The sequence below is a fragment of the Candidatus Pyrohabitans sp. genome, from assembly GCF_054014795.1.
In genome coordinates this window covers 1-50,364 of sequence record NZ_JBPMGE010000064.1, presented here as the reverse complement: position 1 = coordinate 50,364, position 50,364 = coordinate 1, and the positions used below count along the sequence as shown (strand labels likewise).

The 50,364-nt window shown below is 53.8% G+C and carries 51 protein-coding genes and 1 pseudogene; 24 read left to right on the top strand and 28 right to left on the bottom strand.

Features of this window, described 5'->3' with window-relative positions:
• Positions 1-343, bottom strand: a pseudogene (locus ACXJJW_RS07035) (menaquinone biosynthesis decarboxylase); the annotation flags it as partial.
• Between the two features lie 162 nt (positions 344-505).
• Between ACXJJW_RS07035 and ubiE the strand changes: the two are divergent.
• The 5 genes from ubiE (at position 506) to ACXJJW_RS07010 (ending at position 4,508) form a co-directional block, all read left to right on the top strand.
• Entirely contained in the window at positions 506-1,213 is a 708-nt protein-coding gene (ubiE, locus tag ACXJJW_RS07030; RefSeq protein WP_456475027.1) for a bifunctional demethylmenaquinone methyltransferase/2-methoxy-6-polyprenyl-1,4-benzoquinol methylase UbiE, read from the top strand.
• Positions 1,210-2,283 carry a 60S ribosomal export protein NMD3 gene (locus tag ACXJJW_RS07025; protein ID WP_456475026.1) on the top strand — a complete coding sequence of 358 codons (1,074 nt, stop codon included), beginning with the start codon at positions 1,210-1,212 and terminating at the stop codon, positions 2,281-2,283. The genes ubiE and ACXJJW_RS07025 overlap by 4 nt, the downstream gene beginning before the upstream one ends.
• 1 nt (position 2,284) lies before the next feature.
• Positions 2,285-3,406, top strand: coding sequence for a tyrosine--tRNA ligase (locus ACXJJW_RS07020; RefSeq protein WP_456475025.1), 1,122 nt, complete (start codon positions 2,285-2,287; stop codon positions 3,404-3,406).
• 90 nt (positions 3,407-3,496) lie between these two features.
• Positions 3,497-4,234: an oxygen-binding di-iron domain-containing protein gene (locus tag ACXJJW_RS07015; RefSeq protein WP_456475024.1), complete on the top strand. Its 738-nt coding sequence runs from the start codon at positions 3,497-3,499 to the stop codon at positions 4,232-4,234.
• 1 nt (position 4,235) lies between these two features.
• A complete protein-coding gene (locus ACXJJW_RS07010) occupies positions 4,236-4,508 on the top strand; it encodes a hypothetical protein (protein WP_456475023.1) in 273 nt (90 codons plus the stop codon).
• A 95-nt stretch (positions 4,509-4,603) separates the two neighbouring features.
• On the opposite strand, the gene ACXJJW_RS07005 is transcribed toward ACXJJW_RS07010, so the two are convergent.
• From ACXJJW_RS07005 to ACXJJW_RS06990, 4 genes are read right to left on the bottom strand one after another with little or no spacing between them, the layout of a single operon-like run.
• Positions 4,604-5,263 carry an endonuclease III domain-containing protein gene (locus ACXJJW_RS07005; RefSeq protein WP_456475022.1) on the bottom strand — a complete coding sequence of 220 codons (660 nt, stop codon included), beginning with the start codon at positions 5,261-5,263 and terminating at the stop codon, positions 4,604-4,606.
• Positions 5,260-6,150, bottom strand: a complete 891-nt coding sequence (locus tag ACXJJW_RS07000; protein ID WP_456475021.1) for a nucleoside recognition domain-containing protein — start codon at positions 6,148-6,150, stop codon at positions 5,260-5,262. The genes ACXJJW_RS07005 and ACXJJW_RS07000 overlap by 4 nt, the downstream gene beginning before the upstream one ends.
• A gap of 9 nt (positions 6,151-6,159) precedes the next feature.
• Positions 6,160-7,158: a polyprenyl synthetase family protein gene (locus ACXJJW_RS06995; protein ID WP_456475020.1), complete on the bottom strand. Its 999-nt coding sequence runs from the start codon at positions 7,156-7,158 to the stop codon at positions 6,160-6,162.
• 55 nt (positions 7,159-7,213) lie between these two features.
• On the bottom strand, positions 7,214-7,393 hold the full coding sequence (locus ACXJJW_RS06990; protein ID WP_456475019.1) for a hypothetical protein: 180 nt from the start codon (positions 7,391-7,393) through the stop codon (positions 7,214-7,216).
• 127 nt (positions 7,394-7,520) lie between these two features.
• Here ACXJJW_RS06990 and ACXJJW_RS06985 point away from each other — a divergent pair, with 127 nt between their 5' ends.
• Positions 7,521-8,390 carry a malate dehydrogenase gene (locus ACXJJW_RS06985; protein WP_456475018.1) on the top strand — a complete coding sequence of 290 codons (870 nt, stop codon included), beginning with the start codon at positions 7,521-7,523 and terminating at the stop codon, positions 8,388-8,390.
• Here the strand turns inward: ACXJJW_RS06985 and ACXJJW_RS06980 are convergent.
• The 7 genes from ACXJJW_RS06980 to ACXJJW_RS06950 all read right to left on the bottom strand — a co-directional run bounded on the left by ACXJJW_RS06980 (position 8,387) and on the right by ACXJJW_RS06950 (position 16,814).
• Positions 8,387-8,896, bottom strand: coding sequence for a hypothetical protein (locus ACXJJW_RS06980; RefSeq protein ID WP_456475017.1), 510 nt, complete (start codon positions 8,894-8,896; stop codon positions 8,387-8,389). The genes ACXJJW_RS06985 and ACXJJW_RS06980 overlap by 4 nt on opposite strands.
• Positions 8,893-11,310 carry a cytochrome c biogenesis protein CcsA gene (gene ccsA / locus ACXJJW_RS06975; protein ID WP_456475016.1) on the bottom strand — a complete coding sequence of 806 codons (2,418 nt, stop codon included), beginning with the start codon at positions 11,308-11,310 and terminating at the stop codon, positions 8,893-8,895. The genes ACXJJW_RS06980 and ccsA overlap by 4 nt, the downstream gene beginning before the upstream one ends.
• Positions 11,310-11,780, bottom strand: coding sequence for a thioredoxin family protein (locus tag ACXJJW_RS06970; protein WP_456475015.1), 471 nt, complete (start codon positions 11,778-11,780; stop codon positions 11,310-11,312). Before ACXJJW_RS06970 ends, ccsA begins: the two co-directional genes overlap by 1 nt.
• 146 nt (positions 11,781-11,926) lie before the next feature.
• Positions 11,927-13,468: a hypothetical protein gene (locus ACXJJW_RS06965; protein ID WP_456475014.1), complete on the bottom strand. Its 1,542-nt coding sequence runs from the start codon at positions 13,466-13,468 to the stop codon at positions 11,927-11,929.
• A 330-nt stretch (positions 13,469-13,798) separates the two neighbouring features.
• Positions 13,799-14,470: a metal-dependent hydrolase gene (locus ACXJJW_RS06960; protein ID WP_456475013.1), complete on the bottom strand. Its 672-nt coding sequence runs from the start codon at positions 14,468-14,470 to the stop codon at positions 13,799-13,801.
• Positions 14,471-14,533: 63 nt separating this feature from the next.
• Positions 14,534-15,862: an ABC transporter substrate-binding protein gene (locus ACXJJW_RS06955; protein ID WP_456475012.1), complete on the bottom strand. Its 1,329-nt coding sequence runs from the start codon at positions 15,860-15,862 to the stop codon at positions 14,534-14,536.
• A 46-nt stretch (positions 15,863-15,908) separates the two neighbouring features.
• The gene (locus ACXJJW_RS06950; protein WP_456475011.1) at positions 15,909-16,814 is read right to left on the bottom strand and encodes an ABC transporter ATP-binding protein; all 906 of its coding nucleotides are present in this window, start codon (positions 16,812-16,814) and stop codon (positions 15,909-15,911) included.
• A 91-nt stretch (positions 16,815-16,905) separates the two neighbouring features.
• Between ACXJJW_RS06950 and ACXJJW_RS06945 the strand changes: the two genes are divergently transcribed.
• The 4 genes from ACXJJW_RS06945 (at position 16,906) to ACXJJW_RS06930 (ending at position 21,224) form a co-directional block, all read left to right on the top strand.
• Positions 16,906-18,717 (top strand): ABC transporter permease, encoded by a 1,812-nt coding sequence (locus ACXJJW_RS06945; RefSeq protein ID WP_456475010.1) that lies wholly within the window; start codon positions 16,906-16,908, stop codon positions 18,715-18,717.
• A complete protein-coding gene (locus tag ACXJJW_RS06940; protein ID WP_456475009.1) occupies positions 18,714-19,787 on the top strand; it encodes an ABC transporter permease in 1,074 nt (357 codons plus the stop codon). Before ACXJJW_RS06945 ends, ACXJJW_RS06940 begins: the two co-directional genes overlap by 4 nt.
• Before the next feature lie 69 nt (positions 19,788-19,856).
• A complete protein-coding gene (locus tag ACXJJW_RS06935) occupies positions 19,857-20,963 on the top strand; it encodes an NAD(P)/FAD-dependent oxidoreductase (protein ID WP_456475008.1) in 1,107 nt (368 codons plus the stop codon).
• A 15-nt stretch (positions 20,964-20,978) separates the two neighbouring features.
• The gene (locus tag ACXJJW_RS06930) at positions 20,979-21,224 is read left to right on the top strand and encodes a hypothetical protein (RefSeq protein WP_456475007.1); all 246 of its coding nucleotides are present in this window, start codon (positions 20,979-20,981) and stop codon (positions 21,222-21,224) included.
• 17 nt (positions 21,225-21,241) lie between these two features.
• Here the strand turns inward: ACXJJW_RS06930 and ACXJJW_RS06925 are convergent, their stop codons facing one another.
• The 5 genes from ACXJJW_RS06925 to hisD all read right to left on the bottom strand — a co-directional run bounded on the left by ACXJJW_RS06925 (position 21,242) and on the right by hisD (position 28,872).
• Positions 21,242-22,501, bottom strand: coding sequence for a COG1361 S-layer family protein (locus tag ACXJJW_RS06925; protein ID WP_456475006.1), 1,260 nt, complete (start codon positions 22,499-22,501; stop codon positions 21,242-21,244).
• Positions 22,502-22,505: 4 nt separating this feature from the next.
• Positions 22,506-24,731, bottom strand: coding sequence for an efflux RND transporter permease subunit (locus tag ACXJJW_RS06920; protein WP_456475005.1), 2,226 nt, complete (start codon positions 24,729-24,731; stop codon positions 22,506-22,508).
• 320 nt (positions 24,732-25,051) lie between these two features.
• Positions 25,052-26,224 carry an aminotransferase class V-fold PLP-dependent enzyme gene (locus tag ACXJJW_RS06915; RefSeq protein ID WP_456475004.1) on the bottom strand — a complete coding sequence of 391 codons (1,173 nt, stop codon included), beginning with the start codon at positions 26,222-26,224 and terminating at the stop codon, positions 25,052-25,054.
• Positions 26,225-26,279: 55 nt separating this feature from the next.
• The gene (gene aspS, locus ACXJJW_RS06910; protein WP_456475003.1) at positions 26,280-27,596 is read right to left on the bottom strand and encodes an aspartate--tRNA(Asn) ligase; all 1,317 of its coding nucleotides are present in this window, start codon (positions 27,594-27,596) and stop codon (positions 26,280-26,282) included.
• On the bottom strand, positions 27,589-28,872 hold the full coding sequence (gene hisD / locus ACXJJW_RS06905; RefSeq protein ID WP_456475002.1) for a histidinol dehydrogenase: 1,284 nt from the start codon (positions 28,870-28,872) through the stop codon (positions 27,589-27,591). Before hisD ends, aspS begins: the two co-directional genes overlap by 8 nt.
• Positions 28,873-29,152: 280 nt before the next feature.
• Here hisD and ACXJJW_RS06900 point away from each other — a divergent pair, with 280 nt between their 5' ends.
• Both ACXJJW_RS06900 and ACXJJW_RS06895 read left to right on the top strand, forming a co-directional pair.
• Positions 29,153-29,638: a hypothetical protein gene (locus tag ACXJJW_RS06900; RefSeq protein WP_456475001.1), complete on the top strand. Its 486-nt coding sequence runs from the start codon at positions 29,153-29,155 to the stop codon at positions 29,636-29,638.
• On the top strand, positions 29,638-30,231 hold the full coding sequence (locus ACXJJW_RS06895) for a hypothetical protein (protein ID WP_456475000.1): 594 nt from the start codon (positions 29,638-29,640) through the stop codon (positions 30,229-30,231). The genes ACXJJW_RS06900 and ACXJJW_RS06895 overlap by 1 nt, the downstream gene beginning before the upstream one ends.
• Here ACXJJW_RS06895 and ACXJJW_RS06890 read toward each other — a convergent pair.
• The 4 genes from ACXJJW_RS06890 to ACXJJW_RS06875 all read right to left on the bottom strand — a co-directional run bounded on the left by ACXJJW_RS06890 (position 30,228) and on the right by ACXJJW_RS06875 (position 32,583).
• Positions 30,228-31,088, bottom strand: a complete 861-nt coding sequence (locus tag ACXJJW_RS06890) for a DUF63 family protein (protein WP_456474999.1) — start codon at positions 31,086-31,088, stop codon at positions 30,228-30,230. The genes ACXJJW_RS06895 and ACXJJW_RS06890 overlap by 4 nt on opposite strands.
• Before the next feature lie 67 nt (positions 31,089-31,155).
• The gene (locus ACXJJW_RS06885; protein WP_456474998.1) at positions 31,156-31,515 is read right to left on the bottom strand and encodes an SHOCT domain-containing protein; all 360 of its coding nucleotides are present in this window, start codon (positions 31,513-31,515) and stop codon (positions 31,156-31,158) included.
• Position 31,516: 1 nt separating this feature from the next.
• Complete coding sequence (locus ACXJJW_RS06880) at positions 31,517-31,792, bottom strand: SHOCT domain-containing protein (RefSeq protein WP_456474997.1); 276 nt, start codon at positions 31,790-31,792, stop codon at positions 31,517-31,519.
• 14 nt (positions 31,793-31,806) lie between these two features.
• Positions 31,807-32,583, bottom strand: a complete 777-nt coding sequence (locus tag ACXJJW_RS06875; RefSeq protein WP_456474996.1) for a hypothetical protein — start codon at positions 32,581-32,583, stop codon at positions 31,807-31,809.
• Between the two features lie 430 nt (positions 32,584-33,013).
• Between ACXJJW_RS06875 and ACXJJW_RS06870 the strand changes: the two genes are divergently transcribed.
• A complete protein-coding gene (locus ACXJJW_RS06870; protein WP_456474995.1) occupies positions 33,014-35,575 on the top strand; it encodes a GAF domain-containing protein in 2,562 nt (853 codons plus the stop codon).
• A 5-nt stretch (positions 35,576-35,580) separates the two neighbouring features.
• Here ACXJJW_RS06870 and ACXJJW_RS06865 read toward each other — a convergent pair whose 3' ends face one another.
• The 4 genes from ACXJJW_RS06865 to cysS form a co-directional block, all read right to left on the bottom strand.
• On the bottom strand, positions 35,581-36,582 hold the full coding sequence (locus ACXJJW_RS06865) for an AbrB/MazE/SpoVT family DNA-binding domain-containing protein (RefSeq protein WP_456474994.1): 1,002 nt from the start codon (positions 36,580-36,582) through the stop codon (positions 35,581-35,583).
• A 47-nt stretch (positions 36,583-36,629) separates the two neighbouring features.
• On the bottom strand, positions 36,630-37,127 hold the full coding sequence (locus tag ACXJJW_RS06860; protein WP_456474993.1) for a class I SAM-dependent methyltransferase: 498 nt from the start codon (positions 37,125-37,127) through the stop codon (positions 36,630-36,632).
• Between the two features lie 163 nt (positions 37,128-37,290).
• On the bottom strand, positions 37,291-37,569 hold the full coding sequence (locus ACXJJW_RS06855; protein ID WP_456474992.1) for a metal-sulfur cluster assembly factor: 279 nt from the start codon (positions 37,567-37,569) through the stop codon (positions 37,291-37,293).
• A gap of 38 nt (positions 37,570-37,607) precedes the next feature.
• Positions 37,608-39,008 (bottom strand): cysteine--tRNA ligase, encoded by a 1,401-nt coding sequence (gene cysS, locus ACXJJW_RS06850; protein ID WP_456474991.1) that lies wholly within the window; start codon positions 39,006-39,008, stop codon positions 37,608-37,610.
• A gap of 89 nt (positions 39,009-39,097) precedes the next feature.
• Between cysS and ACXJJW_RS06845 the strand changes: the two genes are divergently transcribed.
• Together ACXJJW_RS06845 and ACXJJW_RS06840 are read left to right on the top strand one after the other, a co-directional pair.
• The gene (locus ACXJJW_RS06845; RefSeq protein ID WP_456474990.1) at positions 39,098-39,631 is read left to right on the top strand and encodes an acylphosphatase; all 534 of its coding nucleotides are present in this window, start codon (positions 39,098-39,100) and stop codon (positions 39,629-39,631) included.
• A gap of 89 nt (positions 39,632-39,720) precedes the next feature.
• The gene (locus ACXJJW_RS06840; protein ID WP_456474989.1) at positions 39,721-39,849 is read left to right on the top strand and encodes a hypothetical protein; all 129 of its coding nucleotides are present in this window, start codon (positions 39,721-39,723) and stop codon (positions 39,847-39,849) included.
• Between the two features lie 33 nt (positions 39,850-39,882).
• Here the strand turns inward: ACXJJW_RS06840 and ACXJJW_RS06835 are convergent, their stop codons facing one another.
• The 3 genes from ACXJJW_RS06835 to ACXJJW_RS06825 all read right to left on the bottom strand — a co-directional run bounded on the left by ACXJJW_RS06835 (position 39,883) and on the right by ACXJJW_RS06825 (position 43,243).
• Positions 39,883-41,079 carry a bifunctional 5,6,7,8-tetrahydromethanopterin hydro-lyase/3-hexulose-6-phosphate synthase gene (locus ACXJJW_RS06835; RefSeq protein ID WP_456474988.1) on the bottom strand — a complete coding sequence of 399 codons (1,197 nt, stop codon included), beginning with the start codon at positions 41,077-41,079 and terminating at the stop codon, positions 39,883-39,885.
• Complete coding sequence (locus ACXJJW_RS06830) at positions 41,072-41,374, bottom strand: hypothetical protein (protein WP_456474987.1); 303 nt, start codon at positions 41,372-41,374, stop codon at positions 41,072-41,074. Before ACXJJW_RS06830 ends, ACXJJW_RS06835 begins: the two co-directional genes overlap by 8 nt.
• Before the next feature lie 111 nt (positions 41,375-41,485).
• Positions 41,486-43,243 (bottom strand): ribosome biogenesis/translation initiation ATPase RLI, encoded by a 1,758-nt coding sequence (locus ACXJJW_RS06825; protein WP_456474986.1) that lies wholly within the window; start codon positions 43,241-43,243, stop codon positions 41,486-41,488.
• 296 nt (positions 43,244-43,539) lie between these two features.
• Between ACXJJW_RS06825 and ACXJJW_RS06820 the strand changes: the two genes are divergently transcribed.
• From ACXJJW_RS06820 to ACXJJW_RS06780, 9 genes are all read left to right on the top strand, one after another.
• On the top strand, positions 43,540-43,911 hold the full coding sequence (locus tag ACXJJW_RS06820) for an NADH-quinone oxidoreductase subunit A (RefSeq protein ID WP_456475029.1): 372 nt from the start codon (positions 43,540-43,542) through the stop codon (positions 43,909-43,911).
• Entirely contained in the window at positions 43,902-44,372 is a 471-nt protein-coding gene (locus ACXJJW_RS06815; protein WP_456475028.1) for an NADH-quinone oxidoreductase subunit B, read from the top strand. The genes ACXJJW_RS06820 and ACXJJW_RS06815 overlap by 10 nt, the downstream gene beginning before the upstream one ends.
• A 4-nt stretch (positions 44,373-44,376) precedes the next feature.
• Positions 44,377-46,029 carry an NADH-quinone oxidoreductase subunit D gene (locus ACXJJW_RS06810; protein WP_456474985.1) on the top strand — a complete coding sequence of 551 codons (1,653 nt, stop codon included), beginning with the start codon at positions 44,377-44,379 and terminating at the stop codon, positions 46,027-46,029.
• A gap of 4 nt (positions 46,030-46,033) precedes the next feature.
• Positions 46,034-47,065, top strand: coding sequence for an NADH-quinone oxidoreductase subunit NuoH (nuoH, locus tag ACXJJW_RS06805; RefSeq protein WP_456474984.1), 1,032 nt, complete (start codon positions 46,034-46,036; stop codon positions 47,063-47,065).
• A gap of 10 nt (positions 47,066-47,075) precedes the next feature.
• Positions 47,076-47,534: a NuoI/complex I 23 kDa subunit family protein gene (locus ACXJJW_RS06800; RefSeq protein WP_456474983.1), complete on the top strand. Its 459-nt coding sequence runs from the start codon at positions 47,076-47,078 to the stop codon at positions 47,532-47,534.
• A complete protein-coding gene (locus ACXJJW_RS06795; protein ID WP_456474982.1) occupies positions 47,531-48,031 on the top strand; it encodes an NADH-quinone oxidoreductase subunit J in 501 nt (166 codons plus the stop codon). The genes ACXJJW_RS06800 and ACXJJW_RS06795 overlap by 4 nt, the downstream gene beginning before the upstream one ends.
• Positions 48,028-48,333: an NADH-quinone oxidoreductase subunit NuoK gene (gene nuoK / locus ACXJJW_RS06790; RefSeq protein WP_456474981.1), complete on the top strand. Its 306-nt coding sequence runs from the start codon at positions 48,028-48,030 to the stop codon at positions 48,331-48,333. The genes ACXJJW_RS06795 and nuoK overlap by 4 nt, the downstream gene beginning before the upstream one ends.
• A gap of 1 nt (position 48,334) precedes the next feature.
• The gene (gene nuoL / locus ACXJJW_RS06785) at positions 48,335-50,179 is read left to right on the top strand and encodes an NADH-quinone oxidoreductase subunit L (RefSeq protein WP_456474980.1); all 1,845 of its coding nucleotides are present in this window, start codon (positions 48,335-48,337) and stop codon (positions 50,177-50,179) included.
• Positions 50,179-50,364, top strand: a 186-nt coding sequence (locus ACXJJW_RS06780) for a hypothetical protein (RefSeq protein WP_456474979.1), incomplete at its 3' end; no start/stop codon positions are given. The genes nuoL and ACXJJW_RS06780, both read left to right, overlap by 1 nt.

Sequence of the window (50,364 nt, the reverse complement as noted above, 5' to 3'; positions counted from 1 at the left end):
GGAAGGAGAGGGCCTCTTTAATCTTTGCCAGGCTGGAGAGTTTCTCTTTTATGCTGGAGGGAATCTCTGGCATGAGCAGCTCGGCGAGGGACTCGCCTATGCTCTCAAAGCGCTCCACTTCCAGCGCGAGCTTCATCCTCTCATAGCTGCCGAAGAGATTTGCGGCAACCGGAAACTCGCTTCCCCTTACCTTCTCGAAGAGCAGCCCGGGACCGCGGCGCTTGCTTACGCGGTCGACTATCTCCGAAATCTCAAGCACCGGGTCGACCTCTACCTTTATTCGCTTTAGCATGCTGCGCTCTTCGAGGGCGGCGATAAAATCATGGAGGTCTCGGTATACCATGGTAAGGAGTTGAGTGCATGGTAATAAAATCTTTTGCCTGATAGGAACCCTCCAGCGGGGTTCCTATCACCTCCCAGCAACCGGTAGATTCCAGTTTATAGGAACCCTCCAGCGGGGTTCCCAGAGGTTAAGTTTACATAGCTCGCCTGCATAATCGCTTCCATGCAGCTGGGCGAAGGAAAGGCCAGGCAGGTTCGCAGTATGTTCTCCTCCATAGCGGGGCGCTACGACCTGGCAAATTCCCTGCTCAGCCTGAGACGGGATGCCTACTGGCGCAGGTTCGCAGCGGATGCGGCAGGGCTGGGCAATGGAGACATAGCCCTGGATGTCGCCACTGGTACGGGCGAGCTGGCATTTGAGCTTGCAAAGCGCGTGGACGGAGGCAGCGTCATCGGCGTCGATTTCAGCGCAGAAATGCTCTCTGCAGCGAAACAGAAGGCTGAGCAGAGGGGAATGGAAAATGTGCACTTCACCCTCGGCGACGCCCTCACACTGTGCTTTCGCGACGGGAGCTTTGATGCCGTTCTGGTCGCCTTTGGGTTGAGAAACTTTGCGGAGATTGAGCATGCACTTCGCGAGCTTGTGCGTGTGACAAAGCGGGGCGGAAGGGTGGTTGTGCTGGAGTTCACCCTCCCGCCCAACAGGTTTCTGAGATGGCTGTACTCGCTTTACTTCTTCCATGTTCTGCCCTTCCTTGGCGGCCTCATCACAGGCAGAAGGGAGGCCTACGCCTATCTCCCTGCCTCAGTGGCTGAGTTTCCCTCGCCAGGGGAGATTTGTATGCTCATGGAAAAGGCGGGGCTTGAGAATGTTAGATATCACCTTCTAACCCTGGGCACTGTAGCAGTTTACGTAGGGCAGAGAAAATGAGTGGGAAATTCTGCGTCAGGTGCGGAAGGCAGAGTGAGAGGCTTATAGATTCCCTGTGCATGAAATGTCACCTTGAGCGCAGGGTAGCTGTGGCACTGCCCTCCAGGATTAAATCAAGGGTTTGCAGAGAGTGCAACGCTGTGCTGAAGCGCGGGAAGTGGGAGCGCCGTGCGAAGAACCTTGAGGAGGCTGTGGAGGAGGCTGGCTTCTCGGCGATAGAGGAAAATGTGCGAGTGGAGGGTATTTCCAACGCCAGAGTGGGCATTGCCTTTCTCGGGCTGTCGAGGAGTTCGCCGAAGGACTACCTGGCAAGGTATCGCCTGGAGGTTAAAGGCAGAGTGGGTGAAGAGGATGTGGAGTTTTTCAGGGAGGTGGGTGTGGGCGTAAGGCTAACCCTCTGCGATACCTGTCAGCGCAGGGCTTCGCGCTACTATGAGGCGGTGCTTCAAATCAGAGGTCATGCCCCCCTTACCCCAGAGGAAAGGAAGGAGCTTTCAGAGTTTGTTCGCCGTGAGGTTGAGGCGAGACGGGGCGAGGCCAAGGCGTTTATCTCAGACTACACTGAGCTGAAGGAGGGTCTGGATTTCTACCTGGGCTCTGCAAAGCTTGCAAAGAGGATAGCAAACCTCCTGCTCGCAGAGTATGGCGGCACCATAACAACCTCCACAAAGCTTGTGGGTGTGGATGAGAGCGGGAAGGGCATGCTACGCCACACCATTGCCTACCGCCTTCCGAGGCTCAGGCGGGGTGATGTGGTCAGTGTGCAGGGAAAGGTCTGCGAGGTGCTGGGGTTGAGCCACAGCAGGGTTCGCCTTCTCGACCTGGATACTAGAAAAACCCTCTCGCTGACAGAGAAGCGCCTCGAGGGCGTGAAGATTCTGGGCAGGGCCGAGGATGCGGTGAAGGGGATGGTGACTGAGGTGGTTAAGGACAGGGTGCAGGTGCTGGAGTTTAAAGATTACAAAACTTTTTATTTCGATACACCGCTTCCCTTAAAGGTGGGCCAGGAAGTGCGAATTTTCGAGACTGAAGGTAGGGTTTATCTTCTCGCAACACCCCTGGAGGAATAGAATGGATATTGAGGAGAGATTCAGGCTTATTAAAGGTGTGGCCGAAGAGGTTGTCACAGAGGAAGAGCTCCGCCAGCTTCTGGAGACGAAGGCTGAGCCGGTGGCATATGACGGCTTTGAACCCAGCGGGTTGGCGCATCTACCAGTGGGAATCTACCGCCCCCTCCTGCTCAGAGACCTGCTCAAGGCCAGGGTGAGGTTCAAGCTGCTGCTGGCGGACTCCTTCGCATGGATAAACAACAAGCTGGGCGGCGATATAGAGAAGATACGCGACGCCGGCAGGTACTTTATCGAGGTATGGCGCGCCGCGGGCGTAGACATGCGCCGCGTTGAGGTGGTGTGGCACAAGGACTTCTTTTCCGACGAGGAGTACTGGAGGAAGGTGATTTTAATAGCAAAGAACCACACGCTTAAGCGAACCCTGCGCAGCCTCGCCATAGCAGGCAGAGAGGAGGACGTCTCAAACCCGGCGGCCTTCGTCTTCTACCCCAGCATGCAGTGCGCCGACATCTTCCATCTTCGCGCGGATATCTGCCAGCTGGGAATGGACCAGCGCAAGGTGAATATGCTCGCTCGCGAAATAGCCGACAAGAGGGGTATGGTCAAGCTTCTGGGCTATGAGGGCAGAGGCGTTAACGGCAAACCAGTGGTGGTGAGTCACCACATGCTTCTCGGCCTGCAGGGCTTCGCATCGAAGGCTGAGCAGAGCAGGCAGAAGGTTGGCTATGCCCTGGAGGCGAAGATGTCCAAGTCCATGCCCGAGAGCGCCATCTTTGTGCACGACTCGAAGCAGGACATAAAGCGCAAGATTTCAAAGGCCTTCTGTCCAATAAAGGTGGTGGAGGGCAACCCGATTCTCGACTACGCCAGGGAGATAATCTTCCGCGCCTTCGACGAGTTCACAATCACAAGGCCCGCGAAGTACGGCGGCGATGTGACCTACTACTCCTACACAGAGCTCGAGAGGGACTACCGCGAGGAGAAGCTCCACCCCCAGGATTTGAAGAACGCCATTGCCGAGTACCTGGATAAGCTCATCGCCCCGGTGCGGGAGCACTTTGAGCGCAACCGCGAGGCGAGGGAGCTCTACGAGAGGGTGAGGAGCTACAACGTCACGCGGTGATTTGAATTTTATTTTTATTTCAGTTCTGTTTTGCACATCGAAAGAAAAAGGTTAAATATTCAGAAGCAGCAACCACGTGCAGGTGGTATCATGGGAGGGGATTTCGACTACAGCAGGGCTGTGGAGATATCCGATGGGATATACTGGCTGGGTTGGACCGAAGAAAACTCTGCCTTCAGGTCGAACCCGTATCTAATAGATGACGGCGAGGACGTGGTGCTCATAGAGCCCGGCTCTGTGCCCCACTTCGGAATCTTTTATAAAAAGCTGGAGTCGGTGGTTGAGCCGGAAAGGGTGAACTACATCTTCGTGTCGCACCAGGACCCTGACCTGTGCACCGGCATACCCCTGCTGGAGGAGAAGCTGAAGAAGAGGTTCACAGTGCTCACCCACACCAGAACAACCTTCCTCCTGCCCTTCTACGGTATAAAGAGCGACTACCATGCGGTGGACATGCACAACTGGAGGCTAAAGCTAAAAAGCGGCAGGGAGCTCAGGTTCATATTCATGCCTTACTGCCACTTCCCGGGAATGACGGTGATGTACGACACCAAGAGCAGGATACTCTTTTCGGGTGACCTCTTCGGCGGGCTCTCCTACAACTGGGGTCTCTACGCTGACGAGTGGTACATCGAGGCCATGAAGGCCTTTCACGAGCACTACATGCCCAGCAGGGAGATACTGAGGCACAACATGTCAAAGCTGGAAAAGCTGGACATTAAGATGATTGCACCGCAGCACGGCTCCATAATACGCGAGGATGTGCAGCGCTATATCGATGCGCTCAAGAACCTGGATTGCGGGGAGTACATGCTCATTGGTGATTGAGATGGCAACCTACAGGGATGCGCTGGAGCTTGTGATAAGGCGGGAGTTTGGTGTCTACGGCCCTGAGAAGATAATAGACTTCGCGGCAAGGCAGGGGATAACCGTCGGGAGAAATGGCAACATAATCAGCACACCTCCCGGCAAGAGCGACAGGGAGCTGTTGGTGGAATTTATGAACCGCCTGCGCGAGGAGTTCGGCGAGGTTTCGGTAATCTCCTGCAGGGTGGCGCTGAACAACTTTTTCATAAAAAACCGGCTGGAGAATCCGCTGTAATCAGCAGGCTTTCTCTGCTCTCCTTCCTCCTTAAAAAGCACCTTGAGGAGGACGATATTGTAAGATTTGATGATGAGTATGGAAGGATAGGGTAATCACTTGGACTCCACCCCAATCTTGGGGCATACCTCGGCAAGGGGGCAGTCATGGCACAGAGGCCTTACCGGCCTGCACACCACCTGCCCGAAGGCGACAAAGGTGCGGTTGAGCCGGATCTTAAGCTCCTCCGGCACAAGTGCGTGCAGTGCACTCTCGGTTTCCTCGGGTTTGCGCGTGGCCACTATCCCCAGGCGGTTGCTCAGCCTGTGCACATGAGTGTCGACGGCTATGGCATTTTTGCCAAAAGCGTAGGCAAGCACAATATTTGCACTTTTGCGTCCTATACCAGGGAGCTTTGTAAGCTCCTCATAGCTCGCCGGAACCTTTCCCGAGTGGTGTTCAATCAGTGCCCTGGCAAGCTCTCTGAGCTTTCTCGCCTTGACCCTGTAGAAGCCCACGGGGTATATGAGTTTGATCAGCTCCTCCTCGCTCAGCGCAAGGAGCTCCTCAGGTGAATCAGCGCGCTCAAAAAGGCGCTTTGTCACGCTTGCGGTTGTCTCATCGCGGGTGCGAGAGCTGAGGAGTACAGAGACCAGGGTTCTGAAGGGCGTTGTCACCTGCTTCTTGAATTCATATACCGGCGCCTTTCGCCTTCTCGCCTCCCTCTCCATGGTATCCAGAAGCTCTTCCCAGGTAAGGCTGTCGAGTACACTCATAGCAACACCATAAGCATCACCAGCAACGCCATAGCCTCGAAGGTTATCTTGAGAAGGATTATCCGCAAAGCCATGCCCCGCGAAAAAAGCGAGGCCACCACAGGCAGTGTGTGCTGGGCATAGATTCTGGGCAGGGAGAGCACAAGCCCTGCAATGAGGGTGATGAGCGCCTCCCTCTCACCCATTACCCCCTGCTTCAGGAACTCTCCGGCCACGGCAAAGCCTGCGATGACATTCGCAAGCTGCGTGGCGATAACAATGGCCGCCTCGCCGGGGAGGGAGAACAGCGCCATAACCGGCTGAGCAAGAACAGCAAGCTTCTCAAGCATGCCAGAGGCAAGAAGGTACTGCACCGCCAGGTATGCGCCCAGGAACACCGGCACAACCCGAAGGAGGGTTTTGAGGCTCAGGGCGAGGGCACTGCGCAAACTCCCCCTGCTCACCTCCCCTTTAAGAACAACCTCGCGTTCCGGCAGTGCAGTTCTCGCATACACCAGAGCCGCAAAGCTCTGGATAAATCCGCTGCCCAGCTTAATCGCCATGTACTTCATGGCGAGAGGTGCACCCAGCAGCGGCACAACGACAGGGAGGTAGAACTTTGGCACGCGGAGAAGCTCATAGGGGAAGGAGGTAAGAAATGTGGTGAGGAGCACCTCCTTCTCGCTGACCTCGCCGCGGCGGTGGAACTCGGCAAGAGAGGAGTAGCCAGCGCTGGGACTCAGCATCCTTGCGAGGGCGCTGGCTGCAACCTCACCGCTCAGATGAGAGGCGGCGAGAAAGGGCCTTATCACCCCTGTGAGGTAGCCTGTCAAGCCAAACTCAAGCAGCAGGTTTGCGACAACAACACCTGCGCACAGGTAGAGCAGAGTCTCCAGGATGTAGCTCACGTCAACCCCCTAAAACTCTCTTCTTATAGCGTATTCAGCAATCACCTCAAGGGCACGCCTCGCAGGGGTGCTGCGAAGTTGTTTGAGTTCCTCCTTTGCCTTTTCAATAAAGTGCTTGGCTCTTCTGCTGGCATACTCTATTGAGCCAGAAGCCTCGAATATCTCCAGCGCTCTCCTGACGTCCTCCCTGGTTTTGTTGTCCTTTTTGAGAATGTTCTCAAGCTCTTTTCTCTGCCTCTCAGGGGCATTGCGGAGCGCATGGAGAATAACAAAGGTGGGTTTTCCCAGGGAGATGTCCATGCCCACGTGCTTTCCAAGCACATTCTCTCCGGAGACCACATCGAGGAGGTCGTCTGTCATCTGAAATCCTATGCCCAGAAGGTAGCCGAAGCGCGAGAGCGCTCTCACCTCTCTCCCGCTACCCCCGGCAGCAAGCGCCCCGCAGTCAGCGGAAGCTTCGAATAGGCTGGCTGTCTTACGCTCCACGATTTCCAGGTAGACCTCCTCTGTCAGCGAGGCATTGCCGGTGTGAAGCGTCTCAAGAACCTCGCCCTCAGCCAGGTGCATACAGGCATTGCTGACAACCTCACTCACCTCCCTCACGGGATGGGCACCTATGAAACCAAAGGCACGGGAGAATATCAGGTCACCCGCCAGGATGGCTATGTCATCCCCCCACCTGGCATTCACAGTGGCCACGCCCCGCCGCATGGTGGCGAGGTCTATTATGTCGTCGTGGATTATTGTAGCGGTGTGTATCAGCTCAATTCCAACGGCGATGGGCGCAACATATGAGACCTCACCATCGGGATTAACAGCCTTGTAGGAGAGGAGCACCAGAGCAGGGCGGACCCTCTTCCCACCCGTCAGGATGAGGTGTCTTGAGGCGCTGTAGAGCTCTGTGGGTGTAGCCTGGGGGATACTCTCAATAAGCAGCTTCTCAATGGCCTCCATGTCCCTTCCAAATTCTGGATAGGCATCCTCTACCAGCTGCCACAGTGCATCCATTAAAAAACCTCTGGGTAATCCCATGCACTAACGTCTTAAAAAGAGTATTGGAAAACTACACCTTTATGAGGTGATTCTTCCCCCCGTCTGAGACTATCAGGAGCAAATCCCCATTTTTATCCCTTTTGGTCTTCACCTTGTAACCTGTAAATACACCCACGACGTCGCAGAGCCTGGGGGGATATACCTCAAGGTCAGGTTCGCGATATACCTTTGGGTCTCTTGGTCCCTCCATGTGAATCACCTTTTATTATTAAACATTCGCGTATTTATAAATGTTGCTATCGGCGATTGCCGTGATGTGAAAAATATTTTTTAGGTTAGAATGCGGTGATAGACCATCTTTTTACAGGAGGATTTTTATGAAGGTGAGCATAGTTGGTGGAGCTGGCAGGGTTGGCTCAACTGCAGCGTATGCAATAGTGAATCTTGGTCTGGTTGATGAGATTTACCTTCTGGATATTGCAAAGGAGCGTGCTGCTGGCGAAGCTCTCGACATAACCCATGCCCTATCCGGGTTTAACAGGGATATGGTTGTCAGAGGTGGCGACGACTACGCCGGAGTTGAGGGCTCTGATGTGGTTATAATCACTGCGGGTGCCGCAAGAAAGCCCGGGATGAGCCGTCTCGACCTGAGGCACAGAAACGTGGGGATAATTCGGGATGTGGTGCGCAGGGTTATGGCGGAGTGCAGAGATACTATGCTCTTTGTGGTTTCAAATCCTGTGGATGTGCTCACCTACCACGCCTGGCAGGAGTCCGGCTTACCCGAGGAGCGCGTCTTCGGCCTTGGGACACTTCTCGACACCCTGCGCCTTAAGTCGATGCTAAAAATGAGGCTGGGGGTGGACTACCGGGAGGAGGCCTATGTCTTCGGGGAGCACGGCGACAGCATGCTCCCGGTATTCAGGCTTAGCAGCAATCATCCAGAGGAAGAGCTCATGCGCGTATTCGACGAGGTCAGGGAGGGTGCTGCGAAGGTGATTGAGAGCAAGGGAGGGACATGGTTTGCCCCCGCTGTGGCGATTGCAAGGGTGATAGAGGCGATTGAGCAGGGCGGGATTTATCCTGTCTCCACCTATGTCAGGGAACATCAGCTCTACATAGGCTGCCTCGCTGAGATTTCGCGGAATGGTGTGAGAAGTGTGGATTTTGAACTCACGGAAGAAGAAGCGCGGCTTTTCCAGCGCTCTGTGGAGACGGTGAAGGGCGCACTTGAGGTTCAGGCTTAAAAACTCTCCACCAGCGTGCGGAGCTCCTCTTCGCTCAGCGTGCCAGAAATCCAGACCACCCTGTTTTTGTGGGCATAGTAGTAGTGCCTCTCGCCCATGCCACTGGCTGTAAACACCAGGATATCGCCCATATTCAGGCTGCCCTCGGGAGAGAACATCCTGGAGCTCTGCATCCCTGTGTTCATGAGTGCGAGCATCTCCGAAGCCACGCTCTGATTGGGCGCGATGCCCACCCACACCTTAATAAGCCTGCCCTTGGGGCTTATGTACTCGGCAACAAGGGCGTCCTCCAGATTTAAAGCCGCGCTGCCCCGGTGAAGTGCCCTTACCTCCCGCAGCGCCTCCTCCCCGCCCTTCAGGCTCGCCAGGGTGAAGTTCGCAGGATGGAGATTTATCGCCCCCTGTGGCTGGGCCTCTTCGGGTTCCTTTTCGCCCTGGGCAGAGAAGGCGACTACTGCGAGCAGGGCTATGCCAAGCAGCACGAGAATCGCATTTTTTGCTTTCATGGCGATACCTCATCTTTCCGGGATTGGGCAGAAGGCGGGCTGCGGGCCTCGTAGGAGATGCACAGTATTATACCCACGACAAACAGAATTACGCCCAGCCATATCTCATTGAGCAGGGGCTTTATCCTAACGGTTATTGAAAGGTCCCCCTGATAGGTGGGCGAGTCCAGAACAACAAAAACATCTCTCACTAAGCTGCGGTCTATGAGGGGTCTCCTTGCGTCGCCGTTTTTGTACATCTCGAACTTCACATCCCCCTCGCCTATCCTTGCGTCGCCTTTGTAAATAGCAACGCGGGCAAGCTGAACCTTCCTGAAGGCGTTTATCAGGGCGTCGTCTACTTCGCTGGCGATGAGCACCACGTCGGTGGCATCACCGCTATCAGGGGTTCTGACTCCCAGGAGGGGCATGCCCACGACTACTGTCTCCATGCCCGCAGGTATCTTGAGGCTCGGGTCGGCTGCCACCCAAAGTTCACCGCTGCTGTCGGTCAGCTTTATGAATGCGGCATGCTCTGTTCTGAGCACCCTGCCAGCGGTGCCCCTGACCGCATACTCCTCCCGGATATCACCTTTCGCAATGGAAGCACGGAACTCAGCTATGCTCATACCGTAACCTGAGCCAGACCCGGAGGCGCTGCCGTAGTCGATGTATTCGCGGTAGTCGAGGAGCTTTATCCTGTAGTCGCTCATGACCTCGCCCTGATGCACACCCCAGGTGCCAAGCCTGCCGAAGCCCTCATGGAATACCGCCTGAGCTAGAACCTTCTCCTCCCCTATGCGGTTCTTGTTAAGGGTTACAGAGAATTCACTGGTGAAAATGGAGGAGAATACTGCACCTATTGCGATAAGGGCAACCCCAATGTGGATTGCAACAACCCCTGCCTCTCTCAGTTTTCTCTGCATCGGAGAAGAGGTGAAGCGGCGCAGCCTCTCCACGGAGGCATAGAGGATGTAGAAGACAGGTGGAATCACGCTCAGCGATGAGATTTCACCTATGGTTGAGTATAGCAGCGGCTTTGAGGCAGAGATGAAGGAGGTGTAGTCGACGATGTTGTAGTCCTCGCTGGGCTTTATGAACACCGCCACCAGGGTTAGTATGGCGAAGACAAGAAAGCCCTGGAGCACCTCCTTTTTTCTGTCAGCGCGGTAGTGCAGCCCCAGACCTATAAGCAGAAGGAGAATCAGGAAGAAGGGGTAGAGCCAGAGGTTGAAGAACTGCTTTGTTATGGCGTATTTCTGTGTTGTTATCTGCTTCATCAGGGGCGGAAAGGTTATCCCATAAAAGGAGATGAAGCTCATTATGAGAAAGACCAGGATGGCGGCATAGAATATGTTTGTCCTGTTTATAATCTGATCCCCCTCTTCCCTCCTCCCTACGCGGGTGTACTTCCAGAGCCCCAGCAGGAGAGGCGCAACAAAGGAGATACCCACCAGAAGCATTATGTACTTACCCACATCGCCCGCGATGAAGGCGTGGACGCTCTCGAAGATTCCGCTGCGCGTTACGGCGGTGGCATACACCACCAGGGAGAAGGAAAAGGCAACCAGCAGCGGTGCCAGCACGTTGTACTTTGTCTTGTCCCGTCTGTGCTCCAGGGCAACATGCATCGCTGCGGTGAGCATTAGCCAGGGCAGAAGCATCGCAGTTTCCACAGGGTCCCAGGCCCAGAAGCCGCCCCAGCCCAGGGTCTTGTATGCCCATATCCCGCCGAATGCCATTGATATTGTGGAGAACAGCCAGGCGATGCGCAGCCACTGCAGCCCCTTGGTAACCCACAGCCTCTGGGCGGAGCCCTCTACGCCCCGCGCCCTGCCGGTGGTGAACAGGTAAACCAGTGCCCCGGCGAAGGGTATCGTTGTGCCCGCATAGCCCAGGAAGGTGGTAAAGGGATGGGTGGCCATCCAGGGGTCGAGCAGGAGGGGGTTTAGACCATTGCCGTCCTCAGGCATGTAGCCAGGTGTGATGCCCGAAAAGGCCTCATAGATTGTTATAAAGGGCGACTGCAGGAAGGTGAGAAAGGTGAAGTAGAGCCCCAGGACTACGACGATTAGCTGCGTGTGCCTCACGAAAGAGAGCTTTCTCTCCTCTCCACGCTCCAGCCACAGGGCGCTGAGCACTATCAGCATGGCCCAGAAGAGGAGTGTGCCCTCCTGCCCTGCCAGTGTACCTGAAAGCTTGTAGTAGAGGGGATAGCTACTGCTGCTGAACTTCCAGACGTAGGCTAAGCTGAAGTCGCTTACTGCGAAGTAGTAGAGGAGAAGGAAAAAGGCGGCTGTGAGGGAGGTTGCGAAGAGCACCAGGGTTGTCCTCTTCAGCCTCTCCAGCTTCTCTTTATAGGGCAGCACCAGCAGTGCAGCAGTGGCTGAGCCTGTGAGGAGCGCCACGCCAAGAAGCACATCGCCCAGGTTCATTACTGCGCTCCTCCTACGGAGGCCTTAACGTTGAGTAAAACTTTTTTAAACTCGTCCGCGGGCATGTAGCCGGGGACGCGGGTTATTACCTCTCCATCAGAGGTCATGAAAATTACATGCGGCGGTGCCTGCACATTGAATCTTCGCGTATCCTCCTTGTTCACATCCATGTCTATTGCAATTCTCACGAAATCTTCGGAGAGAATCTTCCTTATGTCCTCCCTGGAGAACACATCTTTGTGATACTTCTCGCAGTACACGCACCATATGGTCCAGAAGTATACCATCATGGGCTTCTCTGCCTCCACCGCTGCCTTAGCTCCCACGTCGTATGTGTTGTACCACTTCAGCTCAGCGATATAGGTGTAATTCTGGTCGCTTATCACAGGCGTTGCGCTGGTGGCATAGTAGGCAAATAAAACCACAGCCCCAATTGCAGCAATTGTGAGTATCTTCCTGGTTTTTAGCATGAAGTATTCTCCTTTCTTTTAAAAATATTTAATGATATTTAATTATCTTTTTGTTGGCAAAGTGAAAAAGTAGCAGAACAAAGCCTTTTCAAGATGACAAAACCACGACAGAAGATTCTCCTGCCTGGCATTCCCGGGAGTGTAAGTCACTGATCATTCAAAGGCGAGATGGCGCTGAGAGTTACAGGACCACCACCTCCATAGTAAAGCCTGTATTTACCTGAGGGCAGGGCAATAACGCTCGGGTCCACGACCATCTCTGGATCATAGGGACCTCCGGCACGCAGTATCTCACCCTCCACAGTCCAGGACAAGCCATCCTCGGAACGGGCCGTGTAGATACGGTTCGGAGGCACCACCGGCTGACCTTCAGGGGCCGTGGCATAAAACATTCGGTAGCTGCCATCAGGCAATCTAATTACATTGGGGTCTACTGCCCGTTCGAGACGTAACCCATCTTCCAGAGTGAAATTTAGACCATCACGGGAGATTATGCTGGCCACCGCATTTAGCATCTTATCACACACAAAATATATCCTCACCCTTCCATCCGGCAGACGCACGGCATCAGGGACGCTGGTCCAGCCATGACAGGGGGCGCCCATATTTTGAAATCGCAAACCCTCTTTAACCCAGGTCAGCCCATCGGTTGAGACAGCACTATGAATCACATGGGTATCCATATCCAACTCCACTTTGTAGTACATTCTATATCTGCCGTCTTCCAGCTCTACAAGGGTGGGGTCGCACCCTCCCATTATCCGAACCCCTGGCTCCTCGGTAAAGGTTAACCCGTCTTCTGAAACAGCGCTGAAGATTCCTTCAGCCCTGCAGTAATAAAGCCTGTAGCCACCCTCCGGTCTGGCGACGATGTAGGGTACGCCGCCCTCGACGCGAATTCCCTCCTCCTTGGTCCAGCGGGAGACAGGTTGAGAGGAGGGCGGTTTAGTTGCCCCGCCGTAAGTGGCAAAAAATATTCCCTTCTGGTACTGGCCGTAATACATAAACCATTTATCGTTGATTTTAATCAGGGTGGGGTCTGCCGGGGGGTGTTCCCCAGGTGCTCTGGGAAAAACCAATTTTGGTTCTGAGAATATATCGCCTTCAAAAATCGATTCATACACGCCCCTGTGAGACCAGAAAAACAGGTGCAGCCTCCCGTCGTCCCAGAGGACAAGCTCAGGCCCGTCTAAAAGGTCGCAGAAAACGTCATTGCGGGAATCGAGGACTATCCCCTTCTTTTTGAAATTTATACCGTCTTTAGAGACGGCATAAAATAAAAAGAAACTGGAAGGATTTGGTGAATGTTCGCAAAACTTCTGGCGCTTCTCAGTTCTGTAAACCATCAGATAGCTTCCATCCTTAAGTCTTATGGTCGTCGATGCCCCTATTCCATAGTCGTCCAGATTATCGTGTCCTCCCCGACCTATTCTGATTCCCGCTTCCTCCTGCCAGGTAAGGCCGTCCTTAGAAATTGCACTTCTTATAACGCCGCCCTTTTGAAAATACATCCTCCATCTTCCATCGGGAAGCCTCACCACGTCGGGGAAAACGGCTGACCTGATTCTTACTCCAGCCTCCATTTTCCAGTTAATTCCATCAGAGGAGGTTGCCGAAAAAATTTCTGCCTCACCACCTTTCTCAAAACCCCCGCCCCCAAAATACATCCGGTACCTATTTTCCCCCACTTTGACCACCTCGGCGTCAGCATAGCTTCCAGCAATAGCTATACCCCCCGCTGTCCATTTTGGCCGAGCAGGTTTTTCTGGCTCCGGTGGAATTTGTGATTCCGGCGGCGGTGGAGGCGGAGAAGAGGGCAGCTCAGATTGAACCCGTGATTCTGGGGGAATGATTTCTTTTTCGATCTGAGCTGGTTGCTGTGGTTCGGGAGGTTTTTCAATTTCCTGCTGTTGGACACAGCCGCTGATTAAGAGGGCTGATACCAAAATCGCAGATAGCAGATGTTTTTGAATCATATACCTACTTTACCCTATACTGGGATGGTATTAAGAAAGGGGTTATACCTTGTAACTCTCCCCCGGCTCCAGCACCACAACCTCAGTTTTGCCACCCTCCTCCACCAGGCGCCTGAACTCCTGTGCACTGCTCACAAGCACAGGGAATGTGGCGAAGTGCATTGGTATCGCAAGCTTAGGCGAAACCAGCTCCACTGCACGAGCTGCGATGCGCGGTTTCATGGTGTACCTGTCACCGATGGGCACGAGCATTACATCCGGCGAAAAGAGCTCGCCTATCAGGCGCATGTCCCCAAAGATACCAGTATCACCCGCGTGGTACACCTTAATGCCGTCTAGCTCAACCACGTAGCCCCCTGCATCGCCCATGTACCGCCCTGCGTAGCTGCTGGAGTGCAGCGCTGGTACCAGGGTAACCTTAACCCCGTCCAAATCCACAGAGCCGTAGATGTTCATCCCCTCTGCCTCGATTCCCTGCTCCTCAAAGAACACGGCTATCTCGTGGATAACAGCAATCTTGGGCTTTGTCTGCTTGGCAATCTCCACCGCATCGCCCATGTGGTCCTCGTGTCCGTGGGTAATAAGCAACACATCAGGCGAGAGCTCCTCTGGTTTAACCTTTGCAAGGGGGTTGCCTGTAATGAAGGGGTCGATAAGCACACGCCTGCTGCCGGAGAGTTCAAAACATGCATGTCCCTGCCAAGTTATCTTCATCTATCCACCTCCACCCTATTGTCCAAAAGTTATCATCCTAAAAAAGAAAAAAAAGAGGCCGCCCTAGGGCGCCCCCGGTTCATACCACTCTGGAAGTTCGAAGTCCGCCTCCTTCAGGCTGTCGGGCCAGACTATCCTGGGCCTGGGCTCGCCTATTTTCGGGTCAAAGCGCAGCTGCTGCATGTACAGCTGGAACTTGCTCTCACGGTAGTCCTGGCTGAAGGCTATCTTGCCACCCTTCATCGGCTCAACCAGCTCAGGCATCTCAAGCTCGTTGAGGGCAGTCACAATCTTCGCCTTGTCCAGGCTGCCTGCCGTCTCTATCGCCTTTGCTGCGATGTATATACCCTCATAGGTCGAGGCGCCCATCATGCTCGGGTAATCGCCGTACTTGGCGTGGAAGGCCTCCTTGAAGCGCTTTGCCCTCTCGCCTACCGGTGTAGGCGGCGTGGTGTAGGGTGAGAACCTGCTCTCCTGTATGGAGTAGTCGCCCCACTCGCCCACGTCCTTGTAGTAGTCGGGGTCATCTGTGGCTTCCACAGCGAGGTAGATGGTGTTCAGGCCCACATCACGCCTGCCCTGCGTAACCAGAGGTACCTGCTCATTCAGGAAGGTTGCGGGGTAAACCACATCCGGCTTAGCGGCTTTGACCGCCGTCAGTACTGTGCGGAAGTCGCTCTCTCCGCGCTTGAACTTCTCCTCCGAAACGAGGGTTATCTTCAGGTTGTGCTTTTCAATCGCCTTTTTCACACCCTCGAGGACACCCTCGCCGTACTTACCCTCCTGGTATACCATTGCAAGACGAAGCTTGCGGTCCTCGCTGAAGCCGAATTTGGCGTTTATCGCTGGCCTTATAACCTGGTCCACGAAGAGCATCGTTGCCTCTGAGTAGTCGTCGGTGGTCGGGCAGTGGTGGAAGAAGGTTGAGGTGTCGATGTCTGTTCTGCGCGTGATGACAGGTGAGCTTGCTCCTGTAATTATGAAGGGCATCCCGTGCTCTGCTGCAACCACCTGGTCAGCGTAGGTTATGCTGCTCGAGAAGCCGCCCACAAGCACGTGCACCCTGTCCTCGGTTATAAGCTTTGTAACCGCCTTAACGCCGCCCTCTGTCGAGGTTTCTGTGTCGCCCTTGTAGAGCTTTAGCGGGAGCTTTCTGTCGTACTCCTTCACATAAACTCCACCCTGGGCGTTTATCTCCTCCACCGCAAGCTCAGCCGCCTCCAGCATGTCATTGCCTGTGGTGCTCGCCGGGCCGGTTAACGGCGCCACCAGGCCGATTAGTATCGCTTCTGGAGCCTGAGCTTCAGCCTTTGGTGCCCCCTCCTCCGCAGGCTTCTGGGCGCATCCGGCGATGAGCACCAGAAGCAAAAGCGGTATCAATATTCTGCTCACATTATTCAACCTCGGCACCTCCTCTGCCATGTTATTCCATAGCATCCTAAGTAAAAGGAGAATATTTATAATTTTGGGTAATCGCCCTCAGGAAAACCTCTTCGAGGTCTAAGGTTTGATGTTCTATCCTTACAACATCCCCTCCCCTGCGAAACACCTCTTTTGCCAGATAATTGATTTCATCCATATTGGAACTGAAGGCAACCTTAAAACCATTTCTGTTTTCCACCGGCAATCCGATTTCTTCTACATTATCCAGTTTAAACCAGAGTGCATATCTAATACCCCCAAACCTCTGCTTGACGTCTTCCACAGGCCCCATGGCAACCTTCCTGCCATCCTTCAGTATCAGCACCCTGTCGCAGATTTTCTCTGCCTGGTACAGGTTGTGGGTGGTCAGAAGTATGGTTTTCTCGCCCCTCAGGCTCCTGATGTACTCCATTACGTAGTTGGAGGTTATTGGGTCCAGGCCGGAGGTTGGTTCATCGTAAACCAGAACCTCCGGGTTGTTTATCAGGGAGCGGGCAATTGCAACTTTGCGCCTCATACCCTTTGACATTTCGCCCAGCTTCCTGTTTCTGTGCTTGAGGTTCAGGTCATCCAGGATGGAATCAGCTGTTTCCTTTATTTTTTGCTTTTCTATTCCATAAATCTCCCCAAAGAAGCTCAAGTATTCTTCAGCTGTCATGTCCTCATATACAGGAGTCTCCTCCGGCAGATACCCTATTATCCTTTTTGCCTCTTCTGGCTGGTTTCTGATACTGTAGTCAGAAATCCAGATATCACCCTGCGATGGTTCTATCAGGCCCACAATCATTTTAATAACCGATGTTTTTCCGGCACCATTTGGACCCACCACCCCGAAAATCTCGCCTTTATCAATTTTAAATGAGATGTTGTCCACAGCTCTAAAATCTCTATATTTTTTTGATACATTCTCAACTTTTATCATCGTCTCTAATGTCCAGGACAGATTACTTAAGTATTATTTTTCAGCCGCCGAAACAAAAAAGTTAAGAAATCCCGTGATAGAATGATAAAAAATGAATTTTAAAAATATTCTGGTCATATCAAAGTGGGAAATCAAACGCTCGAAACCAAAATTCAATCTTAATGTCACGCTCCTTACCTTATTCCTTTTTGCCTCTTTTACAGCTCTGTTTTTATTCTCTGTGGGCATGCAATCCTCGGGACAGGTGCTGTATTCTGCAGGAATCTCTGGTGAGGACAGGATAATAAACTCTGCCCTTGAGTATGACAGGAGGTTCAGGCTGTTTTATGTGGATGAGGAGGAGGGGCTGGATTTGCTTGGAACAGGAGGTCTGGACCTCCTCGTCGTTGTCTCGGGAGAGGGGACGAGGGTTATCTACACCGACTCTGAAAAATCCCTTGCGGCCCTGGATGCCCTGTCTCAGGCACTGAGGGTGTACAGGAGCATGGCCCTCTGGGTGGTGGATGAGGAGAATGTTAAGTACGCCTTTCCGCTCTGGATTCAGCCCCACTACTTAAAGCGGGCTGAAGAGTTCCAGTACTTTACATCTGCATTTAATGAGGAGCGCGGGGTGGAGGAGGCTCCTGTTAAGAAGGGCCTCCAGGAAGGGGAGGTGAGCCTCAAACCCAGTTCTCTGAGCAACTCTGAAGTTGTGAATCTGGTTGAGAGGTATAGAGGGAGTGCAGCTGACACGAAGGGTATAAGTCAGGAGGAATCCCGTATAACCCTGCCTGCCATCTTCTCGCCTCCACTCCCTTTTAGGTCGGTGCTTTTAACTTTTCTGCTTGCCTTTCCCATATACCTCTTCTCCCAGTTCTATTCCTCCAGTATGCTGGAGGAGAGAACCAACCGTCGTGCTGAGCTACTTCTGACGTCCCCTTTGAGAGGAGAGGAGGTGGTGGCTGGCAAGACCCTTGTGCATTTCCTTCTGGCACTGGGCAGCGCAACGGCAGTTGCCCTGATTTTAATTAAGAGGGTGGAGGCAGAGATAATTCTCGTGTTGATTCCAGTCATCCTTTTCTTCCTGTCTTTGTCCTTTTTAGCCTCCCTTCTGAGCAGGAGTTATAAGGAGAATTCCTTTATTATAATCTTCATTTCTGTAATATTTTTCTCCTTTCTGTTTTTCCCTGCGATGTTTGTGGACATACACACAGTAAGCAACATCTCTCCAGTTTCAATGATAGTAAGTGTGCTGGAGGGAGGAAATGTGGGGGTTTCTCAATATATCTTTACAACCTTTCCTCTGTTTGCGATAAGTGCAGTCCTCTTTTTCATTGGCGCCCTTATGTTCCGAGAAGAGGTGCTGTTTTCTCAGAAGAGCATAACCCATAAGATCTTCTACGGAATTAACATAATGTGGGAGAGATTTGAAGGAAGGCTTGCATGCGGTGTGGTCTTCGGAATCATGGCGGCAATAGTGGCATACATGCTCGAGCTGATATTCATAGTGGCCCTGTTTCAGGTCCCCTTCCCCTATTCCCTCAATCTGATGATAACCCTCTCCGCATTCTCAGAGGAGGCCATTAAGATAGCCTTTGTGGTTGGGGTTGTGAGGTACTCAAAACTCAGCCCCGGCAGGACGGTGCTTCTCGGCGCCCTCTGCGGTTTGGGCTTCTTTATCGGAGAGAAGCTGATTGCCCTGGTAACTCTGTCCCAGATTTACAACTCGCTGTTTGGCTCTGTTATTTTCCTCGGAGGGTATCTGTTCAGAACTCTTATGCTGCATGTGATGCTGACCTCTGCCAGTGCCCTGGGCCTGGTGTGGAGCCGGGGGAGGGTTAACAGGAATTTTCTGCTCGTTCTTTTCCTTGTAAGTGCGGCGCACCTTCTCTACAATTACAGTGTGGTAGGGGGGATACAGTGAAGGAGTTTATCCTTGCGAAGAAGGAGTTCAGGAGTCTGATAAAAGAGAAGACCCTGATTCTGACGGTGTTGATTCAGCTTTTAATAGCCTCCTTCTCTGCCTTTTTGATAGTGGGCGTTATGAGCTATGTTTCCCCCGAAACTCTGAGCACCTATGGTACAGAGAAGGTCAATCTGGCGGTGGTCTCTGCGGACCCGGAGCTGGTAAATCTCCTCAGGCAGGAGGGAAAGTTCAACCTGTTGTTCTTCAAAGACTTTTCCAGGGCGCTGAACTCCTTCTATGAATATGAGGTGGACGGTGTGCTTGTGGTCTCCAGAGGGTCCATTGTCAAGATAGACCTCTATCTCCCGAAGAATGACATCAAGGCCACGCTTATAGCTTCATATCTGAAGGAGCCCCTTGAGAGGTACGAGGAGACCCTCCGCAGCAGGGTGATTGAATACCTGCCCGGAGAACTCAGGGAAGTGCTGGGATATGAGTTCAGGGTGAAGGAGACCAGGGTTAAATCCAGCTATTTTGAATTCATATATGGGATACTCATACCCCTGCTCCTACTCGCCCCTGCCTTCATTGCAGGGGGGCTGATTATAGACCTGCTTACAGAGGAGATGGAGAAAAAAACCATGGAAATTCTCCTGTCTTCACCCTTAAGCTTGCTTCAGGTTGTAAATGCCAAAATTCTCGTATGCCTCTCCATAGTGCCCCTTCAGTCCTTTCTGTGGATTAGGCTGCTTGAGGCAAATGGCATTGCGGTAGAGCGCGAGCCTTTAATCCTTCTCTTCACCCTCAGCGTCGCCCTTGTTTTAATAATATCAGCAAGCCTGCTGGTGCTGAGCTACAGGAAAAGGGCCACAGCCCACTTCCTCTACTCCCTGATACTGATGAACCTCTTTCTGGCAGGGATGCAGTTCAGCACCATCTCACCCCTCAGTGCGGTGACCAGCCTCTCCCTGGGCGGGGCTTTTGAGCCTGTCCCCCTTGCCCTGTTTGTGCTCATGCCCCTGCCCCTCTATCTTGCCCTGAGGAGAAGTGTGAATGGATTTAAGGATAGAGGCATGACGATGTGCTAACTGTCCTCGGCAAAAACTTTCATTTTGGAACACGAAAAGACCATATACGCTCATTATGAAAAGATATGCATGGAAGAATATGATGCCATAATTGTGGGCGGGAGTTTTGCGGGTCTTGCAACGGCATACTTTACTGAGGCTGAAAATCTGCTGATTCTTGAAAGAGAGGAAGAGGTGGGAGCAAGGCAGAGGTCAACCTGCGGGGCTCCTCTGGAGTGGGTTAAGAGACTGGGCGCTGAGAAGAGCATCCTCAGAAGGCTTGACACCATAACCCTCCATTCCCCTGGTGGGAGGGAGATTGCAATCGACCTCCCGATGCCCTACTGCACCATAGACTACAGAACCTTCTGCACCTCGGTCTCGGAGCACCTGCGGAATGCCGAGATAAAAACCGGCTCAGAGGTTACGGGCGTGGAAGCCGGAGACCTGAAAAAAGTGCAGTGCGGTCGTGATGCATACTCTTCAAGGCTCATCGTCGACGCCAGCGGCTGGCGTGCCGCGGTAGCTTCGCGTCTCAGGCAGGGCTATGCCAGCATGACCCATAAAGTCGCCGGCCTTGAAACAGTTGCCGAGTACGATGCAGATTCCATCCACATATACTTTGGAAGCAGATTAATTCCCGGAGGTTATGCATGGGTCTTTCCTCTGGCGGATGGCATGTCGAGGATAGGCGTGGGGAGTCTCAAGAAGGTCAATCTTGTTGACTTGAACAGAAGATTTTTAGACTTCCTTGGTCTCAGGCGATGGCATTCTGGGCACCACGGTGGAATTATTCCATGTCTGGGCATGAGGGACCCTGTGGTGAAGGACATATTTGTTGTTGGGGACGCAGCAGGGCAGGTTCTGCCAGGGACGGCGGAGGGTATAAGAAAGGCCTTCATCTACGCCGAGATGCTCGGGGGTCTTATTTCAAAGGTCCAGAGGGGGGAGCTTGAGCACACCAAGGCTCTGGAAATTTACAGACATGAGGTGCTTAAATCAAAGAAGTTCTATGATACCCTGCTATCTATCCAGAAGATTGCATACAATGCCCCCGACTGGGCCTTCAACAGGGTGATAGAGAAGGTCGACTCTGGCGGAGATATTGCGCAACGCCTCTTAAAGGCATATTTTGAGGAAGATTTAAACTATGCGGGACGTTTATCAGCCCCGCTGGGGTTTATGTTAACACGTTGATGGAGGTGAATAAAAATGGGTGAAAGACTTAATGCACCTGCGCTGGGTTATGCTGCGGCAATTCTTTCCGGGGCGACAATGCTTTTGCTCGGCGTACTCGGAAGGCTGGGGATATACACCACGGGCGTGCAGATGATGCAGCAGTGGCATGTGTTTTTCTCGCTGAGCATCGTAGGGATAATTGCAGGGATATTTGAAGCCGCTGTGGTTGGGTTTGTATACGGATATCTATTCGGGAGGATTTACAACAGATTTGTCTGACCGTGCTGAAGCCTCCTTCAGGAGGTGCTCTGCTTCCGCCGTCTGTACAGAAGTCCCGCTGCAACTGCGATGCCAGCAAGTAAAGCCGCATATCTGAGGCTGTTGCTCGATTTGCCACCCTTTCCTACACTAACCGGGGCCTTTAATTCCTGGGTGTAGATGTTGGTGTCGCCCTTTTCTGTGTCTCCCGTGGCCCTGACAATAAGCCTCAGCAGGTACTCCTTGGGTATCGCATCCTTGTCGATGTCAAACTCGAGTGCTGCTGTTCCGGTTTCCCCAGGTTTCAGGGTGCCTATGAAATCGCTTCTTATGTCAAAGGAAAAGGGCTGTCCAGCCTCTCTAACAACCCGCACGTCCACTGACTCGCCGTTTTCATGGCCAATGTTCTTTATGTCGAGGTAGAGCAGGGCACGCTCTCCGGGCTTCGGTAACTCGGGAACTAGCTTTGTGCCGACCACATCAAAGTAGGGTTTTGGCTCGACTATTATGTTCACCTCTTCCTGAACCTCGAACCTGTTGTTTCGGAGGTCCTCATAGCTTAACAGCAGAGGAAGAACATAATTTCCGGGCCTGGCTGTCTCTTCGACGTCCAGGTAGAACGTGGCGGTCTGCTCAGTGCCGGCATCAAGCCTGCCGAGATAGGCGAGGTTCTTGTTGGAATAAGAGGGTTTGAATGGCCCATCTGTTATAAGCCTCGCCCTTACGTTTTTGGCCACAGCTTCGCCGGAGTTGTGTACCTTCACCACGATTTTGACGTTGTCGTCGCCGCTCCTGATTTTAGCGGGGTCTGTGTCGACGCTGGCCACACCCAGGGATATACCACCCTTCACCAGGATTCCCAGCAGGATGGTCTGCGTCTTTTCTTCCATGAGATTGTTCTGCCATACCAGCTTCAGTGGTGTCTTGTACACACCCTCAGGTGTGTTAAGCTTTACGTGGATCGGATAGGAAAGGGTGACCTCATCGCCTCTAAGAACAACCCCAAAGTATCGGGGGCTCTCCTGGGCGCTCTCCACCCGGTTCAGCCATACTCGCAGGGCACCTATGGCGTCCACCGGTGATGTGTCGTCCGGGTCCAGACTTGCCTTTAAATAGACGGCATAGGTCGGAGCTAAATTTTTCAGGGTAATGTTCAGGATGGCGGTCTCTCCGGGCTCTACCTGTGTCGGTGCTATGCTGACGGCATAGAAGTCAGCCTCAATACCTGCCACGGCAGGAACCGCCAGCATCATGGATAGCAGAAGTAAAATTCTTGGTCCGTAATGCATTCTTTTCATGTGTTTACCTCCCTTTGAGATTTTCTTTTAAAATTAATGCCGGAGGGACTGTTGAGAAGGCCGCAAGCAGGCTGAAGAAGATGCCAAGGGCCAAGGCTTGGCCCATCTGCTGCGTTGATGGTAGAGCAGAGGCTAGGAGCCCCAGAAATCCGGCGACTGTTGTGAACGTCACTATGATTAATCCCAGTCCAACAGTGGACACAGATTCCAGCAGCGCCTCTATGGCACTCTTTCCTTTGCTCATTTCCTCCTCGTACCTGTTGATTATATGAATACCGTAGTCAACGCCCAGACCGAAGAGGATGGGTATTAAGCCGACGGAGATAAAGGAGAAGGGGATGCCCAGGTATCCCATCCAGCCACTCGTCCAGGTTATAGCCAGAACCACAGGCACCAGTACCAGCAGCCCCCTGGTTATCGACCTGAAGTAGAGCATAACAGCGGACAGCACCAGCACAATGCCCGCTAAGCCTATGATGCCCAGGTCATTGCCGAAAACTGCATAGGAATCGACGTCCAGAGCTATCATCCCGCTCAGCCTGGCCTCAAGACCCGCATCCTCGATACTCTCTCTTACCCTCTTGATGAGGTCCATCTCCACGGCGGGTTCATAGGGTATGTTTACCCTCACGTTTATCAGGGCAAATTTATAGTCCCTGCTTACCAGCGCCCTTGCCCTGGGGTCGCTGTCCACTACCTTCTTTATAGCTGCCATGCTGGAGGGCAGGTATCCGTAGCGATCCATCACAACCCCTGCCAAGCTCGATACGTCTGTTACGCCCTCCTCCTTTTTCAGGCGATTTTCGACGACATCCATCGCCCTTATCAGCGAGGGCTCTCTCACATCCTCTGCCTCCAGCAGGATCTGTACCATATCGCTGCCACCATACCTATCCTGCACAGTGTGCATCGTCTGAATGGTCTCAAGGGTGCTGGGTAGCATCTTCTCGTAGTTGAGCACAACATTGATACTAGCAATACCGGGGATGGAGATGATGGTGAACAGGAGGACGCCTGAGAGCACCGCCAGCGGATACGCCGCCTCGAATTCTCCTGCTTTACGCAGTGCATTTCTCGGCCCAGCCCACAATCCTGTCTTTTTTGTGATCTGCTTATGTGACCTTTCATCGAGGAGGTAAAGCAGAGAGGGGAGCATGAACAGCGATGCTATGAGGGCGAACAGAATGCCAAGTACCAGAACCGCACCGAACTGTGTATTCATAGGGATGGTGCCAAAGAGTAAGGCGCCGAATCCTCCTATGGTTGTCACAGACGTGGCGATAATGGGAGGTCCAACGTTCATTACACTGATTTTCAGCGAGTCCTCGTGGGTGTTGCCAGCCTCCTTCTCCTCCCTGTATCTGTCAACGAAGTGAATCGCATCCGCTGTGGCGATGCCAACGAGAAGCGAGCCGAAGGCGCTCGTCACCATGTTCAGAGGGATGCCCAGGTAGCCCATTGCCCCACCCGTCCAGATCATTCCAAATATTAGAGGAGAGATGGCCACCAGACCCCAGCGCACAGACGCGTAGATGGCTATCAGTGCGACAAGTACTATGAACAGCGAGATGGGTGCGGTCCTTTTTGTGTCGTTGCTCAGTATCACAAACCAGTCGCGGACAAATGATGGCATTCCTGTTATGCGTGCCTTTACACCGCCTGGGAAGGACGAGCCTGCTATGTCCTCCTCAACTCGCTTTATCAGCTCCTCAGCGCTCTTTTCATCGTACCCTATATCAGTGGTAAAAATGATGATGGTTGAGGAGAAGTCTCTGGCAAAATACTCTTTCAGCTCAGGGTGTTCGTCGAGCAGCACCTGCATCTGCTCAGGGGTTGAGGGAATTTCGCCGCCGTTGTAGCGCATTATTCCGCTCAGAGCGCTGGAGACCCCATACACATTCCTCTCCTTTACCAGCTGGTTCTCGAGCTGTGCTATAGCACTCCATACCCTCGGGTCCCTTATGTCGTAGACAGCATTTTCAGCGGTATAGTCTCTGTCCAGTCCCACCAGTACCATCTCCATTTCGCCGGTACCGAAGATGGAGCGGATGAGTTTGGTGGTCTCTATAGCTGGCATGTCCTGTGGCATCCACTTCTCCATGTTGGTCTCCACTCTGACTTTCGTGATGCCGTTAAGGGCTATGCCGGTTATCAGCAGAGCCACGAGCAGGACTGTCAGCGGGTGCCTGAGATGGAGCTCAGCAACCACCTTCAGAGCTCTTTTCAGCATTTCATAATTCTCCTGTAGGGCAGTGTTCACCCCAGCACATTTGACAGTTGCATAATCCCCGCCTCTTACATTTTACACTGCGCACAGCTTAATCTACAGATTAATTTAATTAATTCTAACTAATAATTTTTATTATTTACAAAATGTAAAATATGGTATGGGGTACCTCTTCACAGAGAACTCCCATTCATCGCAGCCGGTATTGATAAAAAGGGCATCTCCCAGCGCATAGCACGTGCCTTACCCAGCCCACAGGTCCAGGTCTAAAAGAATGCCTTCACTTTGAATCTTCTGAAGATGTTTAAGGTCTCAACCGCCACCTACAGCTTCTCCCTAAGTGCGGCAATCTCCTCAAAGGCAGCGAGAACCCGCTCGCGCTCCTCCTCGCTCAAGCCGTAGACGCTCAGTTTTATGTGCTTGCTCAGCCCCTTGTGCAGCCCGACTATTCTGCGCTTCAGCATCTCCTCCGCCAGGAAGAAGCCCTTCCGCCTGTGCTTCTTTGAGATCTCCCAGAACAGCGGGGTCTCCAGGTGGAGCAGGTGGTGACGCTTGGGGCGCTCTCCCAGGAGCATTATATCGCCCCCGCCTATATCCTCGAGTTTGTCAACGAAGTCGTTGATATTCCTGAGCTCATCCTCCCAGTGCTTTACCCTCGCTTTAACATAATCGAAGCTCAGCATTGCAGATATCAGTGGTATCCCACCGACGCTGCACCCGAACAGATTTGGCAGCTTCTTCCCAAACACCCTGCCTGTCCACTCCGCCTTTGACCTGGAGGTTGCAAAGGCCTTCTTGCTCCACTCGTAGGTGGTCACCACGAAGCCCAGCGGTGCAAGAGAAGCCATGCTCTTGTGGGCACTCACAGTAAGAAAATCGGCGCGCATCTTCTTCATGTCCACCGGGGCAACGCCCGCGGTATAGGCAGCGTTCACCAGAAAGGGCACATCCAGGTCTTCGCAGAGCTTGCCCAGCTCCTCCACGGGCTCAATGTTGCCGAAGTAGGGGTCGGCATGCGTAGCCACAATCAGCGCAGGTTTGCCCACCTCCTCTATCTTCTCCTGGAACGCTTCAACAGTAACACGGTACTCTGGATAGCCGGTATGAGGCGGCTCAACCACACGCAGGCCAACCATCTCTGCAGCGATGTTTGTGGTGTAGTGCGAGTTCGGGTCAGATATAATCACCGGCTCGAGCTCAGCCTCCTTAACGTGGTCGGCGATGGTCTTCATCACAACATACTGCGCCGCCCTGCAGCCGAAGGTGTGCTCCGCCTCGTCGCCGCCGAAAAAGCGAGCCACCTGCTTTAAAAACTTTTTCACAGGGGGCTTTGTAATCAGGCTGCTTCTCCCCTCGATGCAGTCGTGGCACACGCTGTAGCCAATCTCAAGCCAGCCGTCTCTGCACAGCTCCTCCTGCACATCCTGAGGAAGTATTCCACCCCTCATGAGCGGGTTAATAACCACATAGCCAGCATAGCGGTTTACAAATTTCAATCTTTCACCTTCCTTTTATATCAGGGTTAACCTTGGAAATTTGAGCTATTCAGTATTACGGTTCAAGGCGGTGTCTGTCCCGGGGGAATAGCACAGCTTCGCGGATATTGGGCAGCTCTAAGAGCAGCATGAGGAAGCGCTCTATTCCCATGCCGAAGCCCCCGTGGGGAGGCATCCCGTACCTGAAGGCTTCCAGATAGCTGGAGAAGTTCTCAACGCGGAGTCCCTTTGCCCTTATGCGCTCCTCCAGCAGCTGGTACTCATGGATACGCTGGGAACCGGAGATAATCTCCCTCCCCTTAAACTCCAGGTCGAAGCTGGCGCTCAGCCGGGGGTCGTCGCTGTCAGGCCTGGTGTAGAAGGGCTTCGCCTCGAGGGGGAAGCGGGTGACAAAGTACAGCTCGTGCCCCCGCTGGCGCATTAGCTCGCCCAGCTTCTTCTCAGCCTCGGTGGTCAAATCCTCGCCGAAGGTGAGCTTGAGGTTGGCCTCCTCCTCGAGCAGCGAGAGCACCTCTGCATACTCCAGCCTGGGGAAGCGCTCTGGCGGCTGTTTTAGCTCCACACCAAGCAGCTCAAGCTCCTGAGGACATTCCCGCCGAACTGCGCGTATCATGGCACATATCAACCCTTCAATAACCCTGAGCACATCCTCATAGTCAGAGATAAAGGCGAGCTCACAGTCAACGGCGGTGACCTCGTTTAGATGCCATATGGTGTCGTGCTCCTCCGCACGGAAGTAGGTGGCAATCTCAAACACGCGGTCCAAACCTGAGCCCATGAGCATCTGCTTGTACAGCTGCGGGCTCTGCGCCAGGAATGCCTCCCTCTCAAAGTAGCTTATCGGGAAGAGCTCTGTCCCGCCCTCGCTGGCCGTGGAGATTATCCGGGGTGTGTGCACCTCGAGGAAACCCTGCTTCTGGAGGTGTTCCCTCGCAGCCTTCAGGGCACGGCTGCGTATCTTGAAAATTGCAACCACCTCTGGTCTGCGCAGGTCAAGCACGCGGTGGTCGAGGCGGGTGTCCAGATTAGCCTGAACCTTACCGGTGGGGTCAAGCGGCAGGGGTGAGTCTGCGCTGCTGAGCACCCTTATCTGTGAAGGGATAATCTCAACCCCGCCGGGTGCCTTTTCCATTGCCTGAAGCTTCCCATTAACAACCACGACGCTCTCCCTGCTCAAACCCTTTGCAGTCTCAAAAACGTCTCTGGGAACAAACTTCTTGGGCAGGGTTACCTGCACCACCCCGGAGCGGTCCCTCACGATAAGAAAGAGCAGCCCGCCCAGCTTTCGCTTCTCATGCACCCAGCCCGCGATGTTCACCTCTTCTCCATCCATCTCTGGAGAAAGCTCACCGGAATAAATGCGCTCAATCATGTTCTCGCCTCGTTAACCTTTCTTCTACACTCTTTGCATGCATCTCCAGCCCTTCCGCCCTTGCGAGGGGCACTATGGCCTCTGCAAGCCTCTCAAGTGCCTCCCTGCTCAGCCTCTGGAAGGAGATTACCTTGATAAAATCATAGATGTTGAGTCCTGAATAAGCCCGTGCATAGCCGGAGGTGGGCAGGACGTGGTTTGTGCCGCTGGCATAGTCACCGCACGCAACAGGGGAGTAGCTGCCCAGGAAGACAGAGCCTGCACTGTTTATCCTGCGCAGCACAGATTCGTCGTCACGGATTACTATCTGGAGGTGCTCGGGTGCAAACATATTTGCAAACTCAACCGCTTCGTCGATGTCCCGCGCTACCAGTATTGCCCCATTTGCCTCAATCGCCTGCTTTGCCTCGGCGCGTGCTGGCTTCAACTCTTCCAGCATTTCTTTCACCCGCCCTGCCAGCTCCAGCGAAGTGGTTACGAGCACACTGCTCGCGAGAGGGTCGTGCTCCGCCTGCGCCAGCATGTCCAGCGCTATGAAGTACGCATCAGCGGAGTCGTCGGCTATGATCAGCACCTCACTCGGCCCTGCGGGCATGTCTATCGCAACCTCTGCGCTCACCAGGCGCTTCGCCGCAGTTACATAAACATTCCCCGGGCCGATGATTTTCTCTACGCGTGCGATGCTCTCAGTGCCGTAGGCAAGGGCAGCTATCGCCTGTGCCCCACCCACACGGTACACCTCATCCACGCCCGCGATGGAACACGCTGCCAGGGTGAGGGGATTAACCTCACCGCTCTTCATGGGCGGCGTGGTCACAACCACTCGCCTCACACCGGCGACCTTCGCCGGCAGGGCGCACATCAGCACCGTCGAAGGATAGCTTGCTCGCCCTCCGGGCACATAGCATCCCACGCTGGTTATGGCGCGGAAAATCTGCCCCAGGGTGATGCCATCCCTGGCATACTTCCACTCCTCACGGAGCTGGCGCTGATGAAACTCGGCAATGTTCTGCTTAGCAAGCTCCAGCGCCTCTATTAGCTTTCCCTCTACCCTTCTCCGTGCTTCTTTTATCTCTTCCTCGCTGACCCTGAGCTCCTCCACATCAACGCCATCGAAGCGTCTTGTGAGTTCGCGCAGCGCGGCATCGCCTTGGGAGCGGACCTCGTCGATAATCCTGGCTACCTTCGCCTCCACCTTGCTGAGGTCTGCCCTGCCCCTGCGCAGCAGCCTATCTTTCTGGGCGGGCGTAAGCCTGACAATCTCAGAGAAAAGCATCCAGATGAAGTAGGGCTTAAAGGTATTTAAATTTGTTGTGGGAGTATGTGCATCTCAATACGCTGCTACAGTAAATGGGGTAAAGACATCTTCGTATTGCAGGGTATGGGCGTTGAGGGCACAATCTATGAATCTGAAGTCAGAATTTGCACTTTGTACTGTTCTGGACGGTTTCAGGAGTAGCTGCTGAAATAGGGCACTTTCTGGAATCCCCTTCACATACTGTCTAACGAGCAAATTTCATCCACCCCAGGCTGCCACTATCATAGGAGGTGATGCAATGAGAAAAATCTTTGCGATTCTTATGATTGGTGCAATTGCAATGCTCACGGGCTGTACCTCCGCCAGCAGTGGCGATGCCTCCTCAGTTGACCCCGGGAAAACCCTCAGTGAGGGGGACCTGATAAGGAAGAGCAGCCTCGGAGCGGTGGATGTGGACGTGGCGTACCTCAACCCGCTGATGCCTGAGGAGAGGGAAAAGATAGTATTCAAGGTATATCTCAACACCCACTCAGTTGACCTCTCCGGCTACCGGGTTGAAGAGCTTTCCATCTTTAAGAACAGCCGCGGTGTTGGGGTAAGCGAGGGCTTCTCCTGGGTTTCTGAGAAGGAGTCGGGGCACCACCGCTCTGGCTACCTGACCCTGCCGGCCACTCTGCCTGACGGAAGCCAACTGATTTCGCAGGAGGATGAGTACATTGTGCTCGAAATAAATGGCATTCAGGGCAATAGGACCTTCAGGTGGGACCTGAAGGAGCTGAGGTGATGCAGAGCGGGAACTTCAGCGTGCTGAAGATTCGCGCGACTATCGCCGGCTTTGCGGGTGGCGTTGCCCTTCTCCTCCTCTACTTTGGCATTCTCGCCCTTGCGCAGAGCTTTGAGCACGCCCTGGATTCTTTTGCAGGGCTGTGGTACTGGATTCTCGCCCTGAGCGCAGGTTTTGGCGTGCAGATGGGGCTGTACCACTACATAAGGGCGGTTTCAAAGCTCAGGAAGACTCGCGCGGGCGCAGGCGTGGCAGCGAGCGGAGGCATGAGCGGCGCTGCGATGGTGGCGTGTTGCGCCCACCACGTGAGCGATGTGCTCCCCCTCCTCGGCATCTCTGCAGCGGCGCTCTTCCTGACAGAGTACCAGCTTCTCTTCATGGTGCTTGGCCTGCTCTCAAGTATCGTGGGCACAACCTTTATGCTCAAAATCATCGCCCAAAATGGATTTTACCAGGAGGGGAGCAGTCTCAGGGTGCTCTCAGAGGTGAACATGGAGCTGGTCTTCAGAGCCATTCTCGCGGCGGCAGTGCTGGTGTTTATTCTTGTGGCAATTGCGGGCTACCTGGATGCGGTGGACCTATCGCCCTACTAGACCCCTAAAAGCACCTGAAGCGAGTTGTGCAGGCCCATGGGCAGGCTGAGCACCAGCAGGATAAGCTTTGTGAGCCAGTGGGTTTCCTCCTCCCTGGGCACGTCCCTCTCCACAAAGTAGAGAAGCAGGAGGTAGAGGCCCATCTTGAAGAGGGGGTAGGTTAAGGGATGCATAGAGAGCATGCCCTGAGTAAGGGGCTGCTCTGCACCATAACCAAGGGAGAGGGATGCCAGGCTCACCGAGGCGGCGTCGAAGGAGACGCCCCACACAATCAGGGCATTTAAACGAGAAACCATGTTGAGCCGCCTCAGCGGGAGCATGGCGAGGAGAGCAAGCCCAATGGAGAAGAGGAGGATTCCCACGAATACCCTGACCTGGAGCTTAAGGGTTTCTCCGGAAAACTGAGACACCGCCCTCTCAGAAGCCACGAGAAATACGTCGTACACGAAGAGTACAGAGGCGATAGCACACAGAAACGCACCGGAATAGGAGACCACACGGTGGTATCTCTCCCCCCTCAGCACAAGACCTGCGGCAATGGAGAGCATGGCAAGGAAGACCACCAAAAAGTAAACCCCCGGCGTAAGAAACAGGAAGCTATGCGGCAGCACGCCGGAGCCGCTTACCCTTGCGAACTCTTCCAGAGCCCTTATCAAGCCGCCGAGGAGCACAAAGGGTATAAGAGCCCTGAAGAGGTCCTCATCAAGACGAATGCCCTTCCACCTCAACAATCGCAGGACCACATATGCACCCAGGAGCAGGAGGAGTCCGTAAGCCAGGGTGTTGTAGGGGTTGTAACCTGAGCCTGTTTCAAGAGGCTTTACAAAGTATTCGTAGAAGAAGCTGCTCAGACCCATGGGAAGTGTGAGGACCTTGACACTATTTATACTTTTTATTTGACACAGTGTAAAATTGCAGCAGTATTTACTTCTCTTCCAGCAGTCTCTTCGCCTCTTCGTACTCCTCTCGTGTTATCTCTCCACGGGCAAATCTGGCGTTAAGCTCCTTTATTGCGCTGCTCCTGTTTTTTCCTCCTGCGAGCAGGAGATAGAGGAAAGCTATGACCAGCGCCCAGAAAGCCAGGCCAAAGCCCTGGAAGCCATATCCAAGCGCGTGGTGCATGTGCATCTGCTCCATACTTCCTCCCCCCCAGGGTGCAGAGCCTGTGAGAAAGCTTCCCCATGCGCGGCACACCCCGGAGGTTGAGCCGCTCTCATAGTGCCACGTCAGGAGAAGCAGAAGGGTGAGGAGCCCGAAGGCCGCATATGCGATATACCTGCTCATCTCAACCTCCTATGTCCTCCTTTGTCCTGAGGTACTCCTCACGCGATATCTCGCCTCTCGCGTATCTCTGCCTAAGTACCTCCAGCGCGTCTTTTTCTCTGTGCTCTCTGCCGGCGAGGGCGTAGTAGAGCAGCGCCGCCACCGCTACCCAGAAGAGCACCCCTATACCCATGCCTGCACCCATCATACCGCCCATCCCGGAGCCCGGGAGGAGCAGAAGAAGGAAGAGCACCCCAATGCCAGCGATAACAAGCACATTCCTGTCGCTCATCTGCATCACCTCAAAAAGGGCTATTCCTCGTGCCCATTGCCCTCATAGGTGCCGTGCCAGCTGTGGAACCAAACCGCGCCTGTGAAGCCGTTGACGCTCAGCATGCCCGTTATCCTGCCCTCTGCATTGAGGGTGTGCAGTGTATAGTAGCCATAGAACTCATCCGGGTGCTCCTCCGCCCGCCAGCCGGGAGCAAACGCAGCGATGTAGCGCTGGGCTATATCCACAGCCTCTTCTCCGGTTATCCTATTTTCCGCTGCATATCCAGAGCCGTGATGCCCATACTTGAGGTTCCACATCATATTGGGTCCCGGCTCGGGCGTAACCAATCCACTACGCCTGTCCACAAGCAGCTCAAATGCCCCCTTGCCGGTATCTTTCTCCTCAATTATGGCATAGTAGTTGTACTGGAACTTCATTATCTCCCTTATGCCGAGGTTGTCATCACCTATATAACTGAGGTAGTCCGTCAGCGCCTGCTCTGCCTGCTCCAGGGTTATCTCCTCGCCTGTTGTGGGTGCACTCCAGAAGCCGCCGCAGCCACCGCCCATCATAGCGGTGCCCATCATGCCGCCATAGCCGCCGGCCATTCCATGGCCACCCATCATCCCCATGCCCATGCCGTAGCCACCGAAGCCTCTTCCAGCGAAGCCGCCGAGGAGCCTATCTATGAGCCCCATCTGGTTCTCCTGAGTGTGCTCCTGTGCGTCTGTGCCCATCATACCCATCGCAAAGGCGTAGCTGAGAAGCAGGACATAGCCCGCGAGGATAGCAACTGCCACTTTATTCTTTTCCATTTCAAATCACCTCGCCAATACCTTGGCGGCGGCTGAGCTATAATTTGCCTACAAGACCAAGGTGGCTTGATAAGATGTAAAGGGCCAAACACGTCGGAGAATGTCCACAACAGTCCATAATAGTGTGGGAGAGGGAAAATAGGGGGATTAGGCAGTTTAACTGCGAATGCGTGCCCTAAATAGTTTTTCAGAAATGATGCTGTCTTATCGTGTTTGACTCAGTTTCTGATCAAACCTGCTATTTAACAGGAACTTTAGATGAATGCTTCTGTGAATCCCAAAACTCGCGGCAATAATTGTCGCCTTGAAAATAAGGCCTTTTTCTGGGCATTGCATGTGAGTTAAAAATTTTATAAATTTTATTTTAGAAAATTTTTTATTATACCCCAATAAATAAAAGTTTGCGATTCAAAAGTGGTCACAAGGTTGTGTGGAGGTAAGCAGGAATTTGAAAAAACTGTCCTCAAAAGCGGATAAGAATAAGCTTCTGGAGGATGTGTTCAACGCCATGAGTGAAGGGGTAATCGTCATTGACCTCGACCACACTATTGTTGAGGCAAACCCCGCCGCTCTGCAACTTTTCGGACGTAAGAAGGAGGAGCTTGTAGGCAGTAAATGCTATGAGATTAGCCATGGAAAAAGTGAGCCGTGCAGAGATGTGCCATGTACAATAAAAGAGGTGCTGGAAAAGGGAGAGGTAAGAGGCCTCACCCATGAGCACATAAAAGGTTCGGGAGAGGTATGGATCTCTGAGCTCTCTGCAACTCCGCTGAGGGATGAGAGTGGAGATATTATCGGAGTAGTAGAGATAAATAGAGATATAACTCTGCAGAAACGCACCGAGAAGGAGATAGAGCATTTAAACAATGTGCTGAGGGCTATAAATGAAATAGGCCGTGTCATGGCTCGTGAGGAGAATGCCAGCACCATCTTTAAAAAAGTATGTGAAACTCTTCACAGGGTTAGAGGATACAAGATGGTATGGATAGGCCTGCTCAAGGAGGACAGCAAGGAGGTTGTGCCGGTTGCGAAGGCTGGGGTTGAGGAGGGCTATCTCGAGAAGGTGCGCATAACCTACGACGACTCTGAGACAGGGAGGGGACCAACGGGTATGGCGATAAAGACGAGAAAGCCACAGATTATGAGGGATATCCCCAGGGACCCGCGCTATAAACCCTGGCGGGAGGAGGCTATGAAAAGGGGATACATCTCCTCTGCGGCGGTACCTCTTGTCTACGGTGAGCGCGTGTACGGTGCGCTCAATGTTTACTCTGATAGCAGTGAGGTGTTTACCAGTGAGGAGATTGAACTGCTCATGCGGGTAGGCGAAGAGCTTGCCTTTGCGCTTAAGGCTATTGAGGACAAAGACAGAAAGAAGGAGGCTGAGAGGGCGGCAAAGGTCAGGTCTGCCCAGCATGCAGTTGTGGCGAGGATTGGTGAGCTATTCCTGGGCGGGGCAGATATTAAGGCACTGATGCAGGAGGCTGTGGAGCTTGTTGCAAGGGCACTTGAAGCTGAGTTCTGCAAAATCCTTTGGCTTGAGGGAGACAGACTTCGTCTTGTTGCAGGCGTAGGCTGGCCTGAAGGGCTGGTGGGTAAAGCCACTGTAAGTGCCGGGCGTGAATCCCAGGCAGGTTACACACTGCACATCCGCAAGCCTGTTATAGTTGAGGACCTTGGCAGTGAGAAGCGATTCAAGGCACCTGTGCTGCTCAGGGAGCACGGTATAGTCTCTGGTATGAGCGTGCCCATGATTTACAGGGATAAGATTTATGGGGTAATGGGGGTGCATTCCAGGCGGAGGAGACGATTTACCTCTGTGGATGTTGATTTCTTACAGTCGGTTGCAAACATAATAACCGCCGCTGTTGAGCGTAGGCGCACTGAGATGGCCCTTGAAGAGTCCCGGAAGAAGCTTCAGGGATTCTTCAGGGAAATGAAGAGCATCCTGCAAACAGTGCCCGCGGCGGTGCTCACCACCAGCAGCGATGGTGAGGTAAACTTCTTTAACAGGCGTGCTATGGAGTACCTCGAGAAAAGCGAGAAGGAGATTATGGGGACCAAGATATGGGAGCATTTCAGGGAAGCGCAGGTTGAAGCGAAGGTGGGTGAACTGCTCCGCAGCAAGGCGGGCAGAGAGCCGGTGACGCTGGAAACCACCCTCCCCTCAGGCAGAACAGTGCAGCTCTCCCTCTCAGCGATGCGTGGCAACTCGGGAGAAGTCGAGGGTCTGGTGATATCCTTTGTGGATATAACCCAGCTTAAAGAAGCGCGGGAAAAACTGGAACGCGCCTACGAGGAGTTGAAGGAGATAGACGAACTAAAGAGCAACATCATAGCCAACGTAAGCCATGAGCTCCGCACGCCCATAACCATAGCCAAGGGTTTTATTGAACTTGCGGCGATAGAGGATGATGATGAGGAGCGCAGGAATGAGCTAATGTCGGCGATTGCAGCGCTTCACAGGCTCAATGACATTGTGGAGGACCTCCTGCAGGTGGCGACTATTTCGCGGGGTGACCTGGGGATGCATAAAAAGCGTGTCAGCCTCGTTGAGATAGTGAACAGCGCAGTTAAGGAGAAGGAGGGCGAGGCAAGGAAAAAGAATGTGAGGATGGAGGTTGATTTTGCTTATGATGGCGATATTGTGGCTGATGCGATTAAGCTGAAGCGTGTGATTTTAAATCTACTGGACAATGCAATAAAGTTCAATCGCACCGGAGGTGAGACCAGGGTCAGGGTGTCGAGGGAGGGGGAGTGGGTGAAGATAGCTGTGAGCGATACTGGAATAGGTATTCCGGAGGACAGACTGGATGAAATTTTCAAACCTCTGACCCAGCTCGACCCCAGCCCAACGCGGCGCTATGGCGGCACGGGTACCGGTCTGGCGGTGGCAAAGCGAATAATAGAGACGCACGGAGGGAAGATCTGGGTGGAGTCGGAGGTCGGGAAGGGTACCACCGTTTATTTTATGCTGCCGGTGGGGGGATAGACCCCTCACTCAGGCACCTCGACGCTCACATTGATTGCTATTTCGGCGATGTCGCTGGAGTAACTGGCGATTCGGTTCAGGCTGTCCATTACCCCCTTCAGGAGCATGGCCCTGCCCGCCTTTATGTTGCTCTGGAAAAGGTGGTTGAGTATCTTCTCCTGGAGATCCCTTATCTCCTTGAGGTGTGAGAAAACCTCCTGGGCAAGGTGCATATCGAGGGTAAAGAATGCCTTTGAGGCCTTCCGATACGCCTGTGATGTGAGCTTTGCGAGTGCCACACAGTCTGCAAGCTCACCCTCCTCCGCGAGGAGCCTCAGGTAAAGCTGTGCAATGTTCTCGCAGTGGTCGGCGATGCGCTCAAAGTTTTTCACCACCATGCGGTAGCCCAGTGCATCGCGGGGATTCGCTATGCCCAGCTTCTCGGCAAGCTGATGGTAGCGCACTGCCCCCTTGAGCTGCCTCACCACAAGAAAATAAAGGCGGTCAACCTCCTTTTCGCGTTCGATTATATCCCTTGCGAGGGCTTCGTCCCGATCTTCGGGGACGCGTATGAGCTCGGCAAGCATTGAGCTCACTATCAGGTCTATTCTGCGCATTGCTTTAACTGTGGGCATCTTGCGCTCATTGAGAAGAATCTCCAGGGTGAGCGCCTCATCGGTATCTTCGACGATTTCCACACCCACGAGGAGGTCTGGTATTCTGCGCGCCACCTCGCGGTACTTCAGGTGCTGCGCGTCGTCGAGGAGGATTTTGATGGTGTCGTAGCCTATGAGGTAGTAGGATATAAGCAGCCTCTCGAGAACCTCACCGCTCTCCACCTGTGAGATTTTGACTGTAACCTCCCTGCTCTCTTCCTCCCTTTCGCGGGCCTCTACTGTCAGTGCACCTTCACGCTCTGTCACCACAACACTGTCCCCCTCTCTCAGTCCAACCCGCTGCACCCACTTCTTTGGCAGGGACATGATGTAGGTGCTTCCGCCGCTCATGTATATCTTGCGTGTCTGCATAATATTCCTCCATATAATTTCATGTAATTATATATGCTATATACTGTTTATAAACCCTGCGGTTCCTTCCATCCCCTCACCACCGCGAAGTGCTCGAAGTCGTCCACCTCCACCCTTGCGAAGCGCTCAAATTCTCTCGCTACCTCCTCTATGCTCAGCTCATGCGAGCAGCGAAAGTCGCGAAAGGCGAGCAGCGCCAGCTTCCCCTTCGGCTCCGCGGTGATCACCAGCCTCCTTGCAACGCGGAACATCTCAGCGACGACGCTGCGCCACTCGGCGACGTGGGCGAGCGCAGACCATGTTGCAACGACGTCGAAGCTTTCGTTGAGGAAGGGCATCCTTCTGGCGTCGCCTATCACAACATCGCCAATCCTGGCCACCGCGCGGGCGTCGATGTCAAGGCAGACTACGCTTCCCCGAATCTCCCTTGCCAGGTAGCCGGAGCCTGTGGCAACGTCCAGCACCCTGCCGGAGCAGTATCCTGCGACGCTGCGCAACACCTGCTCGCGCTTCTCAATCTCGCCCAGGAGAGCAAGGAGGCTCATTCCCACCACTGCCCGAAAAACATTCTCACAGTGATACAGAATTATGTTGCAGATAATTGGCACGGAAGGATTGGTAACCGCCACTCAGCTCCGCTGAGCGGCTGGGCGGGTGCGGCGCCCCTATCATGGTGAGGATGGGTTGGTAAGGGCGGGTGCGGCGCCCTTACTTGCAGAGCATCTCGTTGAGCTCCTTCTCCTGCACATGCCCCGAGACGCGCACCTTGACCTTCGTAACCCCTTCCACAGCCTCAAGCTTCTGCTTTATCTGCATACTCAGCTGCACCCCCAGGGGGCAGAAGGGTGAGGAGGGTACAAAGGTCAGCGAGACCTCGCCGTCGCTGACCTCCAGGTCCTTGATGAGCCCCATTTCATAAACGCTTATGCCGGTATGAGGGTCGATTATCTCCTTCAGCGCCTTTATAACAGTAGCCTTTTCCACCATTTTTTCACCTGCCTAAGCAGCGAGCCTTAACCTCTAAACTATTTTTTCCACTTCCAGCGCGTTCCTCGTGGCGTGTCCTCCACCACTACGCCGTGCTTCAAAAGCTCCTCCCGCAGGCGGTCCGCGGTTGCATAGTCCTTTCGTTTCCTTGCCTCCTCCCGCTCGCGTATCATCCTCAGAAGCTCCTCCGGAAGCTCCTCTCCGTGCTCGCGAATAATGCCGAAGACACGGTTGAAGTCGGCGAAGAAGCGCTTAAGCGCGGCGATGTCAGCGCCGCCCGCTTTACCTTCGCTCATCGCCCTGTTCGCTTCCCGGAGCAGCCTGAAGACTGCGGCGAGGGCGCGCGGGGTATCGAGGTCATCCCTCAGCGCAGCGTCGAACTCTCTTTTTGCCACTTCAACACGCCTTGAAAGCTCCGTGGCCTCCTCTTTACCTAGAGGGTACTCCTCCAGGCGCTGCATAAAGTCGCTGAGCCTGCGCACCACCCGGGAGGCGTCCTCCAGGGCTTTGAAGGTAAAGTTGAGCTTTCGCCGGTAGTGCGTCGCCAGCAGCAGGTAGCGAATCGCGAGCGCATCATAGCCTCTTGCGAGGAGGTCTCTCAGCGTGTAGAAGTTGCCGTAGCGCTTGCTCATCTTCCGCCCCTCCACGAGCAGATGCTCATTGTGCACCCAGTAGCGCACAAAGGTCTTGCCTGTCGCCGCCTCGCTCTGGGCAATCTCATTCTCGTGGTGGGGGAATATCAGGTCCACGCCACCCGCGTGAATGTCGAGGGTCTCTCCCAGGTAGCGCATGCTCATGGCGCTGCACTCTATGTGCCATCCGGGCCTGCCTCTGCCCAGAGGGGTGTCCCAGTAGACGTCGCCGTCCTCCTCACTCCAGGCCTTCCACAGCGCAAAGTCCTGAGCCTCCTCCTTCGCATACTCATCCTGCCTCACGCGTGCGCCCGCCTTCAGCCCCTCAAGCTTCAGCTTGGAGAGCTTCCCGTATTCCTTAAACTTTGAGATGTCGAAGTATATGCTCCCGTCTTCGCCGCGATAGGCGTAGTCCTTCTCCATGAGCCTCTGAATGAGTGCCACCATCTCCGGGATGTGCTCCGTGGCGCGGGGGTAGTACTCCGCCCGCTCTATGTTCAGCCTCTCCAGGTCCTCAAAGAAGGCGCGCTCGTATCGCCGGGTGTACTCCTGCAGGCTTACCTCTGCCTCGCGGCTCCTAGCGATGGTCTTGTCGTCCACGTCGGTGATGTTCATCACCTGCACCACGCGGTAGCCCAGGTACTCCAAAAACCTGCGCAGCAGGTCCTCGAAGACGTACGCGCGGAAGTTGCCTATGTGGGCGTAGTCGTAGACCGTGGGACCACAGGTGTACATCCTCACCTCGCCCTCGCGGAGGGGCACGAACACCTCCTTCCTGCGCGTCATGGTGTTGTAGAGCTTTATCACGCGAACCGCCCCTTGGATTACGCTACATCTGAGGCAAAGCTCCCCACAGGAAAATTATATATAAGGTGTTTCGGGTAATTGATTTATCAATGAAGAAGAAAATAATGATTATTGGCGAGGTTCATGACGTTGGTTACCGTCCCTTTCTCCTTGGCATAGCGGAGTCTCTTGAAATAGAGCGCTTTTTTGCCGACAACACCCACATCAACGGTAAGCAGGCTGTCTATGCTCTCGTAGATTCTTCCGAGGAAAAGGTTAATACCTTTCTTGAAATCATCTCTTCCAAGTTTCCGGAGAACAGCCGCGTGGAGAAGGTGGAGAGTGAAGATTACTCCGGGAATGTGATGAGGACCGAAAACTACTATCGTTATCTTACGGCAACGCAGCTCTCAAAAATTGCAACCTACGGTGGTAGAATGCTTGACAAGCAGGACATGATGTTGGAAAAACAGGATAGAATGCTTGCCAAGCAGGATGAAACGATAGAGGTGATTAAAGAAGAGGAAGAGAAGAACAGAGAAGCTTTTAAGGACCACATTGCCAGAGATCTGGCGAGAATTTATGAAGAGATAGATGAAATAAAAGCCACTCTTGCCAGGGTTGTTGAGAAGGTTGGCACTTGAGACACGTCTATTTTTGAACCATCCCCTTGTAAAAATATTTGCAATGTTAGTATTCTAACCACCGGTTAAAATAACCAGGGGTGAAAATAATGGGAATGTGCACTGGCAACTGTGGAACCCACGGCAGTTACGGGGGCGACGGCGAGGCTCCACAGATTTACGACCCGCGCAAGGTCAGGAAGCTCACCGAGGACGACCTTCTCAAGACATACTGGTGAGCATTTTCCTTTTTTGTTTAATCAGTCTTTCTTCTAAAAGTCTGTCATTATTCTGAACTGGTCCACCTCTGTAACACCCATCTCCTTCAGAAATGCCCTTGCCGCACCAGTGACATCCTTGGCAACAGTAATCGCTCTGCCAACCACGAGAATGTCTGCCCCTGCATTCAGCGCCTTCGGTACCTTATCCACCCTTATTCCGCCGGCCACTGCCACGAGAACCTTACCGTTGCACACCCTCTTTATCTCCTGGATGTTGCCCCACTCGCTTTCCTGCGTCTGCTCAACATCTATCGCGCGGTGGAGTTCCACGATGTCTGGCTTCACCTTCAGCTTCTTGAGCACCTCCACCGGGTCTGGCACGTTGAGGGTGTCCATCAGCGAGAGCGCTCCAACCTTCTTGCACTCCTCTATGAACTTCTCCATGGTCTTAAGCGGGGCAAGACCAGAGAAGCCCACAACGTCGGCGGTGGCATCGCCTGCCATCCTGGCCTCCAGGTTCCCTGTATCCAGGGTCTTGAGGTCGGCAACAACGACGGTCTCAGGGCGAAGCTGGTGGATTTTCTGCACCACCTCAACGCCGTAGCGCTTTATCAGCGGCGTGCCTGCCTCTATTATAATTGCGTCGCTCCTCGGTAATGCTCTGATAATACCCTCAACCCTCCTCCAGTCGGGTATGTCAAGGGCCACCTCCAGATAAGGTGGTTGCTTCAGGTTGTTTATTCTGAATCCAATCATAGCATGCATAGACTTATCCTTCTCCTCTAAAACTTTATCTATACACGGGAACTTCTGCATAGCCCGCTTAAGGGCGAGCTTTGTTGCGGCGTAGTTGTAGCGGTAGATGCGCTGGTAGTCCCTGCCTCTTGGGTGGATGAACACAGAAACTATCACAGCAAGCTGCTCTGCTGAGGCCTTGGGTATTATCCCCTCCTCCACGGCATCCGCAACGGCCTTTGCCACTGCACTCTGCGCCGGTCCAAACATCTTCTCAGCATCTTCAAGGTTTCTTATTGTCACCTTGGGAACTATGAGCGTGGCAGGTTTGGTGGGCAGATTGGGCCTTATAACCCCCAGGATTGGTGTATGCCCCTGCCTGGGCTGCGCCATGGAATTGGCAAAGGCCTTGCCTACGGCGCCGCTCTTCCCGCCTATTATCAGGTCTATATGGGCTATCTCCGGCTCCTCTCCCACGAGGGCCTCGCCTACCAGAAACTCCTCTTCAGTCATAGTGGTCTATCCTGTACTCGTAACCCTTTGCCCTTGCAAACTCTGTCAGCTCACTCTTCTCATGCCATATCCTTATATGGATGTATCCCTTCCTGTCGTCGAGGCCCATAATCTCCCTGACAAAAGCAGGAAAATCAGGCGGAAGGGGCTTGTCGTTCCTAAGGAGGTAATCCAGATAATCCTTGAGGAATGTTATCCTGCCCTCTTTACCCTTCTCCTTCAGTTTTATCTTCAGTTTTTTGTGAAATACACTTTCCTCTTCTCCAGAGCCACAATCACCAGTCAATATAACCACCAGAATTCAACAATCGCTAGAGCACTATTTAATTTTTTCCATTCCAGGGGCTGTGCAATCACCTGGGACCTACTCCTCTCTTGTGGAATGCCTTATATAGTTTGTGGTTTTCTAAAGGTAGTAGTACTCACCCCTCGCCTTCTGTTCCCGGTCTTTAATGCTCCCGGGCTTGTTTGCCCTCGGCCTCCCCGTCTCGGGGTCGCGCCTGAAGGTTATGTCCATTCCGCGCAGGAAGGTGTTCATCGCTGCGCGCATCTCCAGCGGCGGTGTTGCCTCACCTCTGACCCCCGGTTCGCCGTCAAACACCATCGCCCTGTCTGAGATGTAGTCTATGAAGAGGATGTCGTGGTCCACAACTATGCCCAGGGCCTCGCGCTTCTCCATAACGCGGCGAATCATCCTCGCCACCTTGAGGCGCTGCTCCACGTCGAGGTATGCGCTGGGCTCATCCAGCAGGTAGACCTCCGCCTCCCTCGCAAGGCAGAGTGCTATTGCCACGCGCTGAAGCTCACCCCCGCTCAGCTCCTTAACGCGCCTGTCGTAGAGGGATTTCAGGTCGAGAGGTCTTGCAATCTCGCTCTCAAAGAAGGGTTCGCTCAGCGATGTTACCCTTGCAAGAGCTTCGAGCACAGTGCCCTCAAACTCGGGTTTTATGTACTGGGGTTTATACGCCACCTTTGCCGGGGTACTCACCTCCCCCTCGTCGGACTCAATAACACCAGCGAGCATCTTTACAAATGTTGTCTTACCAGTGGCGTTGGGACCGAGCACGCCCACAACCTCACCCCTGTAGAACTCCCCGCCATCCACCTCAAGACTGAAGCCGTCGTAGTGCTTGCTCAGCCTTGAGAATCTCAGCAGCAGATTCTCGGCGCGCGCAACGATGGGCGGCTTTACCTCGAACTTTACGCTCGCGCTTCGGATTCGCACATTCTCCTCGCGCAGATAGCCGCTGAGGTATGCATTTATTCCCTGCCTCACACTGCGCGGGTGTGAGACTATACCATAGGCCCCCGCTTTGCCGTAGAGTACATGTACATAGTCGGCGAGGTAGTCCAGCACCACCAGGTCGTGCTCCACCAGGATAACCCGCTTCTCCTGCGCCAGCTCACGTATCACCCTGCCCACCTTCAGGCGCTGGGCAACGTCCAGGTAGCTGGAGGGTTCGTCGAAGATGTAGATGTCTCCCTCACGAAGAAGCGCCGCGGCTATTGCAACGCGCTGAAGCTCACCCCCGCTGAGCTGGGAAAGCTCCCGCTCAAGCGCATGCTCCAGCTCAAGCTTTGCCACCATCTCGCGCAGCATGCCGCGCTCGTCAATGCCTTTTAAGACCTCGCCAACCTCACCGCTTATCACCTTTGGCAGGGCGTCCACATACTGGGGCTTGTGCACCGCCTTGAGTTCGCCAGCGTAAAGCGCTGTGAAGTAGTCGTGAAGCTGCGTACCCGCGAAGCGTTTAAGAACCTCGCCCTTCTCAGCTTCAGCCTCTCCGAAATTGGGCACAAGTTCGCCGGCGAGGATTTTGAGGATGGTGGTCTTGCCTATTCCATTCTCGCCTATCAGCCCGGTAACCGCATTCTCCTTGGGGTAGGGCAGGCGAAACACGCGGAAGCCGTTCTCCCCGTACTGGTGCACCTTGTCGCGATCAAGCTCGTCGGGGAGGTTGACTATTGTCAATGCCTCAAAGGGGCACTTCTTAACGCATATGCCACAGCCGGTGCACAGGAGCTCTGAAATCGTGGGCTTTCCCCTGGCTTCGTCCATCACTATGGTTTCATCGCCCATGCGGACGCCCGGGCAGAACTTTATGCACTCCAGGGAGCACCTCCTAGGCTGGCAGCGAGAGTGGTCTATAACAGCAATCCTCAAGTGCTCACCCGTGCTCAGCTTGGGCAACAACGTGTAAAAAGATTTTTAGGTTTACAGACGCTGTATACCATATATAGTAGTGCACCATGCGATTGTACTCTAGAGATAGACTATATCCTATACAAAATATATACTTGGTTAAACCCTTCCGCTGTAATATCACGTAGCAGAGTACCTGTAGGACAGAAGTTTGTTCGACAAATTTTTAACAGCATGGTGGAAAAATTTTTATATTACCTGTTAATTATATAGTGCGGTTGTTGATTCTCTAAACTCGAAAAGGTGGTACCTTGAGCATCGGCGAGCAGTATATCACCATTGGCCTCTTCGTGATTATAGGGCTGATATTCCCAGTAGTAACCATATTTGTCGCAAGTCTGCTCCGGAAGCCCAGGAAGCCGGAGCCACAGAAGTACCTCACCTACGAGTGCAGCGTATTACCCTTCGGTCCCGCGTGGGTACAGCACAATGTGGAGTACTACATGTACGCCCTGCTTTTTGTTATATTCGACGTGGAGGTTGTGTTTCTTTACCCCTGGGCGGTGACTTATCAAAGCTTTGGTTTGTTTGCAACCCTTGAGGTTATAATCTTTATAGGCGTCCTCACGCTGGGCCTGGCCTATGCGTGGAATAAAGGTGCACTGGAGTGGATGCGTGGATGGAGGTAAAGCTTCCCAATGTGGTATTGACCAAGCTGGACCGCCTGGTCTTTGACAGGGCAAGGCCATATACAATGTGGCCCCTTACCTTTGGCTTAGCATGCTGTGCCATAGAGATGATGGCCACAGGCTGCTCCCGCTACGATGCCTTTGAGCGCTTTGGCATGCTTTTCCGCGCCAGCCCCAGGCAGGCGGACCTGATGATAATTGCGGGTACAATTACAAAGAAGATGGCGCCCAATGTTAAGAGGTTATATGAGCAGATGCCGGAGCCCAAGTATGTCATCGCCATGGGTGAGTGTGCAATCTGCGGTGGACCCTTCTACGACAGCTACAGCGTTGTCAACGGCGCTGACCAGGTTATACCCGTGGACGTTTATGTGCCTGGGTGCCCGCCCCGCCCTGAGACGCTGATAGATGCCATAGTGAAGCTCCAGAAGAAGATCAAAGAGGGCAAGATAGAGAGGTAGCGCCATGGCAGAAGAGAAAACAGCAAAGGAGGAGAAGGTGGAAGAGGAGCCCAAGCATGAGCTTCTGGAGAACCTCAAGTCGAAATTCGGGGAGAAGATTCTGGAAGCAACGCTGAAGCGTCCGCGCAGACTTCAGGTGAGGATAAAGGGCGGAGACCTCTTCCCTGTGGCAGAGTTTTTGAAGAACCAGGGCTTTGATCACCTCTCCTGCATCTCCGGTGTAGACTACGAGGATAGGATAGAGGCCGTGTATCATCTGTGGTGCCAGGGCAGAGGGGAGTTAATTCAGATAAATGCGGAGCTTCCACGGGTTGACAACCCGGAGATAGAGAGTGTGGTGCCGCTGTGGCGCGCCGCAGACTGGCACGAGCGCGAGACCTATGATATGGTGGGTATTGTTTTTAAGGGGCACCCCAATCTGAGGCGCATACTTTTGCCGGAGAGCTTTCAGGGCTATCCTCTGCGCAGGGACTTCAAGACGCAGGAGATGTCCTGGTACTCTGAGGGCGAGGCCGAGATGTGGGAGACCCATATAGAGATTGCGCCTGCGGTGGAGGGTGAGACAGATACCATGGTGCTCAACATAGGTCCGCAGCACCCCTCGACTCATGGCGTTGCCAGACTGGTTACAACGCTCAGCGGCGAGACTGTGCTCAAGATAGACCCCATCATAGGCTATCTGCATCGTGGCGTGGAGAAGATAGCTGAGAAGCGCACCTATACCCAATTTCTGCCTCTGACAGACAGGATGGATTATATCTCCTCAATAACCAACAACCTCGCCTATGTGCTTGCTGTGGAGGAGCTTCTCGGGGTTCGCGTACCAGAGCGTGCGGAGTATCTCCGTGTTATTCTCTCTGAGCTGCAGCGCATCGGCAACCACCTTATGTTCATCGCCGCCTTCGGCGCTGACCTTGGCGCCTGGACGGTGATGATGTACGGCTTCCGCGAGCGCGAGATGGTTCTGGATTTGCTGGAGCAGGTCTCGGGGCAGCGCCTGCTCTACAACTTCCTGCGTGTAGGCGGGTTAAAAGAAGACGTACCCGAAGGCTGGGAGGAGAATGTGCGCACCTTTCTGCGTGTTCTGCCCGAGCGTTTGGCTGACTACAGAACCTACTTCTTCAATAACGAAATTTTCCTGAAAAGATGTGAGGGGGTGGGTGTGCTCGAGCCCGAGCTGGCGATTGAACTCGGGGCCACGGGGCCGATGCTGCGCGCCAGCGGCGTCGCGAGGGATGTGCGCAAGGACGACCCCTACTCCATCTATGATCGCTTTGACTTTGAGGTTGTAACCGAGGAAGCGGGTGACACCCTGGCGAGGTTCAAGGTGCGCTTCCGTGAGATGTTTGAGAGCCTGAGCATAATAGAGCAGGCGCTCAATGACCTGCCAGAGGGTGAGATTCGTGCCTCTGGGGTGCCGAAGGTTATACGTCCGCCCAAGGGCGAGGTCTACTCCCGCATAGAGGCCCCAAAAGGTGAGCTGGCCTACTATATAGTGAGCGACGGCAAGTCAACCTCGCCTTACCGCGTTAAGATAAGAAGTCCCGCCTTCTGCAACCTCTCGGTGTTCCCTCACTACGCCACAGGTGGGATAATCCCTGACATGATAGTAAACTTCGCAAGCGTGGACATAGTGATGGGCGAGATAGACAGGTGATATCATGGTGAGTGTTGAAAATCCGCTGGTTATGAGCCTGGTGCGCGGGCTCATAGGCGTTGTAGCTGTTATCCTATTCCTATCCCTGAATGTGCTCTTCCTCACCTGGCTGGAGCGAAAGGTCATCGCCCGCATTCATGTGCGCTATGGCCCGAATCGCGCTGGACCCTATGGTCTGCTCCAGCCAATCGCAGACATGATAAAACTCCTGACAAAGGAGGATATAGTGCCCGAAAAGGCGGATAAGCTGGTGTACAACCTCGCTCCGGCTGTGGCCTTTCTCTTCGCCCTTCTCCCTGCCGCAGCGATAGGCATAGGCTCCGGGCTGATCGCAGCTGACATAGGCGTTGGCGTGCTCTACATCGCAGCAGTGGCCTCACTCTCAACTCTGGCGGTGCTCATGGCTGCGTGGGGCTCCAACAACAAGTATTCTTTGCTGGGAGGAATGCGAACCGCTGCGCTGAGCCTGAGCTATGAGATTCCCCTGGTGCTGAGCATGATAGGCATCGTCGCAATAGTGGGCTCGCTGAGCACGCAGGACATAGTTGCGGCTCAGTCTCAGGCATGGCTGGGGATAATACCCAAGTGGTTCATCTTCTACCAGCCCCTTGCATTCATAGTGTTCTTCTCCGCAGTGGTGGCGGAAATGGGGAGGATACCCTTTGACCTGCCGGAGAGCGAGTCTGAGCTTGTCGCGGGCTTTCACACGGAGTACAGCGGCATGAAGTTTGCCATGTTTATGTTCGCTGAGTACATTCACTTCGTCGTAGGCTCGGCGCTTGTGGTTACCCTCTTCCTTGGTGGATGGCATCTCCCAATAATCTCGCCGTTTGTGGAAAATCTGGGCTGGGTGAAGTACCTGGTTCAGCTGAGCATCTTCGTGGCGAAGATGTACCTGATAATCTTCGCTCTCATGTGGGTGCGCGGCACGCTTACGCGAACTAAGGTGGACCACGTGCTCAGCTTTGGCTGGAAGGGACTGCTTCCCCTTGCGCTGGCGAATGTGGTAATAACAGGCGTAATACTGAGTATTTAAGGTGATAATGATGCTGAAACAGAAGCTCAAAAACCTCTCACATCTCCTGCCCATGAGTGTGACATTCAAGCACCTCTTCAAACCCCCGATTACCATACAGTATCCAGAGCAGCGCGATGTGATGAAGCCGCGCTATCGCGGAATGCAGCGCCTGAATGTTAAGAAGTGCATAAGCTGCGGAAGCTGTGCCCGGGCATGTCCCAATAAGACAATAGAGATGAAGGTTGTGGGGATAGAGGAAAAGAAGGTTAAGGACCGCATAATAAAGAAGGAGAAGAAACACCCCGAGATTTACCTCGGGCGGTGCATGTTCTGCGGGCTGTGCGTTGAAGTCTGCCCCACAGGCGCGCTAACCTGGGACAACGAGGTGATTGAGCTCTCTGAATATACCCGGGAGGAGCTCTTCTATCCCTGGTGGAAGCTCGCCGGGTATGAGAGCGAGCCTGAGCAAGGAGGGGAACCCCAATGATGGACTCACTTGTGTTCTTCATAATCTCAGCCATAGTAATCGCCGGAGCCCTAGGCGTGGTGATGGCAGAGCGCATATTCCATGCGGTGCTCGCCCTCGCCCTTGCTCTGCTCGGTGTGGCTGGAATCTTCATAACCTTAGGCGCTGAATTTCTTGCCGCGATTCAGGTGCTGGTTTATGCTGGCGGTGTGGTGGTGCTTTTCCTCTTTGCCACAATGCTCACAAAGAGTGATTTGCAGCTCCGCAGGCTGCCCAGCGGCGATGAGCTGGCGCCTGTAAGTGCTGTGCTCTTTGCAATAGTTGCCCTCTTTTATGTGGCAAGTACGGGATTTTTCCCGCTTGGTGAGCGTGCCAGTGTGATTGGAAGTGTGCAAGGCGTGGGGGAGCTGATTTTTAACCCTCAGGTGTATGCCATACCCTTTGAGCTTGTGGGCTTGCTTCTGCTCGCTGCCATGGTGGGTGCAATTTTCCTCGCAAAGAAGGAGGATGCGAAATGAGTATTACAGTGTTCCACTACGTGTTCCTTTCGACAGTACTCTTCTCTATCGGCGCCTATGGATTATTGTCCTCGCGCAATGCAGTGCGCCTGCTCATGAGCATTGAACTCATGCTCAACGCTGCAAATATCAACCTGGTGGCCTTCTCCAGCTATCTGGGTAATCTTTCAGGACAGACTTTTGCTGCTTTCGTCATAGCGATAGCTGCCGCCGAAGCCGGAGTCGGTCTGGCAATTCTTCTCGCGCTGTACCGCAACTTCCGCACAGTCGACCTCCGTGAAATCAAGGAGATGAGGTGGTGAAATGATAGAGCAGGCATGGCTTATACCTCTGTTTCCAGTCATTGGCTTTATTACCATACTCCTGTTTGGTAAGCGCATGAGGGAGGGCGGAGGCTACGTTGCAGTGGGCTTTGTAGGTCTGTCTATGCTCGCCTCGCTGCTCACCATCCGGGATGTCCTCTCAGTTGGCAGGTATGAGAGTGAGGGCATCTCCTGGCTGGGAAGTGAAGCCTTCCGCTTTGGTATTCTCGTCGACCCCCTGGCGGCTGTGATGCTGTTCGTGGTCAGCTTTGTGGGCTTCCTCATCGTGGTTTACTCCCTGGGCTATATGCACGGCGACCCTGGGGTGCAGCGCTACTATGCTGAGATAAGCCTGTTCATCGCCAGCATGCTGGCATTGATAATAGCAAACAACCTGGTTCTGCTGTTCATAAGCTGGGAGCTCGTGGGTTTGTGCTCCTACCTGCTGATAGGCTTCTGGTACCGCAAGCCCAGCGCTGCGAGCGCCGCCAAGAAGGCTTTCCTCGTAACCCGCGTGGGCGACATACTGCTGCTCGCGGGTATACTTGTGCTCTACGCCAAGTTTGGCACTCTTAACCTTACAGAGCTTTTTGAGCTTGCTCCAAGCGCAGCGCCGGCAACACTAACCCTGGCCTCGCTCCTCCTCTTTGGTGGTGCAGTGGGTAAGAGTGCCCAGTTCCCGCTGCACGTGTGGCTGCCAGACGCAATGGAGGGTCCCACCACAGTCAGCGCGCTCATACACGCGGCGACGATGGTAAAGGCGGGAGTGTACCTCGTGGGTCGGGCTTATCCGCTCTTCACCCCTGAGTCTCTCTTTGTGGTTGCCTGGATAGGCGGCATAACAGCGCTTATAGCGGCGACGATGGCTGTGGTCATGACAGACCTCAAGCGGGTTATAGCCTACTCTACAGTCTCCCATCTGGGCTTCATGACCCTGGCTCTTGGCGTCGGCGGCTATGCCGCAGGCATCTTCCATCTGCTCAACCATTCCTTCTTTAAGGCACTGCTCTTCCTGAGTGCAGGCGCTGTGATTCATGCGGTGCACTCGCAGGATATTCGCGATATGGGTGGTCTATGGAAACGGATGCCAATCACAGGTACGGCGTTCTTCATAGGCGCCTGGTCCCTCTCGGGTTTGCCGCCGTGGAGCGGCTTCTGGAGTAAGGATGAGATTCTTGTCTCAGTGTATGCCTACGACGGGCTCCTCTTCGCTGTTGCCGCCCTTGCGGCGCTGCTCAGCGCGGTGTACATCTCAAGGCTATTCTTCATAGTGTTCACAGGTAAGGAGGGCGAGGCGGTGAAGCACGCTCATGAGGCGCCGAGGGTGATGACGGTACCGCTGATAATACTCTCTGCGGGAGCGCTTTTCTCAGGCTTCCTGGTGTTTGCGGACTTCAATGAGTTCGTGCTGGGCACCCTCCCGGAGGAGCTGGCGGAACAGCTTGCTCACCACGAGACCAGCTCGCTGATTATGAGCCTCTCCATAGCCCTCGCCGCCCTTGGCATTGTGCTGACTGGACTTACCTACTTTAGACCTGTGCTCTCGGCAGAGGGGATTCGCACCACCTTTAAACCCCTGCACACCCTGCTTGTTAACCGCTACTACCTGGACCACATCAATCACTTCTTTGCCACCCGGGTGGTTAGGGATACCAGCACCATCACCAGCGCCATAGATACCTACTTCATAGACGGCCTGGTAAACGGCATTGGTAGGGCAACCGCGAAGACGGGTGAAGTGCTGCGCAGAATACAGACAGGCGTTACCCAGGACTACGCCTCCTGGGTCCTGCTTGGGGCCAGTCTATTGCTGATAATTGCTCGCCTTAGAGGAGGTGCTGCGTAATGCTCACCTATCTCATCGCCATACCCGTGCTGGGCGCCTTTGTGAGCTACTTCGCTGAGCGTTATGGCATTGCCAAGGCGCGCTCCACAGCTCTTGCCACGACTCTGCTCACACTGCTCGCCTCCCTCGTGGCGCTCAGCAATTTCCTCGGCGGTAAGGAGATGTTTCCGGAGCAGTCGCTGGAG

Excerpts from the sequence above, each read along its gene's own strand:
- ACXJJW_RS06865 (WP_456474994.1), bottom strand. The coding sequence starts at position 36,582 with ATGCAGACACGCAAGATATACATGAGCGGCGGAAGCACCTACATCATG.
- ACXJJW_RS06990 (WP_456475019.1), bottom strand. The coding sequence starts at position 7,393 with ATGGAGGGACCAAGAGACCCAAAGGTATATCGCGAACCTGACCTTGAG.
- ACXJJW_RS06920 (WP_456475005.1), bottom strand. The coding sequence starts at position 24,731 with ATGCTGAAAAGAGCTCTGAAGGTGGTTGCTGAGCTCCATCTCAGGCAC.
- ACXJJW_RS06950 (WP_456475011.1), bottom strand. The coding sequence starts at position 16,814 with ATGATAAAAGTTGAGAATGTATCAAAAAAATATAGAGATTTTAGAGCT.
- ACXJJW_RS06945 (WP_456475010.1), top strand. The coding sequence starts at position 16,906 with ATGAATTTTAAAAATATTCTGGTCATATCAAAGTGGGAAATCAAACGC.
- ACXJJW_RS07015 (WP_456475024.1), top strand. The coding sequence starts at position 3,497 with ATGGGAGGGGATTTCGACTACAGCAGGGCTGTGGAGATATCCGATGGG.
- nuoK (WP_456474981.1), top strand. The coding sequence starts at position 48,028 with ATGAGTATTACAGTGTTCCACTACGTGTTCCTTTCGACAGTACTCTTC.
- aspS (WP_456475003.1), bottom strand. The coding sequence starts at position 27,596 with ATGATTGAGCGCATTTATTCCGGTGAGCTTTCTCCAGAGATGGATGGA.
- ACXJJW_RS06860 (WP_456474993.1), bottom strand. The coding sequence starts at position 37,127 with ATGAGCCTCCTTGCTCTCCTGGGCGAGATTGAGAAGCGCGAGCAGGTG.
- ACXJJW_RS07010 (WP_456475023.1), top strand. The coding sequence starts at position 4,236 with ATGGCAACCTACAGGGATGCGCTGGAGCTTGTGATAAGGCGGGAGTTT.
- ACXJJW_RS06875 (WP_456474996.1), bottom strand. The coding sequence starts at position 32,583 with ATGGAAAAGAATAAAGTGGCAGTTGCTATCCTCGCGGGCTATGTCCTG.
- ACXJJW_RS06810 (WP_456474985.1), top strand. The coding sequence starts at position 44,377 with ATGGCAGAAGAGAAAACAGCAAAGGAGGAGAAGGTGGAAGAGGAGCCC.
- ACXJJW_RS06900 (WP_456475001.1), top strand. The coding sequence starts at position 29,153 with ATGAGAAAAATCTTTGCGATTCTTATGATTGGTGCAATTGCAATGCTC.
- ACXJJW_RS07025 (WP_456475026.1), top strand. The coding sequence starts at position 1,210 with ATGAGTGGGAAATTCTGCGTCAGGTGCGGAAGGCAGAGTGAGAGGCTT.
- ACXJJW_RS06970 (WP_456475015.1), bottom strand. The coding sequence starts at position 11,780 with ATGCTAAAAACCAGGAAGATACTCACAATTGCTGCAATTGGGGCTGTG.
- ACXJJW_RS06980 (WP_456475017.1), bottom strand. The coding sequence starts at position 8,896 with ATGAAAGCAAAAAATGCGATTCTCGTGCTGCTTGGCATAGCCCTGCTC.
- ACXJJW_RS06885 (WP_456474998.1), bottom strand. The coding sequence starts at position 31,515 with ATGAGCAGGTATATCGCATATGCGGCCTTCGGGCTCCTCACCCTTCTG.
- ACXJJW_RS06930 (WP_456475007.1), top strand. The coding sequence starts at position 20,979 with ATGGGTGAAAGACTTAATGCACCTGCGCTGGGTTATGCTGCGGCAATT.
- ACXJJW_RS06995 (WP_456475020.1), bottom strand. The coding sequence starts at position 7,158 with ATGGATGCACTGTGGCAGCTGGTAGAGGATGCCTATCCAGAATTTGGA.
- ACXJJW_RS06960 (WP_456475013.1), bottom strand. The coding sequence starts at position 14,470 with ATGAAGATAACTTGGCAGGGACATGCATGTTTTGAACTCTCCGGCAGC.
- ACXJJW_RS06835 (WP_456474988.1), bottom strand. The coding sequence starts at position 41,079 with ATGACTGAAGAGGAGTTTCTGGTAGGCGAGGCCCTCGTGGGAGAGGAG.
- ubiE (WP_456475027.1), top strand. The coding sequence starts at position 506 with ATGCAGCTGGGCGAAGGAAAGGCCAGGCAGGTTCGCAGTATGTTCTCC.
- ACXJJW_RS06935 (WP_456475008.1), top strand. The coding sequence starts at position 19,857 with ATGGAAGAATATGATGCCATAATTGTGGGCGGGAGTTTTGCGGGTCTT.
- ACXJJW_RS06840 (WP_456474989.1), top strand. The coding sequence starts at position 39,721 with ATGGGAATGTGCACTGGCAACTGTGGAACCCACGGCAGTTACGGGGGC.
- ACXJJW_RS06795 (WP_456474982.1), top strand. The coding sequence starts at position 47,531 with ATGATGGACTCACTTGTGTTCTTCATAATCTCAGCCATAGTAATCGCC.
- ACXJJW_RS06880 (WP_456474997.1), bottom strand. The coding sequence starts at position 31,792 with ATGCAGATGAGCGACAGGAATGTGCTTGTTATCGCTGGCATTGGGGTG.
- ACXJJW_RS07005 (WP_456475022.1), bottom strand. The coding sequence starts at position 5,263 with ATGAGTGTACTCGACAGCCTTACCTGGGAAGAGCTTCTGGATACCATG.
- nuoL (WP_456474980.1), top strand. The coding sequence starts at position 48,335 with ATGATAGAGCAGGCATGGCTTATACCTCTGTTTCCAGTCATTGGCTTT.
- ACXJJW_RS07020 (WP_456475025.1), top strand. The coding sequence starts at position 2,285 with ATGGATATTGAGGAGAGATTCAGGCTTATTAAAGGTGTGGCCGAAGAG.
- ACXJJW_RS06800 (WP_456474983.1), top strand. The coding sequence starts at position 47,076 with ATGCTGAAACAGAAGCTCAAAAACCTCTCACATCTCCTGCCCATGAGT.
- ACXJJW_RS06890 (WP_456474999.1), bottom strand. The coding sequence starts at position 31,088 with ATGGGTCTGAGCAGCTTCTTCTACGAATACTTTGTAAAGCCTCTTGAA.
- ACXJJW_RS06845 (WP_456474990.1), top strand. The coding sequence starts at position 39,098 with ATGAAGAAGAAAATAATGATTATTGGCGAGGTTCATGACGTTGGTTAC.
- hisD (WP_456475002.1), bottom strand. The coding sequence starts at position 28,872 with ATGCTTTTCTCTGAGATTGTCAGGCTTACGCCCGCCCAGAAAGATAGG.
- ACXJJW_RS06895 (WP_456475000.1), top strand. The coding sequence starts at position 29,638 with ATGCAGAGCGGGAACTTCAGCGTGCTGAAGATTCGCGCGACTATCGCC.
- ACXJJW_RS06855 (WP_456474992.1), bottom strand. The coding sequence starts at position 37,569 with ATGGTGGAAAAGGCTACTGTTATAAAGGCGCTGAAGGAGATAATCGAC.
- ACXJJW_RS06925 (WP_456475006.1), bottom strand. The coding sequence starts at position 22,501 with ATGAAAAGAATGCATTACGGACCAAGAATTTTACTTCTGCTATCCATG.
- ACXJJW_RS06815 (WP_456475028.1), top strand. The coding sequence starts at position 43,902 with ATGGAGGTAAAGCTTCCCAATGTGGTATTGACCAAGCTGGACCGCCTG.
- nuoH (WP_456474984.1), top strand. The coding sequence starts at position 46,034 with ATGGTGAGTGTTGAAAATCCGCTGGTTATGAGCCTGGTGCGCGGGCTC.
- ccsA (WP_456475016.1), bottom strand. The coding sequence starts at position 11,310 with ATGAACCTGGGCGATGTGCTTCTTGGCGTGGCGCTCCTCACAGGCTCA.
- ACXJJW_RS06985 (WP_456475018.1), top strand. The coding sequence starts at position 7,521 with ATGAAGGTGAGCATAGTTGGTGGAGCTGGCAGGGTTGGCTCAACTGCA.